At 55.5% G+C, this 57,671-nt stretch carries 52 protein-coding genes and 1 pseudogene (1 of these 53 running past the window's edge); 8 read left to right on the top strand and 45 right to left on the bottom strand.

Annotation, left to right across the window (positions count from 1 at the left end; all coding sequences use genetic code 11):
- Positions 1 to 127: helix-turn-helix domain-containing protein (locus NOS26_RS00575; protein WP_255917144.1), on the bottom strand; the 127-nt coding region annotated here is incomplete at its 3' end.
- A 317-nt stretch (positions 128 to 444) separates the two neighbouring features.
- Between NOS26_RS00575 and NOS26_RS00580 the strand changes: the two genes are divergently transcribed.
- Positions 445 to 720 (top strand): hypothetical protein, encoded by a 276-nt coding sequence (locus NOS26_RS00580; protein ID WP_074787474.1) that lies wholly within the window; start codon positions 445 to 447, stop codon positions 718 to 720.
- On the top strand, positions 717 to 2,090 hold the full coding sequence (locus NOS26_RS00585) for a DUF389 domain-containing protein (RefSeq protein WP_022496957.1): 1,374 nt from the start codon (positions 717 to 719) through the stop codon (positions 2,088 to 2,090). Before NOS26_RS00580 ends, NOS26_RS00585 begins: the two co-directional genes overlap by 4 nt.
- Positions 2,091 to 2,108: 18 nt before the next feature.
- Here the strand turns inward: NOS26_RS00585 and mutM are convergent, their stop codons facing one another.
- The 23 genes from mutM to NOS26_RS00700 form a co-directional block, all read right to left on the bottom strand.
- The gene (mutM, locus tag NOS26_RS00590; RefSeq protein WP_074787472.1) at positions 2,109 to 2,933 is read right to left on the bottom strand and encodes a DNA-formamidopyrimidine glycosylase; all 825 of its coding nucleotides are present in this window, start codon (positions 2,931 to 2,933) and stop codon (positions 2,109 to 2,111) included.
- 8 nt (positions 2,934 to 2,941) lie between these two features.
- A complete protein-coding gene (gene polA, locus NOS26_RS00595) occupies positions 2,942 to 5,518 on the bottom strand; it encodes a DNA polymerase I (protein WP_074787470.1) in 2,577 nt (858 codons plus the stop codon).
- Positions 5,519 to 5,576: 58 nt separating this feature from the next.
- A complete protein-coding gene (locus tag NOS26_RS00600) occupies positions 5,577 to 5,912 on the bottom strand; it encodes a hypothetical protein (protein ID WP_014016335.1) in 336 nt (111 codons plus the stop codon).
- A gap of 17 nt (positions 5,913 to 5,929) precedes the next feature.
- Positions 5,930 to 6,403 (bottom strand): SsrA-binding protein SmpB, encoded by a 474-nt coding sequence (gene smpB, locus NOS26_RS00605; RefSeq protein WP_014016334.1) that lies wholly within the window; start codon positions 6,401 to 6,403, stop codon positions 5,930 to 5,932.
- A gap of 12 nt (positions 6,404 to 6,415) precedes the next feature.
- Positions 6,416 to 8,758, bottom strand: coding sequence for a ribonuclease R (gene rnr, locus NOS26_RS00610; protein WP_074787468.1), 2,343 nt, complete (start codon positions 8,756 to 8,758; stop codon positions 6,416 to 6,418).
- 71 nt (positions 8,759 to 8,829) lie between these two features.
- Entirely contained in the window at positions 8,830 to 9,066 is a 237-nt protein-coding gene (secG, locus tag NOS26_RS00615; RefSeq protein ID WP_014016332.1) for a preprotein translocase subunit SecG, read from the bottom strand.
- A 44-nt stretch (positions 9,067 to 9,110) separates the two neighbouring features.
- Positions 9,111 to 9,818 carry an RNA polymerase sporulation sigma factor SigH gene (gene sigH / locus NOS26_RS00620; RefSeq protein WP_014016331.1) on the bottom strand — a complete coding sequence of 236 codons (708 nt, stop codon included), beginning with the start codon at positions 9,816 to 9,818 and terminating at the stop codon, positions 9,111 to 9,113.
- Positions 9,819 to 9,847: 29 nt separating this feature from the next.
- Positions 9,848 to 10,594 (bottom strand): 23S rRNA (guanosine(2251)-2'-O)-methyltransferase RlmB, encoded by a 747-nt coding sequence (gene rlmB, locus NOS26_RS00625; RefSeq protein ID WP_014016330.1) that lies wholly within the window; start codon positions 10,592 to 10,594, stop codon positions 9,848 to 9,850.
- Positions 10,591 to 11,076, bottom strand: a complete 486-nt coding sequence (locus tag NOS26_RS00630) for a Mini-ribonuclease 3 (RefSeq protein WP_014016329.1) — start codon at positions 11,074 to 11,076, stop codon at positions 10,591 to 10,593. The genes rlmB and NOS26_RS00630 overlap by 4 nt, the downstream gene beginning before the upstream one ends.
- Complete coding sequence (cysS, locus tag NOS26_RS00635; RefSeq protein ID WP_014016328.1) at positions 11,073 to 12,518, bottom strand: cysteine--tRNA ligase; 1,446 nt, start codon at positions 12,516 to 12,518, stop codon at positions 11,073 to 11,075. Before cysS ends, NOS26_RS00630 begins: the two co-directional genes overlap by 4 nt.
- 379 nt (positions 12,519 to 12,897) lie before the next feature.
- Entirely contained in the window at positions 12,898 to 14,352 is a 1,455-nt protein-coding gene (gene gltX / locus NOS26_RS00640; RefSeq protein ID WP_255917111.1) for a glutamate--tRNA ligase, read from the bottom strand.
- Positions 14,353 to 14,384: 32 nt separating this feature from the next.
- Positions 14,385 to 15,545 (bottom strand): 2-C-methyl-D-erythritol 4-phosphate cytidylyltransferase, encoded by a 1,161-nt coding sequence (ispD, locus tag NOS26_RS11660; protein WP_095340462.1) that lies wholly within the window; start codon positions 15,543 to 15,545, stop codon positions 14,385 to 14,387.
- Positions 15,546 to 15,554: 9 nt separating this feature from the next.
- Positions 15,555 to 16,736 carry a PIN/TRAM domain-containing protein gene (locus NOS26_RS00650; protein WP_014016325.1) on the bottom strand — a complete coding sequence of 394 codons (1,182 nt, stop codon included), beginning with the start codon at positions 16,734 to 16,736 and terminating at the stop codon, positions 15,555 to 15,557.
- A 184-nt stretch (positions 16,737 to 16,920) separates the two neighbouring features.
- On the bottom strand, positions 16,921 to 19,797 hold the full coding sequence (locus tag NOS26_RS00655) for a DUF3427 domain-containing protein (protein ID WP_255917112.1): 2,877 nt from the start codon (positions 19,795 to 19,797) through the stop codon (positions 16,921 to 16,923).
- 9 nt (positions 19,798 to 19,806) lie between these two features.
- The gene (locus tag NOS26_RS00660; protein WP_255917113.1) at positions 19,807 to 20,205 is read right to left on the bottom strand and encodes a (deoxy)nucleoside triphosphate pyrophosphohydrolase; all 399 of its coding nucleotides are present in this window, start codon (positions 20,203 to 20,205) and stop codon (positions 19,807 to 19,809) included.
- Between the two features lie 38 nt (positions 20,206 to 20,243).
- Entirely contained in the window at positions 20,244 to 21,449 is a 1,206-nt protein-coding gene (locus tag NOS26_RS00665) for a MalY/PatB family protein (protein WP_255917114.1), read from the bottom strand.
- Between the two features lie 43 nt (positions 21,450 to 21,492).
- Positions 21,493 to 22,251, bottom strand: coding sequence for a hypothetical protein (locus NOS26_RS00670; protein WP_255917115.1), 759 nt, complete (start codon positions 22,249 to 22,251; stop codon positions 21,493 to 21,495).
- Between the two features lie 21 nt (positions 22,252 to 22,272).
- A complete protein-coding gene (locus tag NOS26_RS00675; RefSeq protein WP_054336880.1) occupies positions 22,273 to 22,602 on the bottom strand; it encodes a hypothetical protein in 330 nt (109 codons plus the stop codon).
- A gap of 353 nt (positions 22,603 to 22,955) precedes the next feature.
- Positions 22,956 to 24,335: a DNA repair protein RadA gene (gene radA / locus NOS26_RS00680; RefSeq protein ID WP_255917117.1), complete on the bottom strand. Its 1,380-nt coding sequence runs from the start codon at positions 24,333 to 24,335 to the stop codon at positions 22,956 to 22,958.
- A 9-nt stretch (positions 24,336 to 24,344) separates the two neighbouring features.
- Complete coding sequence (locus NOS26_RS00685; RefSeq protein WP_287056396.1) at positions 24,345 to 26,774, bottom strand: ATP-dependent Clp protease ATP-binding subunit; 2,430 nt, start codon at positions 26,772 to 26,774, stop codon at positions 24,345 to 24,347.
- A gap of 10 nt (positions 26,775 to 26,784) precedes the next feature.
- Positions 26,785 to 27,849: an ATP--guanido phosphotransferase gene (locus tag NOS26_RS00690; RefSeq protein WP_255917119.1), complete on the bottom strand. Its 1,065-nt coding sequence runs from the start codon at positions 27,847 to 27,849 to the stop codon at positions 26,785 to 26,787.
- 3 nt (positions 27,850 to 27,852) lie between these two features.
- Complete coding sequence (locus tag NOS26_RS00695; RefSeq protein ID WP_014016303.1) at positions 27,853 to 28,368, bottom strand: UvrB/UvrC motif-containing protein; 516 nt, start codon at positions 28,366 to 28,368, stop codon at positions 27,853 to 27,855.
- Between the two features lie 23 nt (positions 28,369 to 28,391).
- A complete protein-coding gene (locus tag NOS26_RS00700) occupies positions 28,392 to 28,847 on the bottom strand; it encodes a CtsR family transcriptional regulator (RefSeq protein WP_014016302.1) in 456 nt (151 codons plus the stop codon).
- Between the two features lie 244 nt (positions 28,848 to 29,091).
- On the opposite strand from NOS26_RS00700, the gene NOS26_RS00705 reads away from it, so the two are divergent.
- Both NOS26_RS00705 and NOS26_RS00710 read left to right on the top strand, forming a co-directional pair.
- Positions 29,092 to 30,840 (top strand): ABC transporter ATP-binding protein, encoded by a 1,749-nt coding sequence (locus tag NOS26_RS00705; protein WP_255917120.1) that lies wholly within the window; start codon positions 29,092 to 29,094, stop codon positions 30,838 to 30,840.
- Entirely contained in the window at positions 30,833 to 32,467 is a 1,635-nt protein-coding gene (locus NOS26_RS00710; RefSeq protein ID WP_255917121.1) for an ABC transporter ATP-binding protein, read from the top strand. Before NOS26_RS00705 ends, NOS26_RS00710 begins: the two co-directional genes overlap by 8 nt.
- 183 nt (positions 32,468 to 32,650) lie before the next feature.
- Here the strand turns inward: NOS26_RS00710 and NOS26_RS00715 are convergent, their stop codons facing one another.
- The 3 genes from NOS26_RS00715 to NOS26_RS00725 all read right to left on the bottom strand — a co-directional run bounded on the left by NOS26_RS00715 (position 32,651) and on the right by NOS26_RS00725 (position 35,623).
- Complete coding sequence (locus tag NOS26_RS00715) at positions 32,651 to 33,652, bottom strand: VirK/YbjX family protein (protein ID WP_255917122.1); 1,002 nt, start codon at positions 33,650 to 33,652, stop codon at positions 32,651 to 32,653.
- A gap of 108 nt (positions 33,653 to 33,760) precedes the next feature.
- Positions 33,761 to 34,789, bottom strand: coding sequence for an alpha-hydroxy-acid oxidizing protein (locus NOS26_RS00720; RefSeq protein ID WP_095340442.1), 1,029 nt, complete (start codon positions 34,787 to 34,789; stop codon positions 33,761 to 33,763).
- A gap of 12 nt (positions 34,790 to 34,801) precedes the next feature.
- Entirely contained in the window at positions 34,802 to 35,623 is an 822-nt protein-coding gene (locus NOS26_RS00725; protein WP_014016297.1) for a 4Fe-4S binding protein, read from the bottom strand.
- Between the two features lie 207 nt (positions 35,624 to 35,830).
- On the opposite strand from NOS26_RS00725, the gene rnhA reads away from it, so the two are divergent.
- On the top strand, positions 35,831 to 36,520 hold the full coding sequence (gene rnhA, locus NOS26_RS00730; protein ID WP_255917123.1) for a ribonuclease HI: 690 nt from the start codon (positions 35,831 to 35,833) through the stop codon (positions 36,518 to 36,520).
- A 124-nt stretch (positions 36,521 to 36,644) separates the two neighbouring features.
- On the opposite strand, the gene NOS26_RS00735 is transcribed toward rnhA, so the two are convergent.
- From NOS26_RS00735 to NOS26_RS00775, 9 genes and pseudogenes are all read right to left on the bottom strand, one after another.
- Positions 36,645 to 37,679, bottom strand: coding sequence for a low specificity L-threonine aldolase (locus NOS26_RS00735; RefSeq protein WP_255917124.1), 1,035 nt, complete (start codon positions 37,677 to 37,679; stop codon positions 36,645 to 36,647).
- Between the two features lie 169 nt (positions 37,680 to 37,848).
- A complete protein-coding gene (locus NOS26_RS00740) occupies positions 37,849 to 38,646 on the bottom strand; it encodes an MBL fold metallo-hydrolase (RefSeq protein ID WP_255917125.1) in 798 nt (265 codons plus the stop codon).
- A gap of 20 nt (positions 38,647 to 38,666) precedes the next feature.
- Positions 38,667 to 40,414 (bottom strand): annotated as a pseudogene (gene pyk / locus NOS26_RS00750) (pyruvate kinase).
- 40 nt (positions 40,415 to 40,454) lie between these two features.
- Positions 40,455 to 41,600, bottom strand: a complete 1,146-nt coding sequence (locus tag NOS26_RS00755) for a glycerate kinase (protein WP_014016290.1) — start codon at positions 41,598 to 41,600, stop codon at positions 40,455 to 40,457.
- Between the two features lie 113 nt (positions 41,601 to 41,713).
- Positions 41,714 to 42,790, bottom strand: a complete 1,077-nt coding sequence (locus NOS26_RS11665) for a sugar diacid recognition domain-containing protein (protein WP_255917127.1) — start codon at positions 42,788 to 42,790, stop codon at positions 41,714 to 41,716.
- 25 nt (positions 42,791 to 42,815) lie between these two features.
- The gene (locus NOS26_RS00765) at positions 42,816 to 43,595 is read right to left on the bottom strand and encodes a ZIP family metal transporter (RefSeq protein WP_255917128.1); all 780 of its coding nucleotides are present in this window, start codon (positions 43,593 to 43,595) and stop codon (positions 42,816 to 42,818) included.
- A gap of 131 nt (positions 43,596 to 43,726) precedes the next feature.
- Positions 43,727 to 45,058 (bottom strand): branched-chain amino acid transport system II carrier protein, encoded by a 1,332-nt coding sequence (gene brnQ / locus NOS26_RS00770; protein WP_022497456.1) that lies wholly within the window; start codon positions 45,056 to 45,058, stop codon positions 43,727 to 43,729.
- Positions 45,059 to 45,166: 108 nt separating this feature from the next.
- Positions 45,167 to 45,358 (bottom strand): hypothetical protein, encoded by a 192-nt coding sequence (locus tag NOS26_RS11670; protein ID WP_353803457.1) that lies wholly within the window; start codon positions 45,356 to 45,358, stop codon positions 45,167 to 45,169.
- A 116-nt stretch (positions 45,359 to 45,474) separates the two neighbouring features.
- Complete coding sequence (locus tag NOS26_RS00775; protein ID WP_370687610.1) at positions 45,475 to 46,656, bottom strand: D-alanyl-D-alanine carboxypeptidase family protein; 1,182 nt, start codon at positions 46,654 to 46,656, stop codon at positions 45,475 to 45,477.
- Between the two features lie 69 nt (positions 46,657 to 46,725).
- On the opposite strand from NOS26_RS00775, the gene NOS26_RS00780 reads away from it, so the two are divergent.
- Together NOS26_RS00780 and NOS26_RS00785 are read left to right on the top strand one after the other, a co-directional pair.
- On the top strand, positions 46,726 to 47,496 hold the full coding sequence (locus tag NOS26_RS00780; protein WP_074787371.1) for an alpha/beta hydrolase: 771 nt from the start codon (positions 46,726 to 46,728) through the stop codon (positions 47,494 to 47,496).
- Between the two features lie 22 nt (positions 47,497 to 47,518).
- Positions 47,519 to 49,138: an EAL domain-containing protein gene (locus NOS26_RS00785; RefSeq protein WP_255917130.1), complete on the top strand. Its 1,620-nt coding sequence runs from the start codon at positions 47,519 to 47,521 to the stop codon at positions 49,136 to 49,138.
- 3 nt (positions 49,139 to 49,141) lie between these two features.
- Here NOS26_RS00785 and NOS26_RS00790 read toward each other — a convergent pair whose 3' ends face one another.
- From NOS26_RS00790 to NOS26_RS00810, 5 genes are read right to left on the bottom strand one after another with little or no spacing between them, the layout of a single operon-like run.
- Positions 49,142 to 49,927 carry a TPM domain-containing protein gene (locus NOS26_RS00790; RefSeq protein WP_074787375.1) on the bottom strand — a complete coding sequence of 262 codons (786 nt, stop codon included), beginning with the start codon at positions 49,925 to 49,927 and terminating at the stop codon, positions 49,142 to 49,144.
- Between the two features lie 14 nt (positions 49,928 to 49,941).
- Positions 49,942 to 51,060: a hypothetical protein gene (locus NOS26_RS00795; RefSeq protein ID WP_074787377.1), complete on the bottom strand. Its 1,119-nt coding sequence runs from the start codon at positions 51,058 to 51,060 to the stop codon at positions 49,942 to 49,944.
- Positions 51,061 to 51,070: 10 nt separating this feature from the next.
- On the bottom strand, positions 51,071 to 52,399 hold the full coding sequence (locus tag NOS26_RS00800; protein ID WP_255917131.1) for an SPFH domain-containing protein: 1,329 nt from the start codon (positions 52,397 to 52,399) through the stop codon (positions 51,071 to 51,073).
- 29 nt (positions 52,400 to 52,428) lie between these two features.
- Positions 52,429 to 53,109, bottom strand: coding sequence for a TVP38/TMEM64 family protein (locus NOS26_RS00805; protein ID WP_255917132.1), 681 nt, complete (start codon positions 53,107 to 53,109; stop codon positions 52,429 to 52,431).
- Positions 53,106 to 53,516 (bottom strand): peptide deformylase, encoded by a 411-nt coding sequence (locus NOS26_RS00810; RefSeq protein ID WP_022497464.1) that lies wholly within the window; start codon positions 53,514 to 53,516, stop codon positions 53,106 to 53,108. The genes NOS26_RS00805 and NOS26_RS00810 overlap by 4 nt, the downstream gene beginning before the upstream one ends.
- 139 nt (positions 53,517 to 53,655) lie before the next feature.
- On the opposite strand from NOS26_RS00810, the gene NOS26_RS00815 reads away from it, so the two are divergent.
- Positions 53,656 to 54,117 carry an ester cyclase gene (locus NOS26_RS00815; RefSeq protein ID WP_022497465.1) on the top strand — a complete coding sequence of 154 codons (462 nt, stop codon included), beginning with the start codon at positions 53,656 to 53,658 and terminating at the stop codon, positions 54,115 to 54,117.
- Between the two features lie 145 nt (positions 54,118 to 54,262).
- Here NOS26_RS00815 and NOS26_RS00820 read toward each other — a convergent pair whose 3' ends face one another.
- The 4 genes from NOS26_RS00820 to NOS26_RS00835 all read right to left on the bottom strand — a co-directional run.
- Positions 54,263 to 54,592 (bottom strand): helix-turn-helix domain-containing protein, encoded by a 330-nt coding sequence (locus NOS26_RS00820; RefSeq protein WP_074787383.1) that lies wholly within the window; start codon positions 54,590 to 54,592, stop codon positions 54,263 to 54,265.
- Between the two features lie 15 nt (positions 54,593 to 54,607).
- Positions 54,608 to 55,918 (bottom strand): aminopeptidase C, encoded by a 1,311-nt coding sequence (locus NOS26_RS00825; protein ID WP_074787385.1) that lies wholly within the window; start codon positions 55,916 to 55,918, stop codon positions 54,608 to 54,610.
- Between the two features lie 209 nt (positions 55,919 to 56,127).
- Positions 56,128 to 57,369: a peptidase T gene (gene pepT / locus NOS26_RS00830; protein WP_255917133.1), complete on the bottom strand. Its 1,242-nt coding sequence runs from the start codon at positions 57,367 to 57,369 to the stop codon at positions 56,128 to 56,130.
- A 106-nt stretch (positions 57,370 to 57,475) separates the two neighbouring features.
- On the bottom strand, positions 57,476 to 57,671 hold the end of the coding sequence (locus NOS26_RS00835; protein ID WP_074787389.1) for a class I SAM-dependent methyltransferase. 398 nt of this gene lie beyond the right edge of the window; only the last 196 of its 594 coding nucleotides appear in the window; the start codon falls outside the window, past its right edge; it ends in the stop codon at positions 57,476 to 57,478.

Below are 57,671 nucleotides of genomic sequence, written 5' to 3' on the forward strand. Positions count from 1 at the left end.
GGTCGAAGATGTACTGCGACACGAAGTTACAAGCCTGACGGTATTGTTCCGTCATCTGACGGAACAGCGTCTCTTGTTCGGGAGTAACGTGTATACGAAGTTTTATCGTTTTAGTTAGGTTAGACATTTTTTCACCTGCCTTTCTAAAATCTATACTACTTCATCAAAATTATTATATCATAATTTTTTTGCTAAAAGTCTAGTATTTATTATTGAAAGGAGGGGAGGTGCGGCTCCTCTCATGACTAAAGTCACGAGTCTCCACCGCACCATGAAGATGAAAAACCAGAATTCTCCTTTTTTTCCTGGCTGTGCATGCTGTTTTCAGCCGGTATGGGCAATTCCTCAAACAGACTGTCGACCCGGCTTTCCAGGAACTGCGAAATGGAATTTCCGTCCACATCCAGGGCAGTGACGATAGTCAGACGGCCTGCCGGGAATTGATTGTCGAAAGCGGGAGCCTCCGCAATTTTATTTACGGTATCCGATACCGTCGTCGGCTCCCTGTCCTTCCCGACCATTACGGAAGAGGAAAATTATGAACCCATTTGTTATTTTGCCGACGGCCGGCGCGGATACAGCATCAAATACATGCAGAAAGATGAATTGATCACCGACGTCCTCCGTCAATATGAACGATATGTCAAGATGCTGGCAGCCGGCAAACACGACTTATACCTGACGGATAAAGTACATCCCAGACAAGGAGGAAAATCATGAACCGCTGGAATAACTTAATCGATTTGAAAGGCGACTCGGCCCCGATGGAAGTCATCAATCAGCGCATCTTATCCGACGCCACCATCGAAGGCACGAACTTGATCGTCTTAGTCATGGCCATCATGATCGCCTGCATCGGCCTGAACTTGAACAGCGTCGCCGTCATCATCGGCGCCATGCTCATTTCCCCGCTGATGGGCGGTATCGTAGCGACGGGCTACGGTATGGCCACATATGACGTCCCTTTTATCCGCAAATCCCTCATCAAATTATCTTTCCAGGTCGGCCTGGCCGTGCTGACAGCTTCGATTTATTTTCTCCTTTCGCCGTTGACCTCGCCGACAGATGAAATGCTGGCCCGGACTACCCCGACAATCTGGGATGTCCTCGTCGCCTTATGCGGCGGGATTGCCGGTGCGGTCGGGAACACACGGAAAGAAAAGAGCAATGTCATCCCCGGCGTCGCCATCGCCACGGCACTGATGCCGCCCCTCTGTACGGCCGGCTATGGGCTGGCCTCCGGGAACCACACGTTTTTCCTGGGTGCCTTGTACCTGTTCTTCATCAATGCCTTCTTCATTGCCTTGTCCTCGTTCCTGGTCTTCAAAGTCCTGAAAGTACCGCCTCATGGCAATATTGCCGAGGCCCATTTCCGCAAACAACGCCTTGTCTTGGTCACACTGGGCCTCTTGATCACCATCCCCAGTATCTACCTGGCCCATCAGACGGTAAAAGACGCCCTCCAGGAAGTCCAGGTCAAGTCGTTCATCCAGACGGACATGCAGTTCGAGAAAACCAGCGTCGTATCGTATGCACTGAAAGACGATACCTTGACGGTCGACCTCGTCGGGGCGGTCTTGACCGAAGAACAAATCGAGCAGCTGAAAACAGCCATGAGCCACTATCACCGCCTGCAAGGCATAACCCTCTCCATCATCCAGGGAAACCGGAACCTGAACACAGAGGAAGTGCAGCAGTTGATCAATGCCCGCATCGAAAAACAGGGCAAAGCCGACAAAGAAGCCTCTTACAAGATGCTGACCAGCAAATATTACCCGGCTTACGAACGGGCGGCGGCTGACCAGCAGGTCATCCAAACCCTCAACAGCCAGGCCCCCTTATTGTTCCCAGAAATACAGTCCGTCCGAGGCGGCACGCTGACTGCCTTGAACCAGGACAAAGATACAAAAAACGGTGACTTCAACTATGATCGCTTCATAGCTGAAGTCACCGTCACGACGCCGCTGAGCGCCGACGATGCCCTACGTCTCCACGACTGGATCAAAGGCCAGGTCAAGATGCCCGTCGTCATGAATGTCCAGACCAGCGATACGCCCAGCGAATACTACGGCAACGGGATCCAGTGGTAGAACGGCAGCGGTCGGCCCCTACGATTGGCACTTCGGACAGTAGTGGGTACCGCGGCCGTTCAATTTAGTGTACTCGATGGTCGTGCCGCAGACCGTGCACGGCGTGCCTTCGCGGCCGTAGACGCGGAGGTTGTCCTGGTTCTGGCCTTCTTTGCCGTTGCCGCTGATGAAGTTGCGAATCGTCGTGCCGCCGTGTTCCAGTCCTTCCTGGAGGACGGCGACGATGGCTTCATGGAGACGGACCGCTTCTTTTTTCGTCACATTGTCGCTGTGGCGCATAGGCCGGATACCCGCCCGGAACAGGGCTTCATCGACGTAGATATTGCCCAGGCCGGCCACTTTCGTCTGGTCCAGGAGGAGCGTCTTCACCGGCCGGTGGCAGCCCTTGAGGAGGTCATAGAGCCGGTCCGTCGTGAAGTCCGGACTGATGGCGTCCGGTCCCAGGTTGTCATAGCCTTTGACGCCTGTCGTCCCCTCCGACGGCACGAGCCACAGGCAGCCCAGGGTGCGGATATCGCGGTAGAGGAGGCGCCCTTCGCTGAGCGTAAAAATAAGATGAATGGCCCGGCCAGCATACTGGCCGGGCTTTTCTTCATAGAGCAGGCTGCCTGTCATGCGCAGATGGACCAGAAAGGACCAGGGACCGCGGCAGCGGACAAAGAGGTACTTGCCGCGGCGTTCCACGCCTTCCAGGGTCTGGCCGGTCAGGGCCACTTCAAAGCGGGCAGCCGTCGTATTCTTGATGAGCCTGGGCAGGCCTATTTCAACGGCCGTAATGGCCTTTCCCCGGACACGCTCGTCGAGGAAGGCCCGTATCGTTTCTACTTCTGGTAATTCTGGCATGAGTTCACCTACTTCGCTTCTTCCCAGTTGACGCCGCTGTGAATGTCGACGACGAGGGGCACGGACAAGTCGACGATGTGTTCCATCGTGTCCTTGAGGAGCTGTTCCACTTCGTCCTTTTCCCCGGCCGGGACTTCCAGGACCAGTTCGTCATGGACCTGGACCAGGAGCTGGCTCTTCAAGTGGCGCTTTTCCAGTTCGTCCTGGACAGCGTTCATGGCCAACTTGATGATATCGGCAGCACTGCCCTGGATAGGCGTGTTCATGGCCGTCCGTTCGGCAAAGGACCGGCGCGTGAAGTTCTTGCTGTTGATTTCCGGCAAGGCCCGGCGGCGGCCGAACATGGTCACGGCCATGCCCGATTCCTTCGCCGAGGCGATGAGGCCGTTCATGTAGTCGTGGACCGTGTTGTAGCGGGCAAAATACGAATCGATGTATTCCTTGGCTTTTTGGCGGGAAATGGAGATATTCCGGGCCAGGCCGAAGTCGCTGATGCCATAGATGATGCCGAAGTTGACGGCCTTAGCGTGGGACCGTTCTTCCGGCGTGACCTCGTCCAGGGGGATGCCGAAGACTTCCGACGCCGTCCGGCGGTGGATGTCCTGGCCCTTCTTGAAGCCGTCGATCATAGTCGGGTCCTGGGACAAGTGAGCCAGGAGGCGCAATTCGATCTGCGAATAGTCGCCAGAGACGATGTAGTCATAGCCTTCGCCGGGCACGAAGAGGGAGCGTATCTTGCGGCCCTGTTCGGTCCGGATGGGGATATTCTGCAGATTCGGGTCGGAACTGCTCAGGCGTCCCGTCGACGTGACCATCTGGTTGAAATGGGTATAGATGCGCCCCGTTTCCGGCACGATGAGCGGTTCCAGGCCATCGAGATAAGTGGAAATGAGTTTCTTCAAGGCCCGGAAGTGCAGGATCTTGTCGATCATGGGATGCTTGTCGCGCAGGGCATCGAGGACGGAACTGTCCGTCGAATAGCCCGTCTTGGTCTTCTTGATGACCGGCAGCTGCAACTTCTCGAAGAGGATGACGCCGAGCTGTTTCGGCGAATTGATGTTGAAGGTCTCGCCGGCGTCGTCGTAAATGGCTTCTTCCAGGGCATCAGCCTGGCGGGACAATTCGCTCTTCATGGTCATGAGGCGGTCCGTATCGACAGTGAAGCCGTTCATTTCCATGACGGCCAGCGTATGGATGAGCGGTTCTTCGATGGTATCGTAGAGCTGTGTCAGGGATGCCTTATCCAATTCAGCTGCCGCTTTGGGCCAGACCTGGAAGGCAAAGGCGGCATCGCCGGCCAGCTTCTGTTCGTCGTCTTCGGCCCCTTCCTGGAGGCTGACGTCGAAGGTCTCGGAAATATACGTCAAGCCGTAAGCCGTCCGCGTCGGGTCCAACAAGTAGGCTGCCAGGACGATGTCCTTCAAGGGCAGGCGGCCCGATGCCACGTGGGATGCGGCCTTGGTCAGATTCTTACCGTCATCGGTGACGACGGCCGCCGCTTCAGGCAGGACGGCGAGATAGGCGTCGTACTTGCTTTCGGGGACGACGAAAGCGCCGTCCTCGACAGCCATGGCCAGGGCCGTCACGGCCGGGATGGGCCGGCTGTCGTCATAGCGGGCGGCGACGGCGACGGTCTTCCCTTTCAGGCTGGCTGCCTCGGGAGCGGCCATGACCTGGACGGTTTCAGCCGGGGCCGCCCCTTCGGCCAGATGGGAAAAGCGGTCGAAGGCAGCAAAGCGTTCCAGGAGATTGCGGAAGCCCAGGCTGCGGAAGAGCTGGGCCACGTCTTCCTGACGCGGCTGGGGCTGGAACATGTCCATGGTATAATCCAGGGGCACGTCACAGCGGATGGTCGCCAAATCCTTGGACAAGACGGCCTTGTCCTTGTTATCGGCCAGTTTTTCCTGCAATTTCTTGCCCTTCACTTCGTCCAGGTGCTCATAGACGCCGTGGACGCTGCCGAACTGGCTGATGAGCTTGAGCGCCGTCTTTTCGCCGACGCCGGGGACGCCGGGGATGTTGTCGGCCGTATCGCCCATGAGGGCCTTCATGTCGATGACCTGGGCCGGCGTATAGCCGTATTCGCTTTCCATGACGGCCGGCGTGACGGCCAGCATGTTGGTGATACCCTTCTTGGTCAGATAAACCGTCACGTCGTCTGTGACCAGCTGCAAAGCATCGCGGTCACCGGTGACGACGTCGACGGCATAGCCATCGGCAGCGGTCCGCCGGGCCAGGGTACCGATGATGTCGTCCCCTTCATAGCCTTCCTGTTCGAGGACGCAAATACCCAGGCAGGCCAGGACTTCGCGGATCAAGGCGAACTGGGGCCGCAAATCATCTGGTGCCGGCTTGCGAGTGGCCTTGTAGCCGTCAAACAAGTCGTTGCGGAAGGTATGCTTGCTCTTGTCGAAGGCGACGGCGACGTACTGCGGGTCCAGTTCGCCGTATAATTTCAATAACATGTTCAAAAAACCATAGACGGCATTGGTCGGATGCCCCTGGGCGTCGGTCAGATGCGGAATGGCATAAAAGGCCCGGTAGAGCAGACTGCTGCCGTCGATGATGACGATATTTTCTTTCATGGGATACCCTTTCTGGTGATGATCATGGATAATGTCTGAAGCCTGCTGCAACACATTCTCACCGATGCAGCAGGGAGCTGACGATGCTGTAGATGCAGTAGATGACGAAGATGCCCAAGAGGTAGGGCATGGCCATGATGATGAAGCCCAGGGCGCCGATGATGACGGCGACGATGCAGAAGACGATGAAGCCCAGGGCCAGTTTGACGCGCCACGAGAGGCCGGACGTGACGATATGGATGCCGCTGTGCTGGCGGCGCGCTTCCTGTTCCTGGCGCAGCCGTTCTTCATAGAGGGACTTCTGGTCGTGGACCGTACCATCTTCGTCAATGGTCTGGCCGCGGAAACTGTCCCGTTCGTGATCGGAAAGGATTTTGGGATCTTCTGAATTCATAGACGATTCTCCTTCTGTTAATAGTTACGGCTCTTCATGCGGCGTTCAATGTCGCGCTTGGCTTCTTTTTCAGCCAGGGCCTGCCGCTTGTCGTAGAGTTTCTTCCCGGTCACCAGGGCGACGGTCACTTTGACCTTCCCCTTTTTGAAATAGAGGTTGAGCGGGATGAGGGTATAGCCTTTTTCCTGGATCTTGCCCAGGAGCTTGATGATTTCATATTTATGGAGCAAGAGCTTGCGCGTCCGCAGGGGATCGTGGTTGAAGCGGTTGCCCTGGTCATAGGGGCTGATGTGCATGCCCAGGAGGAAGACTTCGCCGTTCTCGATGCGGCAGAAGCTGTCCTTCAAATTGACCTTGCCCTGGCGCAGGGACTTGACTTCCGTCCCCGTCAGGGCAATGCCGGCTTCATACGTTTCATGGATAAAATAATCGTGACGGGCCTTGCGGTTGTCCGAAATATATTTCACACCTTTTGTCGGTGACGTTGCCAAAACAAATTCCTCCTATTTCTTCTTTTTCTTGCCGCGGCTCTTCCGGCCTTTTCCCTTGCGCGCCGCTTTGCGGCCGGATTTCTTTTCTTTGCGGCCTTTCTTGTCCTTCTTGTCTTTCTTTCCCTTCTTGCCGATGGCCCCGGCGAACCAGTTGCGCTTGGTATCGGTGTCCTTCTTGTCGCTGTGCTTCCGTTTATGGCGCCGTTCGGCACTGGCTGCCATCAGCTGCTGGACGTCTTCCAGCGATTCATAGCGGCCCGGGACGAAGTCGATTTCGCATTTTTCCACATTGACCTGGGCCAGGGTGACTTCCATGGCATCGCCCAAGCGGTAGACCTTGCCGCCGTGCTGGCCGCGCAGGGTATACGACGCTTCATCAAATTCGTAATCGTCGTCGGTGAGCAGGGAAATATGGACCAGGCCTTCGATGCCGTTTTCCAGGCCTACGAAGAGGCCGAAAGACGTAATGCCCGTAATGTGGGCTTCAAAGGGCTGGCCGATGAAGGGCAGCATGTACTGGCACTTCTTGAGGTCGTCCGTTTCCCGTTCGGCTTCGACGGCAATGCGTTCGCGCGAGCTGGCCTGGTCGGAAGCGATGGTATGGTACGACAGGGACTGCTGCGATTCTTCCTCGGTCAGCTTGCCCCTGCGCTGGTACTGGCGGATCAGGCGGTGGACCATGAGGTCCGGGTAGCGGCGGATAGGCGACGTGAAATGGGTATAACATTCCGAAGCCAGGCCGAAGTGGCCGGCATTGGTCGTCGAATAGCGGGCCTGCTGCATGGAGCGCAGGGCGATGGTCTGGACGACAGCCGCTTCATCGGTCCCCTTGGTCATTTCCAAGAGCTTCTGGAAGTCTGCCGGCTTGACGGCTTCCGTATCGGGCATGGGCAGGTTGAAACTGGACAGGACGGTCCGCATCATTTCCAGCCGTTCCGGTTCGGGCAGTTCGTGGATACGGTAGACCGACGGGTTCTCGCTGTCCCGGAGATAGCAGGCTACGGTTTCATTGGCGATGAGCATGCTTTCTTCGACGATCTGTTCGGCAATGGTCCGTTCCCGTTTTTCCAGGCGCAGCGGCACGCCTTCCGGGTCGAGGATGACCTTGTATTCCGGAAAATCGAAGTCGATGGCCCCGCGGCGGAGGCGCATGTTCTTGAGGATCGTCGACAAAGACCGCAATTCGTGGAGCATGGGCATGAAGGGCTGCAAATCATCGGGCACGATGCCTTCCAGGAGGGCCTTGCGGATTTCGACGTAGTTGCAGCGCCGCTTGACGCGGATGACAGCCGGACCGATGTCGGCCTTGAGGACCTTGCCGTTCTCATCGATTTCCATGACGCAGGTCATGGAGTAACGGTCTTCGTTGGCATTGAGGCTGCAGATGCCGTTGGACAGGACCGTCGGCAGCATGGGGATGACCCGGTCGACGAGATAGACACTGGTGCCGCGGTTATACGCTTCCTGGTCGATGGCCGAGCCCGGGCGGACGTAGTAGCTGACGTCGGCAATGTAGACGCCCAGGCGAAAATGGCCGTTGGGCAGGCGGACGACGTCGATGGCATCGTCCAGGTCCTTGGCATCTTCGCTGTCGATGGTGATGAGCTGGCGGTCGCGGTAATCGCGGCGCCCTGCTTCCAGGGTGACCGCCGTATCGATCTTGGCGGCTTCCTTCTTGACGTCGTCCGGGAAATCGAAAGGCAGACCGTGGCGGGCCATGATGACCTTGATGTCCAGGTCCTTGTCGCCGTCATAACCGAGGACTTCCGTCACTTCCCCTTCGGCTTTGCGCCCTTCTTCAGGCCACTTGGTAATCTTGACCAGGACGCGGGCACTGCTACGGGCGCCGCCGGTCTTGTCGAGGGGCACGTAGATGTCTTCGCGGATCCGTTCGTCGTCAGGCGTGACGAAGGCGCTGTGCTTTTCCAGCTGGAACGTGCCCACCAGGGTCTTGTTGGTCCGTTCGACGATGGATACGATTTCCCCTTCCTGTTTGTGCCGGCCGTCGCCGCTGTGCAGGATGCGGACCGTGACCTTATCGTTGTTCATGGCCGTATGGCGGTTCTGTTCGGCAATATACACGTCTTCTGTCAAATCCTGGCTGAGGACGAAGCCGAACGTCGGCGTATAGCCTTTATAAATGCCGGTTATCTCCTGGGGCTGTTTGGCCGAGATATACCGGTCTCCTGCGATTCTCATGAGTTTCTCACTCCTCACTAATTCTTCAAATGTGTCAAATACGTCAGCCAGCCGGGCGCCGGTGATACCGAGCTGTTCCGCACAGTCCTCGACCGTCGCGCCGCCGCTTTCTTCATTACATATACTTATTATATCATGAGCCAGCTGTAAATCCATAGTTCCCCTCCTCAAATCGCAGTAGTCAGAAAAAAGGAGCCGCCGCATATGCGACAGCCCCTAATAATTCATTAAAAAGTATGCATCAGTCTGCCTAACAGCAATGTACAAATGGCAAATGCTATCGACAAGACGATAGTCAGTTTGGAAAGCAGGGCATCCATGCCGCGGGCCCGGCTCCCGAACAAGTCTTCGGCACCGCCGCCGAAACCGGCGCCCATGCCCTGGGTCTTGCTCTTCTGTGCCACGACGACACCGATGATGAGCAGTGCCAAAATGACAACGATGATTTCTAATGCTGTGATCACGCTAATCCTCCTCACACAATGACGCTAACAGTACTATTGTACACTCATTTGCCGTTTCTATCAATAGGTTCTTTCCCTTTCTCATCCGGTTCTTCTTCCTTTTCGGCATTGCGCGTTTCCAGATAATGTTCCAGCTTGCGTTTGACCCGCTGCAGGGCGTTGTCGATGGATTTGACGTGCCGGTGAAGCTGGCGGGACATCTCGTTGTAAGACTTGCCGTCGAGATAGGCCGTCAGGACCTGCCATTCCAGATCGCTGAGGATCTCATTCATCTTCAGTTCGATATCATTGAATTCTTCACGGCTGATGACCAGCTCTTCGGGATCGCTGACGCGGATGCCTGCCAGGATGTCCTGCAGGGTCCGGTCCGATTCGTCTTCATAGACGGGCTTGTTGAGGGACACATACGAGTTGAGGGGGATGTGTTTCTGCCGCGTCGCCGTCTTGATGGCCGTAATGATCTGCCGGGTAATGCACAACTCGGCGAAGGCCCGGAACGACGACAGCTTGTCGCCGCGAAAATCCCGCGTCGCTTTGTAGAGGCCGATCATGCCTTCCTGGATGATGTCATCCCGGTCGGCGCCGACCAGGAAGTAGGCGCGGGCTTTGGATTTGACGAAGTTGCGATACTTGTTGACGATATAATCGGCCGCCTTGCCATCATGCTCATCCTGGGCGATGCGTACGATTTCTTCATCGGTCATGCCTGCAAAGCGGTCATTTCTTTCTTCTGCATGGGACGCTGCCTGCATAATCGTTACCTCGCTTATCTAATGTTGATTTATTCGCCTGCCTGCCGCTGCCGCACGACTTCATACATGAGCAGGGCCGCTGCGACGGAGGCGTTGAGGGAATTGACGTGGCCGAACATGGGGATCTGGACCAGGACGTCGCACGTCTCCTTGACCAGGTGCGAAATGCCCCGGCCTTCGCTGCCGATGACCAGGACCACCGGGTCCGTCAGGGAACTGTGGAAATAGTCCGTCTCGCCATCCATATCGGCGCCGATGACCCAGAAGCCGCGCTTCTTGAGCTGCTTCAGCGTCTGGGCGATGTTGCCGATCTGTACGAGGGGCATGTATTCGACGGCGCCAGCCGACGTCTTGCCGACGGTCTCGTTGATGGGCGCCGTCCGCCGTTTCGGCAGGAGGACGGCATCGACGCCGGCACATTCTGCCGTGCGGATGATGGCCCCCATGTTGTGGACGTCTTCAATGCCGTCGAGGAGGACCAGGAACGGTACCTTCCCCTTTTCATCGGCAGCGATGAGGACGTCTGTCAAATCGGCGTATTCCACGGGCTTGGCAAAGGCGATGACCCCCTGGTGGCGGTTGCCCGGTGCCAGGTGGTTGAGGACCTTCAGGGGCACGTCTTCGACGAGAATCTCCTTCCGGTCTGCCAGGTCGCGGATGCGCTGCAGCGGCTGCGATTCGTTGCCGGCAGCGACGTACAGCTTGGTGATGGACCGGCCGGCCTTCAGGGCTTCGGTGACACTGTTGCGGCCGATGATGATATTTGCCTCACTCATTCCATTCCTCCATGTTTCTCGTTACAATAGGCCTTCGTTTCTTCATAGACCTGGCCCATGACGGTGTCCAGCCGTTCCTGACGGCCGGCCATGACCAGGTAGCCCACCAGGGCTTCCAGGGCCGTACTGTCGTGGTATTCGGCGACAGTCGCGCTCTTGGGCGCCAGGGTATAGGCATTGCGGGCCCGCTGACAGACAGCCTTCTCTTCGTCCGTCAGGCCGTCGTGGATGCGGCGGTAGACATAGGCCTGGGCCTTGGCCGATACAAATTCTGCCGCCAGCGTGTGCAGGACCTGGACGTGGGGGATGCCCGTTTCCACCAGGCGCTTGCGCAGGGTCAGGGCGTAATAGGCATCGCCGACGAAAGCCAGGTTGATCGAGTCGAGATGGGCCGCATCCTGGTCGGGCACGTCCAGGCGCTTGCCGTCGGCAAAGGCCCGATAGGCCCGTTTCTTTAAAGCTTGCAGTTGTTTGAATTTCACTTTTTCCAGCGTGCTCCCTGCGGCGAATCTTCGATAGTGATGCCAAGGGCAGCCAGTTTATCGCGGATGGCGTCGGCCAGGGCGTACTGCTTCTGGGCACGGCATTCCTGACGGATGTCGAGGATGGCCTGCATGAGGTCGTCGTAATCCTTGCTGCTGGCATCTTCCTTCTTGCCGGTCCAGCGGTCTTCGAGGATGCCCAGGATGTCCGTGAAGGTCTTGAAGACGCGTTTGACTTCCGACAGGGCTGCCGAATCGACGGGGACGCCGTTGTTGACGACGGCATTCTTGAAGATGTTGACGTTCTTGGCCAAGTCGAACATGGCGGCGCTGGCCAGAGCCGTATTGAAATCGTCGCACATGGCGTTTTCAAAGGCTTCTTCGTCTTTGTGAGCCGTTTCCAGGAGCTGCTGGGCTTCCGGCGATTTAGCACCGGCCGGCATAGCCAGGAGTTCCAGGACGTTGTCGATGGCTGTACCCAGACGTTCGAGGCTGCGCGTCATTTCTTCCAGCCGTTCATCGCTGAAGTCCAAGGGGCTGCGGTAGTGGTTGGAAATGAGGAAGAAGCGCAAGGCATCGGGGCTGTAGTGTTCCAGGACGTCCTTGACCAGGAAGAAGTTGTTCAGGGACTTGCTCATCTTTTCCGAATTGATGGTGATGAAGCCGTTGTGGAGCCAGTATTTGACCATGGGTTTCTTGCCGGTGAAGGCTTCGGACTGAGCGATTTCGTTTTCATGGTGCGGGAAGATGAGGTCGCTGCCGCCGCCGTGGAAATCGAAGGTATCGCCGAGGTATTTATTGCTCATAGCCGAACATTCGATGTGCCAGCCCGGACGGCCTTTGCCCCAAGGGCTGTCCCAAGACGGTTCGCCAGGCTTAGCGCCTTTCCAGAGGGCGAAGTCCATGGGATTGTGCTTGCGGTCGTCGACTTCGATGCGGGCGCCGGCCATCATGTCGTCGAGGCTGCGGCCACTCAATTCGCCGTAGTCGTTAAATTTTTCGACGCTGTAATAGACGTCGTGGTCGATGACATAGGCATAGCCTTTGTCGATGAGGGTCTGGACCATGTGGATGATTTCATCCATGTGTTCCGAAACGCGGGGATATTTGTCGGCCCGGCGGATATGGAGCTTGTCCATAACTTCGAAGTACGATGCGATATAGCGGTTGGAAATGGTATCCCACGTGACGCCTTCGCCGTTGGCGGCGTTGATGATCTTGTCGTCGACGTCGGTGAAGTTCTGGATGTGCGTGACTTCATAGCCCAAGTGTTCCAGATAGCGTTTGATGACGTCCCATGTGACGAAAGGGCGGGCATTGCCCATGTGGGAATGGTTGTACGGCGTGATGCCGCAGACATACATCTTGACCTGGCCCGGCGTAACGGGTACGAAGGTTTCTTTCTTGCGGGTCAATGTATTATATACTTTCAGTTCTCTCATACGGTAACCTCCCTGAAATTTGAACAAAAAAGCCACCATCCCCGATGACAGAGACGGTGGCCCGTGGTTCCACTCTGTTTTTACGGCACAGCCGTAATCTTTACTGCGCAGTAACGGGCGCACCCGGACCGGATTACTCCTTTCACCCGGCCTGCTCACAAAGGCAGCATTGCAGTTTTATGACCTGGAAAGGCTCTCAGCCGTGACCCTTCCTCTCTGTCGGATGCCACTGCAACTCATTTTGATCATCGCAGATTCTTATTGATACATATTATTAATTAATATGTATGTATATAGTACCCAATAATCCGTGCCCTGTCAAGTGCGAATTTAATTTGCAGATGGCAGTAAAAGGCGCCCCTAATAGGGGGGGCATTTTTTATCCGCAAATCTTATCGAGGCGCTGGAGGACCTTGTCGCGGCCCATGAGGGCGACGATGACGTTCAGGTCCGGACCGTGCATGACACCGGTGACGGCGACGCGAATAGGCATGTAGACGAACTTGCCTTTGACCTTGAGGCCCTTCTGGATTTTCTTGAACAGGGGCTGCACCGTGTCGGGCGTGACGTCGTCGAGGGCAGCCAGTTCATCGCGGAACATCTGAAGGACGGACGGAGCCGTTTCTTCTTTGAGGACAGCCGCCGTTTCTTCATTTTCCGGGGCATAGTCATCGCTGAAGAAGACCTTGGCAGCGTCGACGATCTGAGCGCCATACTGGACGTGTTCGCGCATAGCGGCGCAGACGGCTTTCAGCCAGGCGGCTTCCGTTTCATCCGGATTTTCGCTGGCATAGCCGGCCTTCTGCAGGTGCGGCAGGCAGACGGCATAAAGCTGGTCTTCATCGAGCTGCTTCATATAATGGAAGTTGATCCAGTTTAATTTTTCGATGTCGAAGACGGCCGGGTTCTTGGCGACGCGGTCGAGGGTGAACTGTTCGATGAGTTCGTCGCGGCTGAAGATTTCCTGATCGCCGTCAGGCGTCCAGCCGAGGAGAGCCAGGAAGTTGACCAGGGCATCAGGCAAATAGCCCATGTCGCGGTACTGCTGGACCGACGTAGCGCCATGGCGCTTGCTCATCTTCTTCTTGTCGGCGCCGAGGATGAGCGATACGTGGGCGAACTTCGGAGCTTCGAAGCCCAGGGCCTTGTAGATGACCAGCTGGCGCGGCGTGTTGGACAAGTGTTCTTCCGCGCGGATGACGTGAGTGATGTGCATGAGGGCATCGTCGAGGACGACACAGTAGTTATAGACCGGGATGCCGTCGGATTTGACGATGACGAAGTCGCCGACATTGTTGGAGTCGAAGGATACGTGGCCGCGGACGAGGTCGTCCAGTTCAATCGTTTCGTTCTTCGGCGTCTTGATGCGGATGACATGGGGACGGCCTTCCTTGAGGTACTGTTCGACCGTTTCCTTCGGCAGGTCGGCACATTTGCCGGAGTAGACCGGCGTTTCGCCTTTGGCCATCTGGGCCTGTTTTTCTGCTTCCAGTTCTTCTGGCGTACAGAAACAGTAATAGGCCTTACCTTCAGCTAAGAGCTTTTCCGTATATTTCTGATAAATGCCCAGGCGTTCCGTCTGGCGGTACGGGCCATCGGGACCGCCGATGTCGATGCCTTCATCCCAGGTAATGCCCAGCCATTTCAGGGCTTCCTTGATATTTTCTTCTGATTCCGACGTCGAACGCTTGCGGTCCGTATCTTCGATGCGGACGACGAACTTGCCGTGGTTGTGCTTGGCAACGAGGTAGTTGAACAGTGCCGAACGGGCACCGCCGATGTGGAACGGGCCTGTCGGGCTCGGAGCAAAACGAACGCGTACTTCCTGTGACATAAAAAATTCCTCCTAAAGACTATATATATGTATTATTGATAGCTAAGGACCATGGCAGCCGCCTGGGCCGCCATGCCTTCTTCCCGGCCGACGAACCCCAATTTTTCTGTCGTCGTCGCCTTGACGGAGACAGCAGCCTTGGGGATACGCAGGGCCTCGGCAATATTCGCAATCATCTGCGGCACATAGGGCTTTATTTTCGGCCGTTGTGCCAATAAGGTCACGTCGAGGTTGACGATGCGGCAGCATTTCTCCCGCAGCAGGTGACGGACCTTTTCCAAGAGGACCAGACTGGAAATATCCTTGAAAGCCTGGTCCGTATCGGGAAAATACGTCCCGATGTCGCGGAGCCCGGCGGCTCCCAGCAGGGCGTCCATGATGGCATGGATGACGACATCGGCGTCAGAATGGCCGTCGAGTCCCCGTTCAAAGGGAATCTCGACGCCGCCCAGGACCAGGCGCCGCCCTTCCTTCAGGCGGTGGACGTCGTAGCCCGTACCGATGCGCTGGACCTCTTTCCCCTTCATGTACAGGGACAAGATGGGGATGTCTTCGCGCGTCGTCACCTTGCGGTTCTTCTCGCTTCCCTCGAGGATGACCACCGGTACGCCCAGGGCTTCGACCAAGGACGCGTCATCCGTGGCCTGGATGCCTTCAGCCCGGGCATGTTCATGCGCTTTCACGAGCAGGTCGCGGTGGAAGATCTGCGGCGTCTGGGCTGCTACCAGGCGGCTGCGGTTCAGCGTATGGAGGCGGCCGTCGTCGCCGCGGACCTTGACCGTATCCTTGAGGGGAATGCCGTAAATGGCGGCCCGGGCCGTTTCCATCATGGCCGCGCCCTGGTCATACCAATCGGGACCGGCAAAGGGCCGGGCGCCGTCGTGGACCATGACCACGTCCATGTCGCGGCTGACGGCCATGAGGCCGTTGTAGACCGAATCTTCCCGCTCGGCTCCGCCCAGGGCATAGCGCACGGGCTGGATGGGATGGAGGTCATCGACAAGGCGGCGGATTTCCTTCTCATCGACGCGGGAGTGGACGATGACCACTTCGCTGACCGACCGGGCCGCAAAGATGTGGCGCAGGGTATGCGCCAGGACGGGCTCACCGCACAAGGGATAGAAGAGCTTGTTCCGCTCGTAGCCGAAGCGGCTCCCTGTGCCGGCCGCTACGACGATGACAGATACTTTCACACATTTCACCTACTCATTTGCAATCTTGACGAATATCATGCGCCCAGCCGACGTCTGCAAGACCGACGTCACCGTAACGGGCACGGTAGAACCGATGTATTTCTGACCATCTTCGACGACGATCATCGTGCCGTCATCGAGATAGGCCACGCCCTGGTTCTCTTCCTTGCCGGCCTTGACGATGAGGACGTTCATGTGTTCCCCAGGGATGCGGGCCGGTTTCAGGGCATTGGCCAGGTCGTTGATATTGAGGACGGCCACGCCCTGGAGGGCAGCGACCTTATTCAAATTATAGTCGTTGGTGACGACTTTGGCATTGATCTTGCGGCCCAGGCGGACGAGCTTGGAATCGACGCCCTGGACGTCATCGAAATCATCGTTGATGATGCGGACTTCGACGTAATTATCTTCCTGCATCTGCTTCAGGATATCCAGGCCGCGGCGGCCCTTATTGCGCTTCAGCAAATCCGACGAATCGGCGATGAGCTGCAGTTCTTCCAGGACGAAGACCGGCACCAGCAGGGGCCCTTCGAGGAAGCCCGTACTGCAGATTTCGGCGATACGGCCGTCGATGATGGCACTCGTATCGAGGAGCTTGCCGGAAAAGTCCATATCCTTGCGCTTGCCGCTGTGCTCCTTGCCGGACTTGCCCAGGCGCAGGTTGCTGACCAGGGCGATGATTTCGCTCTTCTTGCGGGTGGCAATGCTCATGCCGGCATAGCCGAAGACGATGCTGAAGACAATCGGGCCATAGGCCCCGATGATTGGCAGACGGGCGAACGCCAGGCCAATTAAATTCGCAATAATAAGTCCAAAAAGCAATCCCAGCGTCCCGACGATGATATCCTGGCTCTCGAAATCACTCAAGCCCGATTCAATGCGGTGAATCGCCGCCCAGATCAGGCGCAGCACGAACGGTGAAATCCCATATCCCACCAGGGCCCCGACGAGAATGCCGATGATGTAGGCCACGATGGTGATGATAGTCGTCCCGAAAATACTGCCGTGGAAAAATTCCCCTTCTATTTCGGCACTGATGAAGGGCGTCGTAATGACCTGGTCGGCAATCATGACAAAAATGACCGCCATGATCAGGACAATGACCCCTTTCATGATGTTGTCGGCCACATTGCGCCCATTGAATTTCTTCGACTTCGGCTCCTCGTGGTCCAATCCATATTTATCTTCCATAGAGTAGTAAGACACCTCCCCTTATGCGTAATTCTGTAACTATACTAGTTTACCACATTTCCCGACAATGTACCACCGGTGGCAGGTAAAGTTTTTACAGCCGTCCGCATATAGCATTTTGAACTAGTAAATCATGATTTAGTAAATCGTGATTTACTAAATTACGATTTACTAAATCCAATACTTACTCACACAAATACCGATAAAGTTTGTCCTCGACCGGCTTATCCAAGAGAAATTGGAAATTGACGATAGGCAGCTGCTGCCCTTTGTCATTGGCAATGGTCGTTTCGACAGGTTCTCCCAGGACGGTTAAATCGCCGATATAATAGAAATCGGCCCCTTCGGCATCACTCTTTTTCACGAACAATAATTTTCGCGTGTGCTCATTGCAAATCGCTGGAATCTGCGACGACGTCAGGTGAATCCGGGCCCGCGTCATCCAGCTGAACTGCTGCGGCGAAACGAACTGGTCTTCGTACTTCGTATTGGCTGAAATATCCTCACGCTTCTCATAGGTGACGAAAATGGGACACGTAGCGCCGACAATCTGATAGCCATTAAGCGTGCCTTCACGGTTCGTTTCATAATTGAGGATGCGCGACACATCTTTTCGGGAATACCGGCCGTAGCGGACAAAACCCTGGACGATTTCCGGTTCATCGTGAATATAGAGATTTTTAAAACGATACGTTCCATAGTCAAGGATATCCTGAACATAACGTTGAAATTCTTCATTTTCTTTCAAGTCATTCCAATAGGAGGTGGCCACATACGCATGATTCTCAAAGGAAATAAGCGGCTGACTACCGTATTTTTTTCTAGCCGTTTTCGTAAAAAATTGCAAATTCAACAAGCGGGCTACGCTTTCCATCGTTTCCGTAGACGGCAGAAAATGGTATGTTTTGCTCATTTCCCTAGCCAGCGCCGCCGTAGACCAAGACGCTTCCGTCAACAAATGGCGCAAGACCAACAATTCCTCTATGCGTTTGCCATTAGCCAGTTCTAAACTCAACATCTTCAATACCGCCCGATGGGCTTCGGTCAAGGTCGAGGCAAAAGGCTCCATGTATTGAACAAATTCAAAGAAAGACTCCTTCTTCGCCACAAACAAGGCCGGATCCTTATCACCAAAGCGGACAAAATCCATCATCATGGGCTGACGGCCCAGGCGGTAGGCCATATTGCGGTATGATTCTTTCAAATCCCGCAGGTCTGCCAAAGCACTTTTGGCATCAATAGCCGCGTAAATTCGTTCTTTGGCGATATCGTCAAAATGAACCGACGTCGGACCCGGCAAAAAATTGACCTGCATGAGACGGCGGACAAAATCCTTATCGTATGTCCGGTCGCCAAACAGGGCAATGGGAAGCAGAAAATTATTTTCATAATTGCCGATGAAATCGAGAACTTCCAAATAGCGCTTATGTGGATATTTTCGCAGTCCCCGGCCTAACTGCTGGACAAAGACGATCGCCGACGTCGTCGGACGCAACATGATGACCTGATTGACCTGGGGAATGTCGACGCCTTCATTGAAAATATCGCAAGTAAAAATATAGTCGAGATACTGCGGGTCTTCTGCCGCCTTCGCCTCCAAATGACCAATGGCCTCGCTTCGTTCCCTTTCGCTCGACGCACCCGTCAAGGCAACGGCTCGTTTTCCATGCTGGCGAAAAGCTTCAGCCAGGGCCTGCGCTTCGTCTACATTGCGGCAAAAGACGAGGCCTTTGATACGGTCAGCGTCACTGCCATACAAATCAGCATAATATAATATATGTTTTACACGTTCTTCGCAAGTCAGTAAAGAAAAATCACTCATGTCATCTAACACCTTGCCGTTGACCGTAATTTCGCTGATACCGTGATAGTGAAAAGGAACGAGCATATTTTCTTCCAGCGCATCGTGCAAACGAATTTCATAAGCAATATGATGATGGAACAACGCATAAATATCGAAATCGTCCGACCGTTCTGGCGTCGCCGTCATGCCCAACAAAAATTTGGGCTGAAAATAACGAATGACTTTTTGATACGTTCCAGCTCCCCCGTGATGCACTTCGTCAATGACAATATAATCAAAGGTGTCGGGCGCAAAGGTATGAAGGATTTCGTCTTGGGACAAAGTCTGAATGGTCGCAAAAATATAAGGCTTATCCAATTCTTTATCATGCCCTGTCAGCAGCCCCGTATCGGCCGGATTGATGCCAATCCGGACATAACTATCCCGTGCACTTTTGACGATGAGCTCCCGATGGACCACAAAGAGAAACCGCCGGGGCTGCATTTTTAAGACGTCAAAGGCTGATAAATAGGTTTTCCCAGTCCCCGTCGCTGAAATGAGCAAGCCTCGATCCTGCCCGTCATCGCGAAGCTTTTGAATCCCAGCTAAAGCCGCCTTTTGCATGGCATTAGGTTGAATTTTATGGAAGGGCACATATACGGACTGCCGTTTCGGCTTATTATGCGTGTACACAGACTCGTAGGCCTGAATCCACGCTTCGTCCACGACTTCCGCCGTATCCCACAAGGCATCAAATTCTTCCTTCGTCTGCCGGATGAGAGAGCCGTTTTCTGCCGATGTAAAGAAAACATTCCATTCCTGATTGTGCGTCAAGGCGTTAGCCGTCATATTGCTGCTGCCAATGACCATGGTATAATTTTCCGGCCCTGCCTGGGGACGATGGAAAAGATAGCCTTTGGCATGAAAAGCCCGTTCTTCTGTCACCATGCGCAATTCGACATTGGGAAACTTCAACAATTCCCGCAACGCACCGGGTTCGGTAAAATTTAAATACTGGGAGGCTAAAATTTTTCCCGTCGCCTTCCGGTTCTGAATGAGCGCATCTTTCAGGCAGGCAATGCCGCTTTTCGTCAAAAACGCCACGGAAAACAAAAAAGAATCACAGACGTACAGCTGCGACAAAATCGTGTCGAGAACCTTGCGCTTTTTCTCTTTATTATTGGTCAGAATCTTGGGAACATAGCGTTGGTCCGCTTCTACCGTATAATCAATAAATCCTTCGCGCAGGCACTGTTCCAAAGCCCCGTATTCAACCATGGCTGTCGCCTACTTTCCAGAAATTTTTTTCATGATGGGCACATCGGCCGGCGCCCAGTCCAGCGTCGGCATGTCTTCGGGGGCCATCCATTTCGCATCGACGTGTTCTTTGCGGACGAAGTCTGGTTTATCCAAATGGCAGTAGAAGGCGTACATGGTCATGGAAAAATCGGGATAGTCATGATGGACTGTCATGTACAAATCCGATTCCTTAACAGACACATGGACATCCATTTCTTCCCGCAGTTCCCGTTCGATGGCCGTATGCTTGGCTTCACCCGGTTCAATCTTGCCGCCGGGAAACTCGTACTTGAAACTGACATAGTCAAATTTCCCCTGGCCTCGTTCCATACAAAGAATTTTTCCATCATACTCCAAAATCGCAGCTACTACTTCTAAATGTTTCATCAAAAAAATCCCCTTTTTGGCATTATTTTCCCTATCTTCTAAAATACGTATTCCGACAAGCGTTTCATGGCTTCTTCCAGGCGGGTCCGGGGCAAGGCCAGATTCAGGCGCATAGCGTCTTTCCAAGCAAATTTCCGGCCATCTTGCCAGGCGACGCCGACGTCCCAGGCTTTTTTCAGGAGTTCCGGCAAGGTCATCTGGTTGGCTTTCAAGTATTCCCCACATTCGACGAAGAGCATGTAAGTCCCCTGCGGCAGGCTGACCTGGCAGCCCGGGAAATGGTCCTGGATGTACTGGACAGCATAACGGCAATTGCTTTCCAGGACCTGGTTCAGTTCGTCTGTCCATTCGTGTCCGTCCTGGCTATAGGCACCAATCAGGGCGTGCATGGAAAGGACGTTCATTTCGTTATAACAGGTCCGTTGTCCATGCTGTGTAATCTTTTCTCGCAAGAGCGGATTGGCGATGATGTGGTAACTGCCGATCAGCCCGGCCAGGTTGAAGGTTTTGGACGGAGCATAGAAAGCGACCGTACGCTGGCGGGCGTCTTCGGAGACGGCTGCCGTCGGGATATGGCAGTGGCCTTGGAAAATGATATCCGACCAGATTTCATCACTGATGACTAAGACATCATATTTTTTGAAAAGGGCCATGGCCTGTTCGATTTCCCAGCGTTCCCACACGCGGCCTGTCGGGTTCTGAGGTGAGCAGAAAATGGCCAGGTGGACATGGTGCTTCTTGATTTTTTCTTCCATGTCGGCGAAATCCATGCGCCAAATGCCCTGCTCTTTGCGAAGAGGGCTAAAGACGACGTGCCGGCCCGTATTGCTCAAGTCACCGATAAAGCCAGGATACGTCGGGCTGTGGACTAAGACGGCGTCTCCCGGTTCGGTCAGAACCTGGATAGTGCTGGTAATGCCGCCGTGGACGCCATTTTCATAGCCGATCATGTCGCGTGTCAGTTCCGGCCAGTCATGACGGGTCGTCTGCCAGTCGATGATGCGCTGGTAATAGGCATCAGACGGCAGGAAGTAACCAAAAAGCGGATGTTTCAACCGTTGTTCCATGGCCTGGACGACAGCCGGGCAAGTCGCGAAATTCATGTCCGCTACCCACATGGGGATTTCATCGAAACCGGGCTTGGCCTTATCCGGTTCAAAGCCCCAAACGGTCTTGCCAATGCCATCGAAAGCCGTAGCATCCTTACCAGCTCGGTCTATAATCGTCGTAAAATCGTATTTCATCTAATTTTTCTCACCTTTCATCATAAAAGTTGCGATTCGTTGTTCATAAAGGCCCGTCACAGCCCCAGTAAATTCTCTCTAGCGGGCTTCCTACGTGGAAGACCCTACACAACGGCCATTGGCCGTGTATTTTTTCAATGATGCAGTTGTAGACAGACGGCGGGTTGCTTTCGCTATTGCGGCGGCGCACATCTTCACTGGAGGCGACGAGTTTGCCCGTTTTCGTATCGAACCACTGGAACTGGACGCCTACAGTGACATACGGCACATCGTGGTCGGGAACGTATTCGGGATAGTTTTCCGTACGATAGAAGCTGTGAAGCTTGCCGTCTTTGTCGACATAGTTTTCTTCTACTTGCCGACTCTTCCATTCCGTATGGGCCGGGACCAAGTAGGAATCGACGTCACACTGCGTCATCTTGGCCAGGATATAGATGTCGGCCTTGGCGTCAACAGCCCCTTGGGGAATGGTGACGACATCGGCGCCCTTGGTCACAGCAGGAGCTGCCTTTTCACTGGGAATCGTTTCACCAGGCAGCAAGGCCCGAGGCTGTTCCCGCGGTGCCATGACGACTTTGACCACTTTGATTTTACCCGCTTTCTTACGATAATCGTCTTTATATTTCTGGTCGCGTACCGATTCGGCCACGCCAGCTTCACTCGTATCCATACCAGATAAATAGACGGTCTTTACCTTACTGAAATCATAGTCCGTATCCTGCCACTCCGTAAATTCGGCAAGGCCCGGCATTACCGAGGCCACAGCAAAGAACAGGAAAAATAACAAGGTGCGGATTTTCATCGAAACAACCTCCTCACTAAGTTAAGGAACTCCAGGGAAACTATTGACGAATTGGATGCGGATGTCCGGGAAGGAATCGACAAATTGAATCGTGAAGTCTTCGCCGTAATCGACGAACTGCCATTGGCCGATGTTATCGGGAAAATAGTTGACGGTCTGGACGCGCAGGTCTGGAAATGCGCTGACGACTTGGACGCGTATATCCGGAAAGGAATGGACGACGCGGACTTTGCCGGCCAGGCGGATACCGTTGAAATAGCCGTCCGGCGTCACAGCCGAAGCGGCCAGGACGGCCCCGCTGATACAGAAGAAACAGAGAGTCACTAAGGCTACATAAATCCATTTTCGCATGATGATGCACTCCTTTCCGGTTATAGTTACCGTTAACGGCCAGCCATCAACCTCTCAGTCAGCTGCGCTGACAGCTCCCCTATCAGGGGAGCCGGAAAACAGCCACCCAACGTGGATGCCCCTACAAGTCAAGCTACGAACCACTAGCCACGAACTTACCTCCCCTAGTTCAGGCGGGCCGCCTTCCAGGACGGCCCCTACGGGTCAGGCGGGCCGCCCTTTGGGACGGCCCCTACAAGCTGCTAACTGCTAAAATTAGCGTAACAGGTTTGCCTGAAAAAGGCAAGCGAAAAGGCGCTGTCTTTATGCGACAGCGCCTTTTGAGTTTGCAATTTGTAGTTGGTCGTGGAGGGTTATCTCCGAAAGGCCTTTTCGATGGCTTCGCGCAGGGTAGCTACGCCCAGGAAATGGCAGTCCGGGAATTTATCTTTTTCAATGTCTTCCAGGTTGCCTTTGGGCAGGATGAAGGTGTTGAAGCCCATCTTGGCCGCTTCTTTGACGCGGCGCAGGGCCTGAGGGACGCGGCGGATGTCGCCGGTGAGGCCGACTTCGCCCATGACGACGGTCCGGCTGTCCATGGAGATGTCCCGCAGGCTGGAATAGACAGCCAGGGCTACGGGCAGGTCCGCTGCCGTTTCGGTCAGGCGCAGGCCGCCGACGACGTTGATGTAAACGTCCTGACTCCCCAAGGGAACACCCAGGCGTTTTTCCAAGACGGCCAGGAGGATGATCAGACGGTTATAGTCCATGCCCGATGCTGTCCGCCGCGGGACGGCGAAGACGGAATGGGCCGTCAAGGCCTGGATTTCGCCGAGCATGGGCCGCATCCCGTCGAGGACGGCGGCGACGGCAGAGCCTGCCTGGTCCGCTGCCCGTTCGGCCAAGAGCAGCTGCGACGGGTTCTCCAGTTCCGACAGGCCGCCGCTGGTCATGGTGAACAGGCCCGATTCATTGGTCGAACCGAAACGGTTCTTGATGCCCCGGAGGATGCGGAACTGGTAATTCCGTTCGCCTTCGAAATAGAGAACCACGTCTACCATGTGTTCCATCATGCGCGGGCCGGCAATGGCACCGTCCTTGGTGACGTGGCCGATGACGACGACCGGGATGCCTTCGCTTTTGGCAAAGGTCATGAGGCGGCTCGTACCTTCGCGGATCTGGGCCAGACTGCCCGGCGTCCCTTCGACGGCCTGGCTGTACATGGTCTGGATGGAATCGACGACCAGCAAAGCAGGCCGCCTCTTTTTAGCTTCGTCGAGGATATGGTCCAGGGACGTATCGGCCTGGATGATCAAATCCGGCGTGGAAATGCCCAGGCGCTGGGCACGCATCTTGATCTGCCCCGCCGATTCTTCACCGGAACCGTAGAGGACGCTGCCGTTCTTTTCGCAGACGGCGGCCGCCAGCTGCAGGACCAGCGTCGACTTGCCGATGCCCGGGTCCCCGCTGAGCAGGATCAGCGCTCCTGGGACGATGCCGCCGCCGAGGACGCGGTCCAGTTCGCCGATGCCCGTTTCCATGCGGGCCATGTCTTCCATGGCAATATCCGTCAGGGATGCCGCCTTGGAAGCCGGACCGCTGCGCTGCATGCTGCGCGCCCCCTTCGGCGCTTCCGGCGCAATCTGTTCTTCTTCCATCGTATTCCATTCGCCGCACTGCGGGCAGCGGCCGAGCCAGCGGCTGGAAACACTGCCGCAGTTCGTGCAGACATAACGGGTCTTACTCTTTGCCATACCTGCTCCTTACTCCGTCGTAAAGACGAGTTTCTTCTTGTCCAAACTGTCGACGTGGATCGTATTGCCGTCCTTGACGTCGCCGCTGAGGAGCATTTCCGAAATCGGGTCTTCGACGAGCTTCTGGATGGCCCGTTTCAACGGCCGGGCGCCATAGGCAAAGTCCGTCCCTTCCTGGACGAGGACGTCGTCGGCAGCCGTCGTCCAATCCATGGCCACGCCTTTTTCGCCAAGGCGTTTCGTCAGGTCCTGGAGCAGGATGTCGACGATCTGGCGCAGGTCTTTCTGTTCCAGCGGCTTGAAGACGATGATTTCGTCGATACGGTTGAGAAATTCCGGACGGAAGAAGCGTTTCACATCGGCCATGATTTCCTTCTTGGCGACTTCGAAAGACGCTTCCCGGTCCTTGGCACTGTCGCCGCCCGTCGAGAAGCCCATGACCGGGCCCGACGGTTTGAGGTGCGATGCGCCGAGATTGCTGGTCATGATGATGACGGTATTGCGGAAATCGACGGTCCGGCCTTTGGAGTCAGTCAGGCGGCCTTCGTCGAGGACCTGCAGGAGCAGGTTGAAGAAGTCGCTGCTGGCCTTTTCCACTTCGTCGAAGAGGATGACACTGTACGGTTTTTCCCGAACTGCATCGGTCAATTCGCCCCCTTCTTCATAGCCGACATAGCCCGGAGGGGCGCCGACCAGGCGGGAGACACTGTATTTTTCCATAAATTCGCTCATGTCGATGCGGATCATGTTGTCGGCACTGCCGAAGAGCTGGGCGGCCAGGGTCCGGGCCAGTTCGGTCTTGCCGACACCGGACGGACCAAGGAAGAGGAAGGAACCGATGGGGCGGTTGGCATCCTTGAGGCCGGCTCGGGCCCGGCGGACGGCTTTAGCTACGGCCGTGACGGCGTCATCCTGGCTGATGACCCGTTTATGCAGTTCTTCTTCTAAGTGAAGGAGGCGCTGCGATTCCGTTTCTGTAATTTGCTGGACCGGGACGCCTGTCCACATGGACACGACGTCGGCAATGTCGTTTTCCGTGACGACGAGTTTTTCATCGTCGTGCTGTTTCTTTTCTTTTTGAAGAGCCGAGATTTCCGATGATACCTTCTTGCCGGCATCGCGGAGGGACGCGCATTTTTCGAAGTCTTCCCCAGCCAGGGCCGCTTCTTTTTCTTTATTGATATCAGCCAGTTTCTGTTCCAGGTCCTGGAGTTCATGGGACGGCGCGTAGACCTTCATGCGGACGCGGGCTGCCGCTTCGTCCATGACGTCGATGGCCTTGTCCGGCAGATAGCGGTCGGAAATGTACCGTGCCGACAATTTGACGGCGGCTCTTACGGCGTCGTCCGTGATACGGGCCTTGTGGAAGGCTTCGTAGCGGTCGCGCAGGCCGAAGAGGATGGCCATGGCGTCGTCTTCCGTCGGTTCGCCGACCAGGACGGGCTGGAAACGGCGGGCCAGAGCGGCATCTTTTTCAAAGTGTTTCTTGTATTCGTCGATGGTCGTAGCGCCGATGCACTGCAGGTCGCCCCGGGCCAGGGCCGGTTTGAGGATATTGGCTGCATCCATGGCCCCTTCGACGGCACCGGCGCCGATGAGCTGGTGGATTTCGTCGATGAAGAGGATGATGGTATCGTCCTGTTCGATGACGTCGAGGATGCGCTTGATCCGTTCTTCAAATTCGCCGCGGTACTTGGTACCGGCGACGATGCTGGCCAGGTCGAGGGAGAAAATGCGCTTGTCCAGCAGGCTGTCAGGCACATTGCCGTTGATGATGCGCTGGGCCAGGCCTTCGGCAATGGCCGTCTTGCCGACGCCAGGTGCGCCGATGAGGACCGGATTGTTCTTGGTCCGGCGGCTGAGGATCTGGATGACCCGGCTGATTTCCTTTTCCCGGCCGATGACCGGGTCGATTTTGCCCTTCTTGGCCCATTCATTGAGATCACGGCCGAACTGGGACAAGTCGCTGCCGTTCTTGGCAGCCACGGCGTCGCCGCCTTCGACGGCCGGGTCGTTCATGAGTTCACTCAGGCGTTGGGAGACGAGGTCCGGGTCGATGTCCATATCTTCCAGGATCTGTACGGCCATGCCGCTCCCTTCTTCGAGGATGCCGGCCAGCATGTGTTCCGTGCCGACATAGTTCTGTTCCAGCCGGTTGGCTTCGCGGACGGCCAGTTCCATGGCCCGCTTCGTCCGCGGCGTCAGGCGCAGTTTCGACGGCGTATCCTGTCCCCAGCCGACGTGCTGTTCGATGGCGCGGGTGACATTTTCCGGCGTCAGGCCCAACTGGTTGAGGAGCAGGCCGGCAATGCCGTCTGTATTGAGAACGAGACCGAGCAAGATATGTTCGGTCCCGACGTAATCATGGTGGAATTTTTGTGCCGCTTCCTGCGCATACTGCAGGACAGCTTTGGCATCATTGGTGAGACGATTGTTCATCATGGGAAATTCACTTCCTCCGGTAAGCTGCGAGTACGGACTGGACGGCCTGGGCCCGCTGGTGCTGGAGCTCTTCATCATTCAGTTCCGCCCCGGCCTTGAGCTGTAAATAAGCCGGTTCGACGACGGTCATGATGGCTTCATAGGCCAGGGGCTGTTCCGGGATGACGCCCATATCGATGCCGAAACGCAGTTCACTGGCCAGGGCCAGCGATTCCTGGTCCGACAGGAGCCAGGCCTGACTGAGCGTCCCGTACGTGCGCAGCCATTTATCTTTTAAGGTATTTTCATTGTGGTCCCAAACGAGACTGCGGCAATTTTGTTCTTCCTGGACGATCTGGGTGACGATCTTGCTCAATTGATCGAGGATGTCCGTTTCGGTCACGCCCAGCGTAATCTGGTTCGTGATCTGGAAGATGTTGCCGATACATTCGTTGCGTTCACCGTACATACCGGATACGGTGAAGCCGAATTTGGTGATGCCCTGGACGATGCGGTTGAACCGCTTCATCATGACCAGGGCCGGTACGTGGATGGTCACGCCTGCCGTCAGGCCCGTGCCGGTCAGGGACGGGCTGGCCGTAAGGTAGCCGAAATCATCGCGGAAGGCGAAATCCAGATGGCTTTCCAAGGCGTCGTCGACCTGGGCGGCCTGATCCCAGACGCGCTGGAGGTCAAAGCCCGGTGCTGCCGTCTGGATGACGAGGTGATCCTCTTCGTTGAGCATGATGGAGACGGCCCCGTCATCGCGGAGCAGGACGCCGCGGTGCTTCGGATGTTCGATGTGACCGGCCGACGAAAAATGTTTCACAGCCATCATTTCCCGTTCCATCGGCGATAACTCTTCCAGGCCGATAAAGGTATAACGGCCGTGTCCCAATGTATCGAGGGGACCGATCTGGCGTTTTCCTTCTTCCAGGACCGCTGCCAGTTCCGTATCCGACGCTTTGTCGGGGAAAACGTATTTCTTCAGGTTCCGGTCCAGGCGGACACGGCTGTCGATGACGATGTCATTGAAATTACCCGTCCCGTCCTGCCAGGGGCAGAGCGGCTGCTGGAGCATATCATGTGCCATGGCTCATTCCCCCTTTCCGCCGTCCGGCAATTGACGCTGGAGGGCGCGGATTTCGTCGCGGACTTTAGCTGCTTCTTCATAGCGTTCTTCCTGGACCAGCTTCTGCAGGTGCTGGCGCAGGCGCTTGACGTGCGTCGCCGTCCGGAAGACGCCGGTGCCGCGGTTGGGCACTTTGCCGACGTGCTTGCTGTGGCCGTGGATGCGGCGCAGGAGCGGCGGGATTTCTTCCTTGAACGCTTCATAGCAGTCGGGGCAGCCGAATTTGCCCAAGCGGTTAAATTCGCTGTAGGTCATGCCGCAGCTGGCACAACGCGGTTCGTCGCCGCTGCGACCCTGGTAATCGGGATAGGCCATCTTGCGGAAAAAATCGTTATCGATGATATTCAAATCTCTGAAATTAGAAAAATTAGTCTGTTTCTTGGCACAGGCCGCACACAGGTGCAAGTCCGTGCGCCGCCCGTTCTCGATCTTGACGATATGGACAACAGCCTCTCTTTTCTTACAGGCATCACATAACATAGCCCTCACGTCCTTTCTATGACTCAATGGAGATTGAGGTTCTTCAAAATATCGCTGATGACCAGCAGCCGCGTCCCTTCGTCGTCGATGCGGCGGTACAGGGATTCAAAGGTCAAATGGAGGATGACCGCTTCGTTGTTGGTCAGGCTGCGCCGTTTGAGGAGCTGGTACAGCAGGGCATCCAGGTCTTCCATGGAAATGCTGACGGCCGGCAGCCGTTCATGCAGGAGGACCGGCGTGCGGTCCTGCTTCTTCGGCGTCAATTTGATGATGCGGACGAAGCCGCCGGACCCGCGCCGCGATTCGACCAGATAGCCCTTGTCGTTGGAAAAGCGCGTACTCAGGACATAGCTGATCTGCGACGGTGCGCATTGCAATTCGTCGGCCAGTTCGTTACGGCGCAATACAATATCGGAATTATCTTCTTCTAGTAATTTATGTAATATGAATTGTTCAATCTTATCGGCTAACACACTCATCGTAAATCACCCCTCAAAAATATATTTTTTCTTTTTGACTTTCATACAACTCTATTATATTCGTCTTTTTGACTTTACGCAAGAGCTCTGCTCTCATTTCCCATCATGCAGGCAAAGAACCTTCCCACATCAGGAGAAACGGGCGTGCCACGTGCACGCTATAGACCTTTATGAGGAACGCTTTGCACTCCTGGTTGTACGAAATCACATAATAGTGTATTATGAATAGACTATGAACTGTGAGGTGTTCCGTTTGAAACGATTGGGGCCGGGCTCGGTCAGTTACTATTTTTATCACGAAAAAAAATTTCTGCTCATCGTCACGCTGAGCGGTATCTTATACAATATCGGCATGATTGCCGGTCCCTGGTTCGACGGGCAGCTGGCCCAATATCTTTACGATATTTTCGGCGGTACCCGGACGGCATCCGATATGTATGCCCTCTGCCTCTGCTACGCCCTGGTCATCGTCGGTGTCCAGGGAGCCCGCTATGTCAAGCGCCTGTACGTTCGGAAATTCGCCAATAATATCAGCCTGGCCATGAAAGACCGGATCTACCAGCACCTGGTCCAGACGCCGAAACGGGACATGGAGCAGGCCGATACAGGGGCCTTGATGACCAAGGTCATTTCCGACATCGATACCTGCGTCGAAGGGATGCGCAAATTCACGACGGAAATCTTCGATACGGGCGTCGTCATGATGACCTACATCGTCATGCTCCTCTGCTATGACTGGCGCCTGACCTTATGCGTCCTCGTCTTCCCGCCCATCGCCTATGCCCTGGCCAACAGCCTGCGCCGCCTGGTCGCCACGACGGCAGCCCGCAGCAAGGAAAGCAGCGGCGCCCTGTCGGGCATGACCCTGGACCGCATCAGCAACGCCCTGACGTACCGCGTCTACGGCGAAGAAGCTGTCCAGGACCGGCGCTATGAAACGTACCTGGCCGACTACGAAAAGAAAATGATTCTGGCCAATCTCTGGGAAAATACGCTCCAGCCTATTTACAAAGTCATCGCCATGATCGGCACCGTACTGGTCATCTGGTTCGGCGGCCATAACGTCCAGGGCACGGGCTGGGAAAATTGGGACATTGCAGCCTTTTCGACGTACCTGGCCTGTTTCATCAAACTGGCGACGAAGTCGTCCCATGCGGCGAAATTGTTCAACGCCATCCAGAAAGCCCAGGTATCATGGCAGCGCATCCAGCCCCATCTCCAGGCGGCTGCCGAGCTTCGCCAGCCCGTACCGCCAGCGGCGCCGGCGGAATTGACGGTCCGCCATTTGTCCTTCACCTATCCCGGCAGCGCCAACCCGATTTTTCGGGACCTGTCCTTTTCCGCCAAGCCCGGCACCCTCATCGGCGTCACCGGGCCCGTGGCCTGCGGCAAATCGACGCTGGGCCAGGCCTTTCTCTGTGAAAATCCCCACGGCGGCCAGATTTTCTTCGGCACCAAGGAACTGGGCAACGGCCATACGGCACCGGACGGCATCGTCGGCTATTGCGGCCACGACGCGGAACTCTTTGCAGCTACCGTCGAAGAGAACATCCGCCTCGGCCTGCCTGGCGATATCGGCACTGTCCTGAAAATGGTCTGCATGGACCAGGACTGCGCCACCTTCCCGGCCGGGACCCAGACGCCTATCGGCGAAGGCGGCCAGCGCTTGTCCGGCGGCCAGCAGGCCCGCATCGCCCTGGCCCGGACCTTGTTCCATCCGCGGCCGCTCCTCATTCTCGACGACCCTTTCGCCGCCGTCGACATGGCGACGGAACAGATGATTTTCGACAACCTGCGCCGGCTCGGCAGCGACCGCATCATCATCCTCTTGTCGCACCGCCTGTCCCTCTTCCCCAAGCTGGACCAGGTCATCTGGCTCAACGGAGACGGGACAGCCGTCGTCAGCACCCACGAAGGGCTCTACGCCTCGTGCCCGGCCTACCGGGACCTCTACGATTTGCAGCACGCCCAGGGAGGTGCTATCCATGAGTAACGTCATCTGGCAGACCTTGCGGCAGAACGGATGGCTCCTAGTGATCCTGATACTGGCCATTGCCGCCTCTATCGCCGTGAGCGTCACGCCGCCCCTCATCTTGCAATACATCGTCGACAGCCTGGTCAGCGGCTCGTTCAGCACCTATTCCCTGCTGACGGCAGGCCTCCTCTATTTCGCCCTCAATGCCGGCAGCGGCCTCGTCGACGCCTTGAAGGAAACACTGATTACCGTCTTCGGTCAGAAAATCACGCACGGCCTGCGTTCGGCCATGTGCCAGCGCCTCGGCGACTTGCCGGCATCTTATTTCGTCGGCCACGAAGCCGGCGCCGTCACGTCGCTCTTCGTCAACGACGTCGACACGTTGGAGAACCTCTTCGATTCCGGCGTCGTCAGCATGATTGCCGATGCCTTCACCATTTTCAGCATCCTCGCCGTCGTCTTCCACCTGAGCACGGGCCTGGGCATCCTGCTCTGTATCAGCCTGCCCCTGCTCTTTCTCCTGACTCGCTATTTCCAGAAGCGCATGCTCCAGGCCCAGCGGGATAATCGTATCGCCGTCGGCCGGACGAACGAGCTCATTCCGGAAACGGTCCGCAATATCCGCACGATCCACACGTGCCAGCAGGAAAATTATCTGCGCCAGCGCTACGGCCGGACCATCCGGGCCAGCTTCGACGCCATGGAGCGGAGTAATTTCTGCGATTCCATCTATTCGCCCCTCATCATCACCAGCTGTACCCTTATCATCTGCGTCATGATGACCTTATCTGTCAGCAGTCCGTCCCTGCAGGAGCTCTTCGGCATGACCGTCGGCAGCGTCGTCGCCCTCATCGCTTACGTGCGCCGCATCTTTTCGCCCTTAGAGAGCATCGGCATGGAAATCCAGAACATCCAGTCTGCCATCGCCGGCATCGGCCGCCTGAAGGACTTCTTTGCCGAACCCGTCCAGGCCCAAGGGCAGTGTACCGCCCTCGACAAGGCCGCAGCCCCGCTGGTCATCGACGACGTCACGTTCGGCTACGACCGGGAAAAAGCCATTCTCCACCACGTCTCGCTCACGGTCGAAGCCGGAGAAATGGTCACCATCACCGGCCGCACCGGCGCCGGCAAGAGTACCCTCTTCAAGCTCATCCTCGGCCTCTACCGGCCCCGGCAGGGCCAGGTCCGCGTCTTCGGCTGCGACCCGTCCCAGCTGGCAGCCCCTTTGCGGCGTCAGGTCTTCGGCTACGTTGAACAGCAGTTCCACGCCATCCGTGGCACCGTCGCCGACCAGCTCAGCCTCAAAGACGAACGGGTCACGAGGGACGCCATGGAAAAAGCCCTGCGCCTCGTCGGCCTGTGGGAAACATGCTGCGCCCTGCCTCAGGGCCTGGACACGCCCTTCCGTCCGGAACTCTTCTCCCGCGGCCAAAGCCAGCTCCTGTCCATCGCCCGGGCCATCGTCATGGACCCGCAAATCCTCTTGTTCGACGAAATCACGGCCAACCTCGATTCCCTCACGGAAACCCAGGTCCTCCAGGCCCTGCAGGCCGCGGCCCAGGACCGGACGGTCCTCTCCATCTCCCACCGCCTCTACGAAGCCCGCGGCGGACGCCGCGTCGTCATCGGAGAAACAGAATCGTAAGTCGTTCGTCGTAAATCGTTCATCGAAAAAAAAAAGAACCCCTCCACCGCGATGCGGTCCCTCTCCCCTTCACAGGAGAGGCTTTTGGCTCCCCTGTGAAGGGGAGCTGGCGCCGCAGGCGTCTGAGGGGTTCTTTTTAAAGAATCAAGCGGACCGCCTTATCAGGACGGCCCTTACGAGTCACTACTTTGCCGGCGCTTCGATGGGATCGTAATCAGCCGGTTTGTCCGTAATGGCTGCTTCGTCGATGGCCGCCGGGACCGGGTCGAAGCCCTGGCGGAAGAGGGCCTTGATGGCTGCGATATACGGCGGGACGATGGTGTCCATGAGGAGATAGCGCTTGCGGAAGAGGTTGCGCTTCTGCGACTTGATTTCGCCATATTTACGCCGCTTCTCTTCGATGGGCAGGCGGAAATACCATTTTTCCTTCGCATCGGGCCCGGCGCCTTCGCCAAGCCAGAAGTCGTTGAAATTCGTCTTCTTCGAGCGATTGCCGCGCAGCATGTGACTGTTGGTATAGAAGCCTTCGTCAGTGATAACGTACATATCGTGGATTCCCAGGGTCTGAACGAAGATACGCATCAAATAGAGGATGAAGTTCTTCGGCCGGTAGCCAAAGAGCTTCTTGGTCAGGACTTTCGTCGTTTCCAGGCCGTGCTTCGATCCCTGGATAGTGCCGATATACATGGACGGTGTCCCGTCGGCATTGTAGTCGAAGCGGAAATTGAAGTGATAGATCATCTGGCCTTCGTGATAGAGGTACAGCGACAGGAAGCCCTCCTTGCGCTGGCCCGTATCGAAGATGAGCCGTGCTTCCAAGGGCAGCGATTCATCGGGTGAGGTCCACAGGGTATAGCCTTTCCCCCAGTAGAGTTCGTGGATGACGTCGTCGGAAAAGAAGGTCCGCAAGATGGTGAAATGGTGTTTCAACGCATCCAGACGCTGGCGCATGGTCGAATCCTTGAACAAGAAGACGCGAGTCATGACTTCCTGGAAATCCGGGTCGTGCTGGTCGAAGAACCCCTTCATCGGTTCGTAATGGTCGAAGAAATCGTAAAGTTCTTCAAATAAGGCCCGGTTGGACACGGCACGGGCAAAAAAAACGACAGCCCGCTTGTTTTCCTGGAAATTCCGGGGACCGTATATGAGGCGCGATAAGTGCCAGAAATAGGAAATGCTGTGCATGAAATTCCTCCTATCAAGTACAAAGCTAATAGTACTATTATACGGGCAAGGCAAGCAGGCTGTCAATGTGGAGTTCGTGGCTAGTGGTTCGTGGCTATGGGCGAATCGCTATAATTTCCGTACGACGTTCGCCGGGACGTGGGCCAAGTCGCGGGTGCCCGTGATCATCATGGCATCCATGAGCTGGCGTTTGAGCGTATCCAGGAGGAGTTTGACCCCTTCCGCTCCTCCACCGACAGCCGCGACGGCAGCTGGCCGGCCGATGAGGACGGCGTCGGCGCCGAGGGCCAGCATCTTGAGGATGTCTTCACCGTGACGGACGCCGCCGTCGACGAAGATCGTGATCCGCCCTTTGACAGCAGCGGCGATGTCGGGCAGGACATCGGCAGTCCCGGCCATGCCGTCGAGGACGCGGCCGCCGTGGTTGCTGACGACGATGCCCTTAGCACCGGCTTCGGCACAGGCGACGGCTTCTTCTGCCGACATGACGCCTTTGACGATGAAGGGCAGTTTGATAGCCTGTACGACTTCGGCAATATCACTGGCACTCTTCGGCCCGACAGGCTGGCCAAAGATGCGCATGTTGATCAGCGTCGCCGCATCGATGTCGCTGGCCACGGCAAAGGCACCGGCGGCTTCGGCCTGATGGGCCTTCTCGATGATCTGGTCGTTGCTGCGGGGCTTGATGGTCGGAATGACGATGCCCGGCCGTTTCTGACAAGACGCGATTCCCGAAGCATACATGTAAGGCGCACCGCTGTCGCCGGTAAAGCAGAGGGTACCTGCTTCCAGGGCCGCCTGGGTGACAGCTTCGTCGTATTCCTGTTCCACTTCCGCCGGGTCGCCGTCGACTTTGGCATTGAGTACGATACCACCGACAGGCGCCAAGAGGACCGGCATGCTCAGCGTCTTGCCGAGGATCGTCACAGTCGTATCCGGGTCATCGACGCCGGACATGCTGCGCATGACCAGGCCGTATTCCTGGAGGGCTTCGACGTTACGCATGAAAGACCGGCCCGTGCGCAGGCCGCCGAATCCGGGAATCATGCCGATGCAGGCCTTGCCATTGCACTGGGGACAGACATGGCAGCCCTTCATTTTTTCACGAGCTTTGTTCCTTACTTCCTGTAAATCCATGAGAATCACTTCCTAAATGAAAATTTTATTGTCAGCACGGCCGTTGTAGGTCGTCTCTAACATCTTGACATGGGATAAAAAGGCCGGGTCATCGAAATACTTGGCCCCTTTGGGACAGTTGCGCACGCAGCGCTGGCACTTGATGCAGATGCCCGTGACGACCGACGGTTGATCCAGGTCGATGGACCCCATAGGGCACTGGCGGGCGCAGAGGCCGCAGGATACGCATTTTTCCAAATCCGTCTTGGGCTTAGCCTTGAGGAACTTGGCCGGCTGGCCGTCGACGCCCTTAGGAACGTAATACGGCGCCTGAGCATCGCCGTCGACGACGAGATGCGGTACCATGCCATCGGTCTGACGGATTTTCGATACGGCCAGATCCGTCAGGCGGACCATGAGGGCCAAATCGTCCTCATCGGGCCGATTGGGCGCCAGGGCGTCGGAAAAAGCGTGGGTCCCGACGAAAGCACCGGCCGCAACGGTGCGGAAGCCGTTGCCGTCGAGGGTCGCACAGAGTTCGGCCAGGGCGTTGTCGAAAGACCGGTTGCCATAAGTCACGACAGCCAGGGCCAGGGCCCCTTTGCCGATGAGTTTTTCCTGATACGTCGGCAAAATCTTATTGGGCAATTTCCCGGCATACGTCGGACCGCCGACGATGACCAGGTCGCCTGCCGAAAAAGTACGGACCCTTTCGCGTTCTTCCGGCAAATCCAGGGAAATGGCCCGGCACGATACCTGAAAGAGCCGCGCCGCTTCGGAAGCAGCCTGACAGACGAGGCGTTTCGTATTGCCTGTCGGGCTAAAATAGACAGCATACACGTGTTGGATGTTCATAAACAATCACCTCAATTACACAAAACCCGATACAGTATTCCTTGCCTTTATTATATACCCAAAAAGGACTGTCTCACAAAGTTTTTTTATGCTCCTGTGAAGTCCCCTGTTTGCTTTTATAGAAGTTTGCTGTTTGATGTGCCTTCCTCTTTTGTGTTAGAATACAGTATGATTTTGACAAATTTTTACAAAAAAATGAGGTGTCTTATGCAAAAGAAAATATATGCCGTGCGGCGTGGCCGTACGACGGGTCTGTTCCTGTCCTGGGCAGACTGTCAACAACAAGTGAATGGCTTCCCCGGCGCCCGCTTCAAGAGTTTCACCGACGCGACAGAGGCCTGGAAATGGCTCAACGGCGAAGAAACGGCGACGCCGAAGAAGGCAAGGGCTCCCCAAAAAAACCGGCCATCATCCAAAGCAGCTGTACCGTCTGCCCCGCTCCGTCCCGACGAGGAACAGGATTTCGTCATCTATACCGATGGCTCGTGCCTGCGCAATCCCGATGGGCCCGGCGGCTGGGCCGTCGTCGCCCGCAATGTCGCTACCGGCGAAGTGACGGAGCTGTCTGACGGCAATCCGTCGACGACGAATAACCGCATGGAACTCCTGGCAGCCATCATGGCCCTGCGCTTCGCGCCGGAAGGGACGAAAGTCGCCTTGTACACCGACAGCCAGTACCTCAAGAACGGCATCACCAAATGGGTCGCCGGCTGGAAGCGCCGGGGCTGGAAAAAAGCCGACGGCCAGCCCGTCCTTAACCAGGGCTACTGGGTCGAACTGGACAAACTCTACAACTCTCACGACGTTACCTTCCACTGGGTCAAAGGCCACGTCGGCGTCGAACTCAACGAACGCTGCGACCAGCTGGCCAAAGCCCAGGCTGTGAAATATAAATAAGTGGTTAGTGGTTCGTTTTTACTGTAGGAGTCGCCACGTGGGCGACCCGCTTGGGTATTTGGGACGCGCTCTCCGAGCTGGAAAATAGCTCATATGCTGGGACGGGCTTGCCACGTGCAAGCCCCTACAGGTTTAAAATGTCGGCTACGAGCTGGTCTACTTCTTCTTGTTTCGTGCTCCACGAGGTGCAGAAGCGGACGCAGACGTGATCGTCGTCGACGGGGCCTTCGGCTTCAAAGACGTATTTTTGTCCCAGCTTCCGGGCCTGTTCCTGGCTGAGGATGACGAACTGCTGATTCGTCGGGCTGACGACGAGTTCTTCTATCCCCTTCTGGCGGAAGGCGTCGCGGATCTGCATGGCGTATTCGTCGGCCCGCTTGGTAATGGCAAAGTATGTCCCGTCATGGAGCAGCGTATAGAATTGGAGCCCTAGGATCCAGCCCTTGGCCAGGACGGCGCCGAACTGTTTCATGTGAGCCTTGAAGCGGCGGCCCATATCGGGCTGGGTCAGGACGACGGCTTCGCCGAAGAAAGCGCCGCACTTCGTACCGCCGATATAGAAGGCATCGGTCAGGCGTCCAAAATCAGCCAGGGTCAGGTCATTTTCGGCCGCACCCAAACCATAGCCCATACGGGCACCATCGACGAAGAGATACATGTGATACTTGCGGCAGACTGCGGAAATAGCCGTCAATTCCGCTTTCGTATAGAGCGTACCGTATTCCGTCGTAAAAGAAAGATAGACCAGCGACGGCCGCGTCAAGTATTCGGCTTCGCCGGAATTATAATAAGCTTGCACTTCCCCTTCGATCTGTTCAGCTGTAATCTTGCCATCATGATGGGGCAAGGCGACGATCTTGTGACCGGCGTTTTCGATGGATGCACATTCGTGACAGTTGATATGCCCCGTATCGGCACAGATGACGCTGTCACAGGAACCGAGGAGGGCTGAAATGGTGACGAAATTGGCCTGCGTCGCTCCCGGGAAAAAGTAGACCTTCCCCTGCGGGCACCGGGACAATTCCAAAATCATTTTCTCTGCCTTATCACACCAGTCATCGACACCGTAACCGCCATACTGCGTATCGTTCGTCTGGGCCAAGGCCTGCAAAATACTGGCATGTGCACCATGATTATAGTCATTGTTAAAACGTATCATTTTATCCTGTCTCCTTACTATATACCTTAATTTTCTTCAACTTCTGCTAATTTTTGCTGCAACGTTTTCCCAAGCTGCCCAAAAGCAGGAATAAATTTATTTTAACAGAATCGCATAAGGTTGTACAATGAAAATAGGCTGTCGCCCATGCGACAGCCTATTCTACAAACTATAAAGCGATGACGTCCAAATCATCTGGGATATACAGTTTTCCCTGATAATACCGGCATCCTTCGGCATTGTAACGCTGGCGGCGATGGGCCAGGTCCTTATCTTCCGTATGATAGAGGATCAGGTTCTGTACGCCCAGGCGGGCCGCCGTCTCACAGGCGTCTTTGACGGTAGAATGGTGTTTTTCATAGGGATGGAAGATATCCGCTTCGGCGTCGAGGCAGAAAGCTTCGTGAAGGAGCCATTTACTGTCACGGACATAGACTTCTTCCCAGGGCTGGTACGGTTCATCGCCACAGCAGGTCAGTCTGCCATCGGCAAGTGCCAGGGAAAAGCCGAACTGTTTGGCCTTCGTCGAGTGGATATCGAAAAAGGTCACATCGTGGCCTATGAGCTGGCGCGTTTCCCCGTCGGCCACCGTGACGAGATGCAGGCGGTCATCGAGGAAGGCACTATCTTTCGAGGACAGCAGATTCTTTCCCATCGTGCGCAGCAAGGAAATGACTTCTTCGTGGCCGTAGATGACGGCTTCGCCATCATAAGTCCTGCGCCGCCAGGACTGACACATCATGCGCATGAGCCAGAGGATGCCCAGAAGATGGTCCATGTGTTTATGCGTGACGAAGACGGTCCGCATATCCTGCCAGCGCAACTGGGCCTTTTCCAGCTGCTGCAGGAGGCCGTTCCCGCCATCGCCATCGACGAGCAGGTACTGGCCACCTCCATCGAGGACAAAACAAGTATTATAACAATGGGTCACCGTCGCGTTCCCCGTCCCTAATATCGTCAGATTCATGACCAGACCTCCCCAATAGCTTATCGCGCGTTGGCTTCGCCGCGGAAGATGGTGCCGCGGCTGGCGTCTACGGTGACGATTTCGCCGTTTTCCAGGGTGTCTACGGCATGAGCTGCGCTGACGACGGTTGGGATGCCCAAGGTGATGGCGACGATGGCTGATTCACTGGTCAGGCCGACTTCTTCGGAGACGATGGCGCTGGCCCGTTTCATATAATCGACGAAATCAGCGCGGGCCGAACGGAGGACGAGGATGCATCCGTCGCTGAAGTTCTTTTCCAGGTCTTCTTTCGATTGAGCGACACAGACTTTGCCGATGGCCGAATTACGGCCGATACCGGTACCGCGGAGGAGGACGTCACCGACGACCTGGACGCGGATCATGTTGGTCGAACCGGCTTTGGCAACGGGGACACCGGCCGTGAGGACGACGAGGTCACCGGCTTTGATGAGGTCGTTGTCGAGGGCTGCGAAGATAGCGTTATCGACGACGGCGTCAGTGTCGTTCGCTTCTTTACCCGTGACGGCCTGGACGCCCCAGTTGAGCTGCAAGCGGCGGACGATGGCTTCGTGCGGCGATACGGCCACAATCGGGCAGGCCGGGCGGAATTTAGAAATCATCTGCGCTGTGCCGCCGCGTTCCGTCGAAGCGATGATAGCCGCAGCGTGGAGGTCTTTGGCAATCTTGACGACGGCTTTGCCGATGGATTCGGTCGTCGTCGTCGATTCGGCGTCGACATCTTCATAGGACTTCGGCGTGAAGTTGCTTTCGTAAAGGTAGCGACGCGGGCCATGGTTTCAACGGCTTCTACCGGATAGAGGCCGCCAGCCGTTTCGCCGCTGAGCATGATGGCATCGGTGCCGTCGAGGATGGCGTTGGCAACGTCGCTCGTTTCAGCACGGGTCGGACGCGGATTGTTGCACATGGATTCCAGCATCTGCGTAGCCGTAATGACCGGTTTGCCCGCAGCCTGGCATTTATGGATGAGGACTTTCTGGAGCATCGGTACTTCTTCCGCCGGGACTTCGACGCCGAGGTCACCACGGGCGACCATGATGCCGTCGCTCATCTTGATGATATCGTCGATGTTGTTGACTGCAGCCTGACATTCGATTTTAGAGATAATCTTCATGTGGCTGTCGTGTTTTTCCAAAATCTTGCGAATCGTCAGGACATCTTTGCCGCGCTGGATGAAAGAAGCGGCAATCCAGTCCATATTCATGCGGCAGCCAAATTCGATGTCGGCGGCATCGGTTTCAGAAACGGCCGGCAGGTTGATGGCGATGCCCGGTACGGCAACGCGCTTGCGGTCGCTCATCTTGCCGCTGTTGAGGATCTTCGTATGGATATCTTCGCCTTCGACGCTGACAACTTCCAAGTTGACCAGGCCGTCCGACAAGAGGATGTGGTCGCCGGCTTTGACGTCCTGCGGCAGTTCTTTATAGTTCATGGAGGCAATCGTTTCGTCGCCTTCGATGTCACGGGCCGTCAAGGTGAAGTCCTTGCCGGCTTCCATCATGATCGAGCCATTCTTAAATTTGCCCAAACGGATTTCCGGGCCTTTCGTGTCCAGGAGCAGTGCCACAGGGATACCCAGTTTCTGGGAGGCAGCGCGGACCATGTCGATGCGCTGTTTATGTTCTTCATGAGAACCATGGGAGAAATTAAAGCGGGCAACGTTCATGCCGGCTTTAATCATCTTTTCGATAATTTCCGGGGTATTGGAACTGGGGCCTAAGGTGCAGACGATCTTTGTTTTTTTCAGCATATCTATTCTCCTTGCTTCTATTTAATGAGATGATTTTCGTTCAGCTGACGGCGCGGATGAGGTTGAAGACCTGCTGAGCCGTGTTAGTCATATTGCGCAGCGCCGTTTCTTTGTTCATGGCTTCTTCCAGCGGCATGGCTTTATCGACGATAGAAAAGAAGGCGTCGATGCCCTGCTGATTACATTCGGCGGCATCGGCCGTCGTGCAGCCGGCCAGGGCGATGACTTTGGCGCCGTACTGTTTAGCCAGTTTCGCTACGCCAATCGGGGCTTTGCCCATAGCCGTCTGGGCATCGAGGCGGCCTTCACCGGTGATGACGTAATCGGCATCTTTAACGGCTTCTGCCAGACGGATGGAATCGAGGACGATCTGGATGCCTGAACGCAGCCGGCCATGCAGGTATGCCAGGAAAGCGAATCCCATACCGCCAGCTGCACCGGCACCGGCTGTCTGACTGAAGTCATGACCGGTATACGTCCGGGTGACGGCGGCAAAAGACCGGCTGGCATCGTCCAAGACTTTGACATCCTGCGGCGACGCGCCTTTCTGGGGCCCGAAGATATAGGCAGCACCCCAATTCCCGAATAACGGATTGGTCACATCGCAGGCAACATCGAAGGTGCAGTCTTTCAGGGCTGGCAGGACCTGGGAATCATCGACAGAAGCGATGCGCCCTACTTCCTGCCCGCCTAAACCAATGGGCTTGCCTTGAGCATCGCGGAAAATATACCCCAGAGCCTGGAGCATGCCGACGCCGCAGTCACTGGTCGAGCTGCCGCCCAGGCCGATGATGAAATGGCGGATCCCCGCTTCTATAGCCTGCGCCATGACCTGGCCGACGCCATATGTCGTCGTATGCAGGGGATTGCGCTGTTCGGATGGAACCAGTCCCAATCCGGCAGCCCCAGCCATTTCAATGACGGCCGCTTCCATCCCCGGCAGATAGCCATAAGGACAGGAAACGGCTTCACCTAAAGGCCCCTGGACGCCGACATAGCGGAGCTCACCATCCAGCCCATCGACGAGGGCCTCGACCGTCCCTTCCCCACCGTCGGCCAAGGGTTTGACAATGACCTGGACAGGATGGCCGCCATAGGCCTTGCGGACGCCGGCTTCGATGGCCCGGCCGGCTTCGACGGAAGTCAGGCTATTTTTCAAGGAATCAATGGCTACAACGACTTTCATGATAATCTCTCCTCTATTTGCGAACTCATAAAGCTGTGTTTCTCTATGCCTATAGTGTAACAAAAGAAGCCCTCTCTTCCTATGTTATAAAACACAATAAATCATCATTATTTTTATTTCATAAACCAAGGAAGAGTGGCAATATATAGAGATACGGCATCGCAAAATATCCTCGGATCGAGGCCGGTCTTCCCGGCAATCCGCTTTAGCCGGTATTGCAGCGTATTCTTATGGATGCAGAGGATCCGAGCTGTTTCCTGGATGGACAAGTTCTGCTGATAATAGCTTTGGAGCAAATGGATGTCGCTGTCCGTCAAATGCTGGCAAATATCCCGGCAGTAACGGCGGCGCACGGCCCCGTCCAGACTTTGCAGTAAAAAGGCCAATTTCATATCATCCGCATGAACGCAGAAGACCTGCCGGTCTGCCGCTGCCTGCAAGGCCATTTTGGCAAAACGGTACGATTCGTAGATCCGGTGGAACGGCTCTTCGGTCCCGATTCCCGCCGAAACGCCTGGATAGAACCATTCTTTCCATCGTGGCAGCTTCCTGGCCCAGTCCGAATAGACCTGACAAGGAACGAGGATGACGAAGATATCGGGGTAGATATACGTATATAAGGTCATCCCCAGCTTTTGACAGGTTTCAGACAGCTGCTGACGGAAATCCCCGGCCTGGCGGGTTCCCTTATGCCATCGGAAAACGGCAGCAATATACTGGCTGCCTGCCAATTCTGGCTGTTCTTCGGCCAGCTGTTGCACCATATCTTCATCATGGTAGATCAAGGCCATGACTTGACGGCTGCGATGTTCTTCTTCACTGAACGCCTCTTGGCTCAAGCGATATTCCTGGAGGAAGACTTCACAGATTTTCGTCAGCAAGAAACCGTATTGGCCGACGACAGCCGGTTCCCCGGTAATCCCGACAACCCCCAGGACTTGTCGGCCCATGACGATAGGATAATTGACGCCTTGGCTGACCCCCTCTTCAGGGCAGTCTTCCTGAACGGTCTGGACCCGTCCCGTCCGGGCGGCGACATGGCCGGCCTTGTGGTAGGTGCCAATACGGGCGCTGTCAGTGCTGGCCATGATACGCCCCTGACAGTCGATGAAATTGACGTTCCAGCCGACGACGGCCTTGGCCGAATCGACGATCTGCTGAGCTAATTCATCGGTGATGCGTACCTTCACTTAAAATCATCCTCTCTAGTAAGAATCATGATAACGCCACGTCCAGGGCCATCATCAACGTGAATCCCAGAGCAAAGGACAGGACGCCAATATCGGAGTGTTCGCCAGCCGACATTTCCGGGATTAGTTCTTCGACGACGACATAGCACATGGCTCCGGCTGCCAGGCTGAGGAGGTACGGCAGGATGGGTACGATGAAGGCCGTCAGGGCAATGGTCACGGCCGCCCCGAGGGGTTCGACGATGCCCGATAAGAGGCCGCCGAGAAAGGCCTTGTGTTTGCCGACACCAGCCGCTTTGAGGGGCATGGAGATGATGGCCCCTTCCGGCAGGTTCTGCAAGGCGATGCCCAAGGACAAGGCAAAGGCCCCGGCCGCACTGATTCCCGTCTGACCAGCCAGGAGTCCGGCATAGACTACACCGACGGCCATGCCTTCGGGGATGTTATGAAGCGTCACGGCCAGGACGAGCATCGTCGTTCGCTGCAAATGGCTGTGCGGCCCTTCGGCCTTCTCACTGTACATGTGCAGATGCGGCACCAGCCGGTCCAGGGCCAGGAGCAGGAAGATGCCCAGCCAGAACCCGGCCACGGCCGGCACGAAGGCGAATTTCCCTAACGGCGCCGATTCTTCCATAGCCGGGATCAAGAGGCTCCAAATGGATGCGGCAATCATGACGCCCGACGCAAACCCCGTCAGCCCCCGCTGGACCTGGCGGTCCAATTCCTGTTTCATAGCATAGACACAGGCCGCCCCTAGTGACGTCCCAACAAAGGGGATGAGGATCCCCATGACAGTATTTTCCATAATAACTTTCCCTCCCTGTATCTCATTTGATTATATTTGATACTCAATATCGTAATAATTTCATTATACACGAAAAGAGGCCGTCGTACAAAGACAGCCTCTTTTTTTCTACAAACGATGAACGCTTTAAGTTACAAACTTTCTTCCAGCGCACTTTCGCCGCTGATTTTCCCGGGCAGGACCAGGGACAGGGCCAGGCAGACCAGGGATGGTACGAGCCAGCCCAGGCCGCTGTCGCCTAAGGGCAGGCCCTGGATGAGGACAGCCGCTCCGTCGAGATGGAAGAACTGGGCGGCAATGTCGATGGCCGATACGATGCCGGCAGCGGCGACGGTGCAGCGCATGCCCAGTTTCGACAGGCTGACGAATTTATTGACAATGGTCAGCATGACGACGACAATGGCCATGGGATAGACGAACAGCAAAAGGGGCAGCGTGACCTGGATGATCTGGTTCAAGCCGAGATTGGCCAGGAGCAGGCTGATGACGCTGATGACGGTGACGTATTTCTTATACGACAGGACCGGAAATTCTTCGGCGAAGAACGTCGAAACAGCGGCGATGAGGCCGACTGTCGTCGTAAAGCAGGTCAGCGTGACCATGACGGCCAGGAAGGCCATGCCGACAGTCCCGAAAATCTGGAACGACGTCTGAGACAAGACATAGGCGCCGAGATTGATCGTAGCATCTTCATAGACCGACTGGGGGATGGGAAAATGATTACCCAGCAGGGCCAGGCCCAGATAAAGTCCGCCCATGAGGACGGCTACGGCAGCCCCGGCCATCCAGACACTGGCGATATGTTCCTTTTCTGAGGTAAAATGAATCCGCTTCATAGCCCCCAGGGCGATGATGCAGAAAGCAAAGGACGCCAGCGTATCGACCGTATTATAGCCTTCAATGAAACCGTTGCCGAAGGCCGAAGCAGCATATTTCCCCATAGGCGCAGCTGTCGACGGCGTCGTATAGGCCACCATGCCGACGATGATGAGCAGGACGATCATGATAGCAAAAATCGGGGTCAATACCTTACCGACGCGGTCGAGGAGCTTCGACGGCGTAATCGACAGCCACCAGGCGCAGACGAAATAAAGAGTCGTGAAAATAGCCAGCGGCAGCATGCCGTCGCCGGTAATGGGCAGGATGCCGATAGAAAAGGACGTCGCCGCCGTCCGCGGGATAGCCATGAGCGGCCCGATGGCCAGATACATGAGCGTCAGGATGATGAGCGAAAAGAGGGGCGAAATCTTATGATTCATTTCCGCCCGGAAACCGCCTGGGTTGAAGGTCCCCATGATGACGGCGATGACAGGCATGCCGATGCCGGACAAGAGAAATCCCAGAATCGCCGGCGTAAACTGCCCTCCCGCCTGGAACCCCAGCGACGGCGGGAAAATCAGGTTCCCGGCCCCGAAAAACATGCCGAACAACAATAGTCCGACTTGTGCACCATTTTTCAACATAAACAGATAACACTTCCTTTACAATTTTAATTCATACATGTAAATCTTTATTTATACATTGTAAAGTTTTAAGTGTCTTCTGTCAATCCAAAAAGTTAAACGATTATTTTATGATAACTTTGGCCACTGCCTGAGCAACGAGATTTTCCCCATCCGGTTCATCTTGGCGCATGTTGAGGTACATGCAGGGTAAGGCACGGGCGTCAAAGACTGTTTAGACAAGGTCTTCCCTTCTCCTTTGGCCAAAGACAAGGCTGGCATCGAAAACAAGGCGGCTCCTACGGCAGTGCCGGCAGCCATCTTCAAGAATGTACGTCGCGAAAATGCATGGATGTCTCCTGGCACTGCCTATGATCGTCCTTTTGGAAATGAGCCGCCTCATCATCCGCTATGGCCTGCACCGTTGAGAAAGATCGTTACCAACCTAAAAGTGAAGTGATGGTACCGACCAGCCAGGAAGTCACGGAAAAACCAGGTTCAATCGGTTCCGCCTTCATATCCACACGACCTACGGGCTGACCGTCATAATTGACGATGATATGACCGACGATGCCAGCCTGTGTTTCCTTGGCCGAAATGACATTCGGCAAATCATACGTCAAGCTGTAATGCGACGCATCTTCGCCATGAATCAAGGGATAACGGATATCCTGGACAGCCTTGACTTCGGTACGACACGTCGTGCCGTCTTTGACCCAAATCGTGTGTTTCGTTTCATCCGCTTTTGGCCCTTCGGCAGTCTTTACATGGGAAAAGCCATAATCCAGCAACGTTCTGGCATCGGTAAAGCGCCCTCCTTCGGTAGGTGAAGCCATGAGGACGACGAGAAGATCCGTACCATCGCGCTCTGCTTCTGCTGCAAGACAACCGCCGGATTCGCCAGTCCACCCGGTCTTTACCCCGATGGCCCCCGGATAGGATCCTAATAAGGCATTCGTATTTTCTGCCCGTAAATGCTTGCCTGCCGGAGACAGCCAATGGACGTCGGCTGTCTTGCGGGCTACCATATTACGAAACGTTTTGTTTTCCATGGCATAACGGGCTAATATCATCATATCCCGTGCCGTCGAATAATGCGTCGGCACAGTGAGCCCATTAGGATTTTCGAAGTGCGTATGCTTCATCCCTAAGACAGCTGCCCGTTCATTCATCCGTTTAGCAAAAGCCGGTACACTGCCGTCTACGCGGTCAGCCAGTGCCACAGCCGCTCCGTTATCAGAAACTAAGAGCATACCGCCTACTAATTCATCGCGCGTAAAGACATCGCCTTGGGAAAATCCAAGAGGACAGTCTTCTGTATTAGCTGCATCGTCCAGAATAGAAATCTGTGTCTCAGGCTGCAGCTTTTCCAAGGCTAATACAGCAGTCATCATTTTCGTCATACTCGCCGGATACTTCAAGACATCGGCATCTTTTTCCAGAATTACCCGACCTGTCGATGCCTCAACGAGAATATACGACTGAGCCAGTACAGCCGGACTCTCTGCCGCAGCGGTCCCTGAAAATGATATGATACTCAGCAAGCAGAAACACATACTTCCTGCCAGCCATTGCTTTATGCTCTCCATGAAATACCTCCTAAATTTTCTCTCAAACATCTGCCTCTTTTATGATATACTGATGAAGTACGTCATTCTGACGAATCCACCTAAAAGAGGCATTGATATATGGAAAAGAATTTCGACATTAATCAGCAGGGATACAGCATCCGCTGCAAGCTGCTCATCAATGACAATGATAAACAGACACGCACTTTCGACAACGTCGTCATCGTCACCCACGGATTCGGCAGCCACAAAGACACGGCCGGAACCGTCCATTTTGCGGAACACTTGACGAGCAAATACAAGAACTACGCCGTCATCGCCTTTGACTGGCCCTGCCACGGTGCCGACGCCCGCAAGAAACTGTCCATCCCGGAATGTATGACCTATCTGACGCTGGTCGTCGATTATGCTAAGACCGAGCTCCAGGCCCAAAATATATACAACTATTCGACGAGTTTCGGCGCTTACATCACGCTGCGCTACCTCATCGAACGGGGCAATCCTTTCAAAAAAATCGCCCTGCGCAGCCCTGGTGTCAACATGTATGAAAGCATGAGCAACCACGTCTCCGACGAAGGCTTTGCCAAGCTGAAAAAGGGCAAGGAAATCCAGGTTGGCTTCGACCGCAAGATGAAGATCGACCAGGCTTTCATGGATGACCTCAAGAGTTTCAACGTCCGCGACCACGAATATTTCGATTTTGCCGACGACATCCTCATCCTCCACGGCACGAAGGACGAAATGATTCCTATCGACCTGGTCCAGGACTTCGCCGAAAACAACGTCATCGAGTTCGTCCCCGTCGAAGGGGCCAACCATCCCTTCCAGAACCCGAACCACATGGCCCTGGCCATCCACCAGATCATCGAATTTTTCCATAAAGGAGATTAAAATGACAACGGGAGAGTGTTCCATGGAAAATGTTGCCCATTATGTCACCCATCACATCGATGAAGCTATCGAAAAAGGCTGGATTCAGCTCTATTTCCAGCCCATCATCCGCAGCCTGTCCCACACGACGTGCGCCTTTGAAGCCCTGGCCCGCTGGCAGGATCCGGTCCGGGGCCTGCTCACGCCAGGAGATTTCATCCCGGTCCTGGAAGAAAGCCGGCAGATCCACAAACTCGATCTGTATATTTTCAAGCTCCTCTGCCAGAACTATCATCCCCGGGCCGACCAGGGCCTGCCCATGGTCCCAGTGTCCTTCAACTTGTCCCGGCTGGATTTCATCACCTGCGACATCTTCACAGAAATCGAAAAGCTGACCCAGGCCTATCAGCTCCCGCCGTCGCAGCTCCGCATCGAAATCACAGAAAGTGTCTTCATTAAAGACATCGAAACAGTCAACCAGACGCTGAATAAGTTCCGCGCTGCGGGCTACCAGATCTGGATGGACGACTTTGGCAGCGGCTATTCGTCGCTCAACGTCCTCAAGGACTACGAGTTCGACACCATCAAGCTGGACATGGCCTTCCTGTCGAATTTTACCGACCGTTCTAAGGAAATCGTGAAATCCGTCGTCGATATGGCCAAGCACCTGGGCATCCATATCTTGACGGAAGGCGTCGAAACACTGGAACAATACACCTTTCTGCGCAATATCGGCTGCGAAATGCTGCAAGGCTTCTTATTCAGCAAGCCCCTGCCCTATATCCAGGCCATCGAGTACATCGAAGAGCTGGGCCTGACCCATGAAACGCCGGAAATGCGCCGTTATTACAGTGCCGCCGGCAGCCTCGATTTCCTTACGGACCGGCCCATGGCCCTGGTCGAATACGAAGCTATCAGCCATCACGTCCGCTTTCTCTTCGCCAACCAGCCATACCGTCAATCCCTGGCCTCAAAGGGCATTTACAGCCTGGAACAGTGCGAATACAACCTGAATACGCAGGACAGCCCGATTATCCACATCATTTCCGATTTCATCAAAAAAGTAATCGCTTCCGACGAACAGGAATCGATGACGTATATTAAGGGCGGCATGTTCATGTGGCTGAGAATCAAGAAAATCGCCCAGCAAGGCCCTTATTATCTCGGCTGCTGCACGCTCCAGAACATCACGACGACGACAGATGAACTGGAACAAGTCAAGCTGACGGGCCTGAAAGAAAAGATTTATGACTTGTACGATACGGTGACCATGCTCGATATCCAAACCAGGCAGGCCCAATCCCTCACTTTCTGGCGCAGGGACCCGGATTTCCTGCCCGGCCATGAATATGGCTTTGAACAGGCCCAGCATCATTATACGGAAAAGTATATCGCCCCAGAAGACCGGGACCGTTTCTACCATTTCAGCAACTACGCGACCCTGGAAAACCGCTGCCAGGCTGCGCCCCAGCATACCTTGACCGACTATTTCCGGACCCTGACCGAAACGGGCAGCTATCAGTGGCACGCCCATTACCTGATCCTTTTGCCCGAAAGCCAGGGTCACCATTACCTCCATATCGCCAGTTCCTGCCGCGGCGCCGATGCCAAGCGGGTCCAGCGGCTGATTCAGGTCTATAAAGAGTACTTTGAAAAGAAATAAGCCTCAGAATGACCCGCCACCACCGCCGCCATCATCATCGCTATAATCATCCGCACTGTCGAAATCGGGCAGGTCGTCGTCGACGGGACGGGCCTTGGCGATATGCTGGACGGTCATGAAGACGAAGGTGTCCCGGCTGTCGGTCAGATGGAAGCTGCCGGCGTCGACATAAGCATCGGCAGCCGCTTCTTTATGGACATTGCTCATCTTGCCGATGAGATAAGCCCGAAAGGCCACGCCGCAACCGACAGCCAGGACGAGAGCCACGACCAGGGCCAAGGGGCTGAAGGCATCGGCCGGGTCATAGGCCTTGCCCTTTTCCTGATAATAAGCCAATAATTTCGCCGACGACTGGCCATAGGCTACAAAGGCTTTGGCATAATGGCCGTCTTTCAACGGCGGCAGAAAGGCATCCTTGAGATAAGGGATGCCTTTTTTGTTGCTGATTCTCTCCTTCATGGCCTTGTCCGTCGCGACATACCAGTCATGGCGGTCCATGGCCAGGAGCAGGACCATATTGCCGTTCTTCCCATCCCGATAGTCCCAGTCCAGGAGCTGCTTGGCATAGGTACCGGCTTTGGTCCCCTTCGTCGAGGCGACGGTGACCACGGCGATGCGTACATCGTAGCGCTGTTCCACGTCCTGCAAAGCCGCCGATACTTCGGCCTGTTCGGCCGGCGTAAGCAAATGGGCCCCGTCGGACAGACTCGGTGCGGCCGCGGCAGCACCAGCCGTCGTCAGGACCACGATGGCCACCACCAGGATTGTCTCTTTCAACCATTTCCACATCGTACTCGCTCCCCTCATAACAAGCCGCTCCCGATCATGACGAATTTCGCCAGGAAATACAGGACCGGCACCAGGACAACGGCCAGGGCCGCGCCGTATTCATAGGACTTGGCCTTGTCATAGGGCAGGGAGCCGGCCATCTTGCCGGTCTGGCCATTCATCATGAAGGTATAGGGCTTGCCGTCATAGCGCGTCGTCAAAATCCACACCGGTGCCATGGCGTATTCCACGGTCCCTTCGTCTTTATGGACGACGCCGTCTTCGAAAGTCCGCCGCTGATGATTGTCCACCGTCTCTTCCAGGATAGCAAAGGCACTCTGCGACAGCCTTTCATCGGCCCTGGGCACGGCCGCTTCGGCGTCGATGTCATATTTGTCGGCCAGATAGCCGGCAAAATAGGCCGGACTGAAAGGGACCATTTCGCTGTAGTCAAAGGGCTCGATGCTTTCCATATAGGTGTCATCCATTTTCTGGCTGCCGTCGACAGGGATGCGGTGGAAAGCCAGGGTCCCCGTCCGGTCGCAGTGGTAGATGCTGGTCTCGATGAGCGTTTCGTCAGGCGTCTCGAAGACGGCATCGTCTTCAACCCGGAAAGCCGCCGTCGCCGTGACCTGGGCATGGAACAGCCAGAACGGGACGTACATGGGCTGGATGGCTTCGACGCGGTTGTTGGCCGTAAAGGCCCTGGGCAGAAGCCAGCGCCCCTGGTAAAACTGTTTCAGCGCCGCCACGGCTTCTTCTTTGGTCTTCTTGAAGGGGATGACGTAGTCGGGCTTGAGCATCCCGGAAAAGCGGCTGGGAATGAGCGTCGGGTTGCCACAGTAACAACATTCCGTGGCCATGGTATTCTCGTCGCAGACGATTTCAGCACCGCACGATGAACAGGTATAGGTCTGTAAATGAGCCGCTTCGTCATCGCTCCAGGCCTGACCGGCTCCGTCGGTCTTCCAGCGGACCTTGCGGGCCGCATCAGCTGCAGCGGCCCGCGCTTCCTTCTGGGCATAGAGCGCTTCCAGTGTCGGGACGTCGAATTTCGTATCGCAATAGTCACAAGTGACGGTCTTGTCTTTCGGCTTGAATTGCAGCGGTGCGCCGCAGTTCGGGCATTGATAGCTGACCGAGGTATCCGCCATGGCCCTCACCTTACCTTTCCGGCTTCTTCGTACCGCAGTTCATGCAGAAATTCCCCGTATTGACGGTCCCGCAGGACGGGCAGGTCCAGGAAGCCGGTACCTGAGGCCGCGGTGCGCCGCAGTTGCTGCAGAAAATCCCCGTGTTCCCGGCCTGGCCGCATTTCGGGCAGGTCCAGGCAGCGGCAGCCTGCGGTTTAGGCTGTCCGCAGGCCGTGCAGAAGTTCCCCGTATTGCCAGCCTGACCGCAAGAACAGGTCCAGCTGCCCGGTGCCTGGGCAGACTGCGCAGGCCTTGGCGAAGGCGTCTGAGCTGCCTGGCGGGCTGCCAGTTCCTGAGCCAGACCGGCGCCGGCCTGATTGGCCATATTCATGCCCATATAGCCCATGGCTGCGCCCATACCGCCTTCATTGGCAGCGGCAGCGCGCATGGAATCGGCCGTCGCGTCGACCAGGGTCCCCAGGCCGATATCCGGTCGGGACATAGTCAAGCCCATCTGGACTTTCTGGATCTTTTCTTCGTCTTCTTCATTGGCCTTGACGCTGTTGATACCGATGGATACGATTTCGATTCCCCGTAAATCGCGCCATTTCGGCGACAAGACGTCGTTCAGGGCCTGGGCCAGCTCCGGTGTATGACCGGGCAGCTGGGAATAGTCGATGCGCAGGGCCGAGACCCTGGCGAAAGCCGGCTGCAGAGCCGTCAGGAGTTCCGACTTGAGCTGGCTGTCGAGACGGCTCCGTTCGTAGACGTCGCCTTCATTGCCGGCAACGTTCGTATAAAATAAGACCGGATTGACGATGCGGTAACTGTATTCGCCGAAGCAGCGCAAGCGCATGAGCAATGCCAGGCCCGTCGTATCATCGTAGGATTTGAAAGGCACCTCGCTGGGCGTGCCGTACTTATTGCCGACGATTTCCTTGAGGTTGATGTAATAGACGCGCTGGTCCTTGCCCGTATCGCCGCCGAAGGCAAAGCGTTCCTTCATCTGGCGGACGAGCAGGCGGAAGGACTCGCCCAGGTCGCCGGCATAGTCGCCATCGAAAATGGACGCTTCCGTCGACGCATCATATGTATATTCGCCCGGTTCGGCGCAGACTTCGACGACTTTCCCCGATTCGACGATGAGCATACATTGGCCGTTGTTGACAGCAATCCGTGAACCATTGGAAATGATATTGTCTTCGCCATCCGTATTGCCGCTTCGGCCATGGCGGCTGGTCTGCTTCCGACCTTTGGCCATCAAGATATTTTCATTCAAGCTGTCACAGTAAAAAAACTCTTTCCACTGGTCGGCCAGGACGCCGCCGACAGCTCCGACAGCTGCTTTAATCAAACCCATGAAGAATCCCTCCTATAATGATATGATGTCTATTTTTCGCCTTTTCGCTGCCAGCGGCGGCTGCCAAAGAGGCCCGCTGCCAGCAGACAGACCATGATACCGGCCACGATGAGGCCGTGCGGATTGAAGTAGATGAGGTCGTAGCCCAGCCAGACTTCCATGCAGACGGCCAGGAACTTGCCGGTCATCGTCGCTGCCGCATGTTCACCGAAGCGGACACGACTCAAAGCGCAGAGGGCGGTGACGACGAAATTCGGCGAATATGGGATGGCCCGGAAGAAAAAGATGAGCCGGAAATCAATCTTGCGGTTCAGCTTCGACAGCCAGCGGCTCTTGTCGACCAGGGCCTGTGCCTTGTGGCGGAAGACATAGCGCATGATGACGAAGGCCAGGATATTGCCCAGGACCTGGCCGGCCCAGGAAATGACGATGCCCGGCAGCAAGCCGAACAAGATGCCATTGACCGTGACGAACTGGACCGACGGCAGGCCGGTCATATTGGTCAGGACGATGAGCAAGATCATGAGGACCACGGCGATACTGCCAAAAGAAGAAATATACGACGTCAGCCCCGGTATATCATGGCTCACCGTCAGCTGCCATAACGTACTGTAAAACGAGGGAATGGCCCAGTGAATCGCAAAAAACAAGGCCACAATCAGCCCCAGCGTCAAAAGCTTCATCAAATTCGCAATCATCGATCGATTCATATGATGATACCGTCCAAGTGGTCACATTCATGCTGGATGATCTGGGCTGTCCAGCCGGTGAAGGTCTGGCGGTGTTTGCGGAAGCGGCGGTCCTGGTAGAAGACCTGTATCTTCCGATACCGCGTCGTCTTCCGCGTGCCGACCAGGGACAGGCAGCCTTCTTCTGCCGGGAAGGGGTCGGTCTTCTTTTCGATGACCGGGTTGATGAGGATTTCGTCGCCCCGGTCCGTATGAACGACGATGATGCGCTTCAAAGAGCCGATCATATTGGCCGCCATACCGACACAGGTCCTGCGGTTGGCTTTCAGCGTGTCGAGCAAATCCTGGACGACGGGCAAATCCTCTTTTGTCGCCGCTTCGGATTTTCGTCCTAAGAAAATAACGTCATGTACAATATCGCGAATCATAGTTTCTTCCTCTCCCAAAAAGATAAGGCCAACAAAGCCAATACTTACCTATACGTAAGGACCTGACCTAAAAGTACCTTCTTCCGTAAATGAGAAACTTTCTTTATAATAAAAGTATCATTCAAGGAGGTCCTTTACTATGAACAAAAAATCAATCATCTTAGGTCTGACCCTGGCCCTCGTCGGCTGCCTGCCCATGGGTGCGTCTTTCGCAGCCGGTACGCCTCATTTCAAGAACAATAAAGCCGTAGCTGAATATTTCTGGAACGAAGTATTCAACAAACACGACACCGCCGTCATCGACACCATGGTCGGTCCGAAATACAAACAGCACAGCCCGGAATTTGCCGATGGCAAACAGGCCTTTAAGGACGGCGTCAGCGGTTTCCTGAAAGCTTATCCGGACAGCACGGCCGTCATTAAGCACATCGGCGCCGATGGCGACTTAGTTTTCATCCATAATCATATCAAACTCAACAAAGAAGACCGTGGTCAAGCGGCTGTCGACATCTTCCGCATCAAAGACGGGAAAATCGTCGAACACTGGGACGTCATCCAGGATATCCCGGAAAAAGCGGCCAACGACAATACCATGTTCTAGATTTTTCAAAGGGGGCTATCGCATGAAGGTTCTATCATCATGCGAGGTCCCTTTCACTTTATAGTCTGTCGGAGTTTGTAGTTTTCAGAGAAAGCCTTTTAATTGAAAGCCATCCGCTAACAACTAACTGCTAGCCACTAACAACTTAAAAAGGCTTGCCAAAAAAGCCGTCGACCCAGCCGTTGATTCCCTGCATGACGCGGATCAGCTTTTCGCCTCTGTCGGTCAGGCTGTAGGCCACCGTCGGCGGTACCGTGGCATGGACAGTCCGCGTAATCAAGCCGTTGCGCTCAAAGACGTGGAGATTTTCCGTCAGTACTTTGGCGCTAATGCCCGGCAGGCACCGCTGCAGGCTGGCAAAGAACACCGGACCGTCTGCCAGGGCCAGCAAAATAGACGTCCGCCATTTCCCCTTGATGATGTCGATGAAGCAATCGAAGGGGCAATCATAGGCTTTGCCATTAAACGTATACATAGAGCTCCTTCCCTTCTAGTAATCTTCATCCCAGGCGTTGATGACGACCGGTTCTTTTTCCAGCAGCGCTAATTGTTCCGGACTGAAATGACGGCGGTCGATGACAGCTTCATAGACAAATTCCTTGAAATACGCTTCGGAGCAGACGAAATAGCCCTGGTCGCCGACATCTTTGCCCCAGGAATTTTCGATTTTCCAGCGGTCCGGCTGGCCGTCCTTGTCGAAATGGACACCTGTGAGCAACATGGCGTGGGTCGCCGAACTGCTGTTATATTCCAGGCGCTTGCCTTTGGGCATATCCGTGGAAAAACCGCCCAGAAGGGCTTCGTACTGGACGCTGGCCGGGTCCCAAATACCTTCCTTACGGGCGCCGAAGGCCCCGGCATCGCAGGCGAACCAAATGGCCTGGCCGTGTTTCAATTGCTTGACGCAGAGGTCTTCCAGGGCTGCCTGCGACAGGTTCAGCGCCTTCATGTCACGGCCGGCCATGTTTTCAACGGCATGGAACTGGATGGGCGTATCCAAGGGCTTATCCGCCGTCGGTTCATTGATGACGGCCACGTAATCGCGAAGGGACAGGCCGACGTATTTCTGGTAGAAAGCCTGCGGCGTCAGGTCCCGTTCTTCGTGATAGTTATTCTCCTTATCGCGGTAAGCGAAGTCAAAAGACTGGACGGGCTGGCCAAAGGCGATGCAGGCCGCCTTATAGACTTCGGCCATCATGACCGCCTTGCGCGGATACGGGTCTTTCCCGGCCTGGACGAGTTCCCGCAACTCCATGGCATCCTTGCGCAGAAGACGGTTCATGGCTGCTACGAAGCGGTCCGTATGGTTGGACTGGTACGTTTCCGGCTGGACCTGTTTGGGGACGACACCGTATTTTTCGATGAGGTCCACGGCTTCACTCCAATAGCCGCCGTCAGTCATGCCCCGCAGGACGTACTGCATAAGCTGGCCCTTAAGAGGTTCCTGAGCATTTTCGATAACCATTTCCAGGAAATTGTTGGCCTTTTCCAATTTATCGTAAAAAGACAAGTAATTCTGGGATAATTCGAATTGGTCCAGATGGCATGTTTCGGCCACCTTTTCCCGCAGGATATTCAGGGCTGCAAAGAGCCAGCAGCGGCCGGACTTCTGCTGGGCTGTAATCCCCTGGGTCTTCACTTCCACAGAAAAAGCGCCCTTGAGACGGGCACCGGCTCCGGGAACATAAGCCAGTTCGGCCATATCCGTCTTGGCCAGGGCCGAATGCAGGACCTGGGCCTGGCCGTCCGCGTCATAAGAGGCGCGGAACTGGGCTAACATATCATTCGTAATCTCTTTCATAAATTTTCCCCCTTTTATCATTTCCCATCCCAATACGGACGGGAATCGTCACATCGCCTGAACCGCTCCGTAGGGGACGTCCTGCTAAGGCGTCCCGCTGTGAATCTTGAACATAACGATTCAGGTATATGAGGAATGTTTTCACACATCACCCGTTATGCATTACGTATACACCATCATATCAGGCGGGCCGCCCTTTGGGACGGCCCCTACGAATGTTGGGCTGTCCGTTTGGCGATTTCGATGACCGTTTCGCAGGCCTTGACCAAGGACGGAATGGGCAGATATTCATAGCGCCCGTGGAAATTGGCGCCACCGGTAAACAGATTCGGGCACGGCAGGCCACGGAACGAGAGCTGGGCCCCATCAGTACCGCCGCGGATAGGTGCGACCTGCGGCGTAACACCCACTGCTTCCATGGCTTCTTTAGCCAAATCGACGACATTCATGTGGCCGTCTTCGATTTTTTCCAGCATATTATAGTAGACATCGTGCGGCGTGACGACGACTGTCCCGTCGCCATATTTTTCATTGAAGAAATCTGCCATCTGCTGCAGCAAGGCCTTGCGCCGTTCAAAATGCTGGCGGTCGTGATCGCGGACGAGCATGTGCATCGTACAAGTTTCGACGTCGCCCTTCAGTTTATAGACGTGGAAAAAGCCTTCATGACCTTCCGTATATTCCGGCTTTTCCCCGGCCGGCAGGAGCTGCTGCCATTCTGCGGCCATGGTCAAGGCGTTGACCATCTTCCCCTTGGCGTCGCCGGTATGGACACTGCGGCCATGGAAGGTGATGACCGGATTGGCAGCATTGAAGTTTTCATATTCCAGTCCGCCCAATTCACCGCCATCGACGGTATAGGCAAAATCTGCGCCGAACTGCTGTACATCGAACAAGGCCGCACTGCGCCCCGTTTCTTCATCGGGCGTAAAGCCGATGCGTATCGTCCCGTGGGTAATATCCGGATGCTGAAGAAGGTATTCCATAGCGCTGACGATGGCCGTGACGCCAGCTTTATCGTCGGCTCCGAGGAGAGTCGTCCCATCGGTGAAGAGGATATCCTGTCCCTTATATTTCAGGACTTCCGGAAAAGCCTTCGTCGAAAAGACGATGCCCCGTTCCTCATTGAGGACGATATCCTTGCCGTCATAATCCCGGACCCGGACGGACTGTATGTCTTTCCCGGACGCATCAGGACTGGTATCGACGTGGGAAATGAAACCGACTACTGGGCCTTCTGCCCCGTTTGCCGGCAGCGTGGCCATGATATAGCCGTGTTCGTCCAAGGTGACATGGGACAAGCCAATAGCCTTCAATTCCGCTGCTAGGGCCTTGGCAAAGACCAACTGGCCCGGCGTACTCGGGCAGACGGTATCGTTGTCCTCATCAGACTGGGTATCGAAAGAAACATATTTCAAGAAACGCTGTACAATGTGTTCCGTATCTATCATCAGCAGTCATTCTCCTTCTTTAAGAATCGTTAATTCAATTTTATGCCATTATCGACAACTTGTGAATCATTTTCTCTGGGAAAACCCAAAGATAAGTTGCCGATAATCAGTCACGCAGCCGCAGGACCAGGATTTTTTCCCGGTTGTCGTCGCCAGCGAACAAGTCGCGGCAGTCGATGACGTCTTCGACGACGAGATTGGGATGATGTGTCAAGAAAGCTTCCGTTTCCTCGTAGGGATAATAAAAAAAGAGGCGCATCGGCCGCGGCGCCTGGTAATGGGCATCGAAGAGCTTCCCCAGG

It is taken from the genome of Megasphaera sp. SC8-1 (assembly GCF_024436295.1).
Taxonomy (GTDB): Bacteria; Bacillota; Negativicutes; order Veillonellales; family Megasphaeraceae; genus Megasphaera; species Megasphaera elsdenii.

Bases quoted from the DNA above. Each gene is read 5' to 3' on its own strand.
- NOS26_RS00585 (WP_022496957.1), top strand. From the start codon at position 717: ATGAACCGCTGGAATAACTTAATCGATTTGAAAGGCGACTCGGCCCCG.
- mutM (WP_074787472.1), bottom strand. From the start codon at position 2,933: ATGCCAGAATTACCAGAAGTAGAAACGATACGGGCCTTCCTCGACGAG.
- polA (WP_074787470.1), bottom strand. From the start codon at position 5,518: ATGAAAGAAAATATCGTCATCATCGACGGCAGCAGTCTGCTCTACCGG.
- NOS26_RS00600 (WP_014016335.1), bottom strand. From the start codon at position 5,912: ATGAATTCAGAAGATCCCAAAATCCTTTCCGATCACGAACGGGACAGT.
- rnr (WP_074787468.1), bottom strand. From the start codon at position 8,758: ATGGATTTACAGCTGGCTCATGATATAATAAGTATATGTAATGAAGAA.
- sigH (WP_014016331.1), bottom strand. From the start codon at position 9,818: ATGCAGGCAGCGTCCCATGCAGAAGAAAGAAATGACCGCTTTGCAGGC.
- rlmB (WP_014016330.1), bottom strand. From the start codon at position 10,594: ATGAGTGAGGCAAATATCATCATCGGCCGCAACAGTGTCACCGAAGCC.
- cysS (WP_014016328.1), bottom strand. From the start codon at position 12,518: ATGAGAGAACTGAAAGTATATAATACATTGACCCGCAAGAAAGAAACC.
- gltX (WP_255917111.1), bottom strand. From the start codon at position 14,352: ATGTCACAGGAAGTACGCGTTCGTTTTGCTCCGAGCCCGACAGGCCCG.
- NOS26_RS00650 (WP_014016325.1), bottom strand. From the start codon at position 16,736: ATGGAAGATAAATATGGATTGGACCACGAGGAGCCGAAGTCGAAGAAA.
- NOS26_RS00655 (WP_255917112.1), bottom strand. From the start codon at position 19,797: ATGGTTGAATACGGGGCTTTGGAACAGTGCCTGCGCGAAGGATTTATT.
- NOS26_RS00660 (WP_255917113.1), bottom strand. From the start codon at position 20,205: ATGAAACATTTAGAAGTAGTAGCTGCGATTTTGGAGTATGATGGAAAA.
- NOS26_RS00665 (WP_255917114.1), bottom strand. From the start codon at position 21,449: ATGAAATACGATTTTACGACGATTATAGACCGAGCTGGTAAGGATGCT.
- NOS26_RS00670 (WP_255917115.1), bottom strand. From the start codon at position 22,251: ATGAAAATCCGCACCTTGTTATTTTTCCTGTTCTTTGCTGTGGCCTCG.
- NOS26_RS00675 (WP_054336880.1), bottom strand. From the start codon at position 22,602: ATGCGAAAATGGATTTATGTAGCCTTAGTGACTCTCTGTTTCTTCTGT.
- radA (WP_255917117.1), bottom strand. From the start codon at position 24,335: ATGGCAAAGAGTAAGACCCGTTATGTCTGCACGAACTGCGGCAGTGTT.
- NOS26_RS00685 (WP_287056396.1), bottom strand. From the start codon at position 26,774: ATGAACAATCGTCTCACCAATGATGCCAAAGCTGTCCTGCAGTATGCG.
- NOS26_RS00690 (WP_255917119.1), bottom strand. From the start codon at position 27,849: ATGGCACATGATATGCTCCAGCAGCCGCTCTGCCCCTGGCAGGACGGG.
- NOS26_RS00695 (WP_014016303.1), bottom strand. From the start codon at position 28,368: ATGTTATGTGATGCCTGTAAGAAAAGAGAGGCTGTTGTCCATATCGTC.
- NOS26_RS00700 (WP_014016302.1), bottom strand. From the start codon at position 28,847: ATGAGTGTGTTAGCCGATAAGATTGAACAATTCATATTACATAAATTA.
- NOS26_RS00710 (WP_255917121.1), top strand. From the start codon at position 30,833: ATGAGTAACGTCATCTGGCAGACCTTGCGGCAGAACGGATGGCTCCTA.
- NOS26_RS00715 (WP_255917122.1), bottom strand. From the start codon at position 33,652: ATGCACAGCATTTCCTATTTCTGGCACTTATCGCGCCTCATATACGGT.
- NOS26_RS00720 (WP_095340442.1), bottom strand. From the start codon at position 34,789: ATGGATTTACAGGAAGTAAGGAACAAAGCTCGTGAAAAAATGAAGGGC.
- NOS26_RS00725 (WP_014016297.1), bottom strand. From the start codon at position 35,623: ATGAACATCCAACACGTGTATGCTGTCTATTTTAGCCCGACAGGCAAT.
- rnhA (WP_255917123.1), top strand. From the start codon at position 35,831: ATGCAAAAGAAAATATATGCCGTGCGGCGTGGCCGTACGACGGGTCTG.
- NOS26_RS00735 (WP_255917124.1), bottom strand. From the start codon at position 37,679: ATGATACGTTTTAACAATGACTATAATCATGGTGCACATGCCAGTATT.
- NOS26_RS00740 (WP_255917125.1), bottom strand. From the start codon at position 38,646: ATGAATCTGACGATATTAGGGACGGGGAACGCGACGGTGACCCATTGT.
- NOS26_RS00755 (WP_014016290.1), bottom strand. From the start codon at position 41,600: ATGAAAGTCGTTGTAGCCATTGATTCCTTGAAAAATAGCCTGACTTCC.
- NOS26_RS00765 (WP_255917128.1), bottom strand. From the start codon at position 43,595: ATGGAAAATACTGTCATGGGGATCCTCATCCCCTTTGTTGGGACGTCA.
- brnQ (WP_022497456.1), bottom strand. From the start codon at position 45,058: ATGTTGAAAAATGGTGCACAAGTCGGACTATTGTTGTTCGGCATGTTT.
- NOS26_RS11670 (WP_353803457.1), bottom strand. From the start codon at position 45,358: ATGGCTGCCGGCACTGCCGTAGGAGCCGCCTTGTTTTCGATGCCAGCC.
- NOS26_RS00775 (WP_370687610.1), bottom strand. From the start codon at position 46,656: ATGTTTGAGAGAAAATTTAGGAGGTATTTCATGGAGAGCATAAAGCAA.
- NOS26_RS00780 (WP_074787371.1), top strand. From the start codon at position 46,726: ATGGAAAAGAATTTCGACATTAATCAGCAGGGATACAGCATCCGCTGC.
- NOS26_RS00785 (WP_255917130.1), top strand. From the start codon at position 47,519: ATGGAAAATGTTGCCCATTATGTCACCCATCACATCGATGAAGCTATC.
- NOS26_RS00790 (WP_074787375.1), bottom strand. From the start codon at position 49,927: ATGTGGAAATGGTTGAAAGAGACAATCCTGGTGGTGGCCATCGTGGTC.
- NOS26_RS00795 (WP_074787377.1), bottom strand. From the start codon at position 51,060: ATGGCGGATACCTCGGTCAGCTATCAATGCCCGAACTGCGGCGCACCG.
- NOS26_RS00800 (WP_255917131.1), bottom strand. From the start codon at position 52,399: ATGGGTTTGATTAAAGCAGCTGTCGGAGCTGTCGGCGGCGTCCTGGCC.
- NOS26_RS00805 (WP_255917132.1), bottom strand. From the start codon at position 53,109: ATGAATCGATCGATGATTGCGAATTTGATGAAGCTTTTGACGCTGGGG.
- NOS26_RS00810 (WP_022497464.1), bottom strand. From the start codon at position 53,516: ATGATTCGCGATATTGTACATGACGTTATTTTCTTAGGACGAAAATCC.
- NOS26_RS00815 (WP_022497465.1), top strand. From the start codon at position 53,656: ATGAACAAAAAATCAATCATCTTAGGTCTGACCCTGGCCCTCGTCGGC.
- NOS26_RS00820 (WP_074787383.1), bottom strand. From the start codon at position 54,592: ATGTATACGTTTAATGGCAAAGCCTATGATTGCCCCTTCGATTGCTTC.
- NOS26_RS00825 (WP_074787385.1), bottom strand. From the start codon at position 55,918: ATGAAAGAGATTACGAATGATATGTTAGCCCAGTTCCGCGCCTCTTAT.
- pepT (WP_255917133.1), bottom strand. From the start codon at position 57,369: ATGATAGATACGGAACACATTGTACAGCGTTTCTTGAAATATGTTTCT.